Origin of the sequence: Pseudomonas sp. BF-RE-21 (assembly GCF_019947305.1) — a bacterium.
GTDB lineage: Bacteria > Pseudomonadota > Gammaproteobacteria > Pseudomonadales > Pseudomonadaceae > Aquipseudomonas > Aquipseudomonas migulae.
In genome coordinates, this window is sequence record NZ_JAGYGF010000002.1 from 287,734 (window position 1) to 337,585 (window position 49,852).

At 59.2% G+C, this 49,852-nt stretch carries 58 protein-coding genes (1 of these 58 cut by a window edge); 25 read left to right on the forward strand and 33 right to left on the reverse strand.

What is annotated here, in order from left to right; all coding sequences use genetic code 11:
* Positions 1–336 carry the beginning of a DNA polymerase I gene (gene polA / locus KGB25_RS02890; RefSeq protein ID WP_192228119.1) on the reverse strand. Its footprint begins 2,436 nt before the window's first position, so only the first 336 of its 2,772 coding nucleotides appear in the window; its start codon is at positions 334–336; its stop codon lies off the left edge, out of view.
* A 74-nt stretch (positions 337–410) separates the two neighbouring features.
* Here polA and KGB25_RS02895 point away from each other — a divergent pair, with 74 nt between their 5' ends.
* Entirely contained in the window at positions 411–698 is a 288-nt protein-coding gene (locus tag KGB25_RS02895) for a DUF2782 domain-containing protein (protein WP_008027663.1), read from the forward strand.
* 58 nt (positions 699–756) lie between these two features.
* Complete coding sequence (locus tag KGB25_RS02900; protein WP_192417852.1) at positions 757–1,707, forward strand: homoserine kinase; 951 nt, start codon at positions 757–759, stop codon at positions 1,705–1,707.
* Positions 1,708–1,823: 116 nt separating this feature from the next.
* Here the strand turns inward: KGB25_RS02900 and KGB25_RS02905 are convergent, their stop codons facing one another.
* On the reverse strand, positions 1,824–2,744 hold the full coding sequence (locus KGB25_RS02905; RefSeq protein ID WP_008044699.1) for a zinc ABC transporter substrate-binding protein ZnuA: 921 nt from the start codon (positions 2,742–2,744) through the stop codon (positions 1,824–1,826).
* A 66-nt stretch (positions 2,745–2,810) separates the two neighbouring features.
* Here KGB25_RS02905 and zur point away from each other — a divergent pair, with 66 nt between their 5' ends.
* The 7 genes from zur (at position 2,811) to KGB25_RS02940 (ending at position 8,363) form a co-directional block, all read left to right on the forward strand.
* Positions 2,811–3,293, forward strand: a complete 483-nt coding sequence (zur, locus tag KGB25_RS02910; RefSeq protein WP_008027669.1) for a zinc uptake transcriptional repressor Zur — start codon at positions 2,811–2,813, stop codon at positions 3,291–3,293.
* Positions 3,293–4,078: a zinc ABC transporter ATP-binding protein ZnuC gene (znuC, locus tag KGB25_RS02915; RefSeq protein WP_008027671.1), complete on the forward strand. Its 786-nt coding sequence runs from the start codon at positions 3,293–3,295 to the stop codon at positions 4,076–4,078. Before zur ends, znuC begins: the two co-directional genes overlap by 1 nt.
* Entirely contained in the window at positions 4,071–4,859 is a 789-nt protein-coding gene (znuB, locus tag KGB25_RS02920; RefSeq protein WP_008027673.1) for a zinc ABC transporter permease subunit ZnuB, read from the forward strand. The genes znuC and znuB overlap by 8 nt, the downstream gene beginning before the upstream one ends.
* A gap of 37 nt (positions 4,860–4,896) precedes the next feature.
* Complete coding sequence (locus KGB25_RS02925) at positions 4,897–5,613, forward strand: PA5502 family lipoprotein (RefSeq protein WP_008027675.1); 717 nt, start codon at positions 4,897–4,899, stop codon at positions 5,611–5,613.
* A gap of 210 nt (positions 5,614–5,823) precedes the next feature.
* Positions 5,824–6,831 (forward strand): methionine ABC transporter ATP-binding protein, encoded by a 1,008-nt coding sequence (locus KGB25_RS02930; RefSeq protein WP_223434190.1) that lies wholly within the window; start codon positions 5,824–5,826, stop codon positions 6,829–6,831.
* Positions 6,831–7,505, forward strand: a complete 675-nt coding sequence (locus KGB25_RS02935) for a methionine ABC transporter permease (RefSeq protein WP_008027679.1) — start codon at positions 6,831–6,833, stop codon at positions 7,503–7,505. The genes KGB25_RS02930 and KGB25_RS02935 overlap by 1 nt, the downstream gene beginning before the upstream one ends.
* Positions 7,506–7,592: 87 nt before the next feature.
* The gene (locus KGB25_RS02940; RefSeq protein WP_223434191.1) at positions 7,593–8,363 is read left to right on the forward strand and encodes a MetQ/NlpA family ABC transporter substrate-binding protein; all 771 of its coding nucleotides are present in this window, start codon (positions 7,593–7,595) and stop codon (positions 8,361–8,363) included.
* A 151-nt stretch (positions 8,364–8,514) separates the two neighbouring features.
* Here KGB25_RS02940 and KGB25_RS02945 read toward each other — a convergent pair whose 3' ends face one another.
* From KGB25_RS02945 to KGB25_RS02965, 5 genes are read right to left on the reverse strand one after another with little or no spacing between them, the layout of a single operon-like run.
* On the reverse strand, positions 8,515–9,150 hold the full coding sequence (locus tag KGB25_RS02945) for an SCO family protein (RefSeq protein WP_008027684.1): 636 nt from the start codon (positions 9,148–9,150) through the stop codon (positions 8,515–8,517).
* Entirely contained in the window at positions 9,147–10,046 is a 900-nt protein-coding gene (gene cyoE / locus KGB25_RS02950; protein WP_008027686.1) for a heme o synthase, read from the reverse strand. Before cyoE ends, KGB25_RS02945 begins: the two co-directional genes overlap by 4 nt.
* Positions 10,034–11,107: a COX15/CtaA family protein gene (locus tag KGB25_RS02955; protein WP_192417858.1), complete on the reverse strand. Its 1,074-nt coding sequence runs from the start codon at positions 11,105–11,107 to the stop codon at positions 10,034–10,036. Before KGB25_RS02955 ends, cyoE begins: the two co-directional genes overlap by 13 nt.
* A 10-nt stretch (positions 11,108–11,117) precedes the next feature.
* Positions 11,118–11,711 carry a hypothetical protein gene (locus KGB25_RS02960; RefSeq protein ID WP_008027689.1) on the reverse strand — a complete coding sequence of 198 codons (594 nt, stop codon included), beginning with the start codon at positions 11,709–11,711 and terminating at the stop codon, positions 11,118–11,120.
* A complete protein-coding gene (locus tag KGB25_RS02965) occupies positions 11,677–12,417 on the reverse strand; it encodes an SURF1 family protein (protein ID WP_192228115.1) in 741 nt (246 codons plus the stop codon). The genes KGB25_RS02960 and KGB25_RS02965 overlap by 35 nt, the downstream gene beginning before the upstream one ends.
* 70 nt (positions 12,418–12,487) lie before the next feature.
* Here KGB25_RS02965 and KGB25_RS02970 point away from each other — a divergent pair, with 70 nt between their 5' ends.
* Complete coding sequence (locus KGB25_RS02970; protein ID WP_008027692.1) at positions 12,488–12,691, forward strand: twin transmembrane helix small protein; 204 nt, start codon at positions 12,488–12,490, stop codon at positions 12,689–12,691.
* A gap of 11 nt (positions 12,692–12,702) precedes the next feature.
* On the opposite strand, the gene KGB25_RS02975 is transcribed toward KGB25_RS02970, so the two are convergent.
* The 4 genes from KGB25_RS02975 to coxB all read right to left on the reverse strand — a co-directional run bounded on the left by KGB25_RS02975 (position 12,703) and on the right by coxB (position 17,084).
* Positions 12,703–13,590: a cytochrome c oxidase subunit 3 gene (locus tag KGB25_RS02975; RefSeq protein ID WP_008027694.1), complete on the reverse strand. Its 888-nt coding sequence runs from the start codon at positions 13,588–13,590 to the stop codon at positions 12,703–12,705.
* 25 nt (positions 13,591–13,615) lie between these two features.
* Positions 13,616–14,167: a cytochrome c oxidase assembly protein gene (locus tag KGB25_RS02980; protein ID WP_008027696.1), complete on the reverse strand. Its 552-nt coding sequence runs from the start codon at positions 14,165–14,167 to the stop codon at positions 13,616–13,618.
* A 114-nt stretch (positions 14,168–14,281) separates the two neighbouring features.
* The gene (ctaD, locus tag KGB25_RS02985; protein ID WP_008044690.1) at positions 14,282–15,874 is read right to left on the reverse strand and encodes a cytochrome c oxidase subunit I; all 1,593 of its coding nucleotides are present in this window, start codon (positions 15,872–15,874) and stop codon (positions 14,282–14,284) included.
* Between the two features lie 82 nt (positions 15,875–15,956).
* Positions 15,957–17,084 carry a cytochrome c oxidase subunit II gene (gene coxB, locus KGB25_RS02990; protein WP_008027701.1) on the reverse strand — a complete coding sequence of 376 codons (1,128 nt, stop codon included), beginning with the start codon at positions 17,082–17,084 and terminating at the stop codon, positions 15,957–15,959.
* A gap of 371 nt (positions 17,085–17,455) precedes the next feature.
* Between coxB and KGB25_RS02995 the strand changes: the two genes are divergently transcribed.
* On the forward strand, positions 17,456–18,106 hold the full coding sequence (locus tag KGB25_RS02995) for a hypothetical protein (RefSeq protein WP_008027703.1): 651 nt from the start codon (positions 17,456–17,458) through the stop codon (positions 18,104–18,106).
* 100 nt (positions 18,107–18,206) lie between these two features.
* Here KGB25_RS02995 and KGB25_RS03000 read toward each other — a convergent pair whose 3' ends face one another.
* The 3 genes from KGB25_RS03000 to KGB25_RS03010 all read right to left on the reverse strand — a co-directional run bounded on the left by KGB25_RS03000 (position 18,207) and on the right by KGB25_RS03010 (position 21,857).
* Positions 18,207–19,733: a SulP family inorganic anion transporter gene (locus KGB25_RS03000; RefSeq protein ID WP_207285019.1), complete on the reverse strand. Its 1,527-nt coding sequence runs from the start codon at positions 19,731–19,733 to the stop codon at positions 18,207–18,209.
* 90 nt (positions 19,734–19,823) lie between these two features.
* A complete protein-coding gene (locus tag KGB25_RS03005; protein ID WP_008044681.1) occupies positions 19,824–20,555 on the reverse strand; it encodes a carbonic anhydrase in 732 nt (243 codons plus the stop codon).
* A gap of 243 nt (positions 20,556–20,798) precedes the next feature.
* Positions 20,799–21,857: a PA0069 family radical SAM protein gene (locus KGB25_RS03010; protein WP_008027708.1), complete on the reverse strand. Its 1,059-nt coding sequence runs from the start codon at positions 21,855–21,857 to the stop codon at positions 20,799–20,801.
* 231 nt (positions 21,858–22,088) lie between these two features.
* Between KGB25_RS03010 and KGB25_RS03015 the strand changes: the two genes are divergently transcribed.
* A complete protein-coding gene (locus KGB25_RS03015; protein WP_223434192.1) occupies positions 22,089–22,394 on the forward strand; it encodes a hypothetical protein in 306 nt (101 codons plus the stop codon).
* A gap of 198 nt (positions 22,395–22,592) precedes the next feature.
* Complete coding sequence (locus KGB25_RS03020) at positions 22,593–23,234, forward strand: dual specificity protein phosphatase family protein (protein WP_008027710.1); 642 nt, start codon at positions 22,593–22,595, stop codon at positions 23,232–23,234.
* 44 nt (positions 23,235–23,278) lie between these two features.
* Here KGB25_RS03020 and KGB25_RS03025 read toward each other — a convergent pair whose 3' ends face one another.
* Positions 23,279–23,563 carry a YheV family putative zinc ribbon protein gene (locus KGB25_RS03025; RefSeq protein ID WP_192228111.1) on the reverse strand — a complete coding sequence of 95 codons (285 nt, stop codon included), beginning with the start codon at positions 23,561–23,563 and terminating at the stop codon, positions 23,279–23,281.
* Positions 23,560–25,611 carry an oligopeptidase A gene (gene prlC, locus KGB25_RS03030; RefSeq protein ID WP_223434193.1) on the reverse strand — a complete coding sequence of 684 codons (2,052 nt, stop codon included), beginning with the start codon at positions 25,609–25,611 and terminating at the stop codon, positions 23,560–23,562. Before prlC ends, KGB25_RS03025 begins: the two co-directional genes overlap by 4 nt.
* An 89-nt stretch (positions 25,612–25,700) precedes the next feature.
* On the opposite strand from prlC, the gene KGB25_RS03035 reads away from it, so the two are divergent.
* The 3 genes from KGB25_RS03035 to KGB25_RS03045 all read left to right on the forward strand — a co-directional run bounded on the left by KGB25_RS03035 (position 25,701) and on the right by KGB25_RS03045 (position 27,555).
* Positions 25,701–26,246, forward strand: a complete 546-nt coding sequence (locus KGB25_RS03035; protein ID WP_008044675.1) for a gamma carbonic anhydrase family protein — start codon at positions 25,701–25,703, stop codon at positions 26,244–26,246.
* A gap of 26 nt (positions 26,247–26,272) precedes the next feature.
* Positions 26,273–26,923, forward strand: a complete 651-nt coding sequence (locus tag KGB25_RS03040; protein ID WP_008044671.1) for an HAD family hydrolase — start codon at positions 26,273–26,275, stop codon at positions 26,921–26,923.
* Between the two features lie 173 nt (positions 26,924–27,096).
* Positions 27,097–27,555, forward strand: a complete 459-nt coding sequence (locus KGB25_RS03045; RefSeq protein ID WP_223434194.1) for an REP-associated tyrosine transposase — start codon at positions 27,097–27,099, stop codon at positions 27,553–27,555.
* An 89-nt stretch (positions 27,556–27,644) separates the two neighbouring features.
* Here the strand turns inward: KGB25_RS03045 and KGB25_RS03050 are convergent, their stop codons facing one another.
* Positions 27,645–28,736 (reverse strand): aminopeptidase, encoded by a 1,092-nt coding sequence (locus KGB25_RS03050; RefSeq protein ID WP_223434200.1) that lies wholly within the window; start codon positions 28,734–28,736, stop codon positions 27,645–27,647.
* Between the two features lie 60 nt (positions 28,737–28,796).
* Between KGB25_RS03050 and KGB25_RS03055 the strand changes: the two genes are divergently transcribed.
* Positions 28,797–29,219 (forward strand): hypothetical protein, encoded by a 423-nt coding sequence (locus KGB25_RS03055; protein ID WP_008027723.1) that lies wholly within the window; start codon positions 28,797–28,799, stop codon positions 29,217–29,219.
* A 40-nt stretch (positions 29,220–29,259) separates the two neighbouring features.
* Complete coding sequence (locus KGB25_RS03060) at positions 29,260–29,682, forward strand: hypothetical protein (protein WP_008027726.1); 423 nt, start codon at positions 29,260–29,262, stop codon at positions 29,680–29,682.
* A 6-nt stretch (positions 29,683–29,688) separates the two neighbouring features.
* Here the strand turns inward: KGB25_RS03060 and KGB25_RS03065 are convergent, their stop codons facing one another.
* The gene (locus tag KGB25_RS03065; protein WP_008044665.1) at positions 29,689–29,928 is read right to left on the reverse strand and encodes a DUF1161 domain-containing protein; all 240 of its coding nucleotides are present in this window, start codon (positions 29,926–29,928) and stop codon (positions 29,689–29,691) included.
* 150 nt (positions 29,929–30,078) lie between these two features.
* Positions 30,079–30,507, reverse strand: a complete 429-nt coding sequence (locus KGB25_RS03070; protein WP_008027730.1) for an OsmC family protein — start codon at positions 30,505–30,507, stop codon at positions 30,079–30,081.
* A 243-nt stretch (positions 30,508–30,750) separates the two neighbouring features.
* On the opposite strand from KGB25_RS03070, the gene KGB25_RS03075 reads away from it, so the two are divergent.
* Positions 30,751–31,752 carry an LLM class flavin-dependent oxidoreductase gene (locus KGB25_RS03075; RefSeq protein ID WP_008027732.1) on the forward strand — a complete coding sequence of 334 codons (1,002 nt, stop codon included), beginning with the start codon at positions 30,751–30,753 and terminating at the stop codon, positions 31,750–31,752.
* 69 nt (positions 31,753–31,821) lie between these two features.
* Here KGB25_RS03075 and KGB25_RS03080 read toward each other — a convergent pair whose 3' ends face one another.
* Complete coding sequence (locus KGB25_RS03080; protein WP_008044661.1) at positions 31,822–32,043, reverse strand: DUF1161 domain-containing protein; 222 nt, start codon at positions 32,041–32,043, stop codon at positions 31,822–31,824.
* Between the two features lie 122 nt (positions 32,044–32,165).
* Positions 32,166–32,381, reverse strand: a complete 216-nt coding sequence (locus KGB25_RS03085; RefSeq protein ID WP_008027736.1) for a dodecin — start codon at positions 32,379–32,381, stop codon at positions 32,166–32,168.
* A gap of 158 nt (positions 32,382–32,539) precedes the next feature.
* On the opposite strand from KGB25_RS03085, the gene KGB25_RS03090 reads away from it, so the two are divergent.
* Entirely contained in the window at positions 32,540–32,866 is a 327-nt protein-coding gene (locus tag KGB25_RS03090) for a YqjD family protein (RefSeq protein ID WP_008027738.1), read from the forward strand.
* Here the strand turns inward: KGB25_RS03090 and KGB25_RS03095 are convergent.
* Positions 32,863–33,756 (reverse strand): LysR family transcriptional regulator, encoded by an 894-nt coding sequence (locus KGB25_RS03095; RefSeq protein ID WP_207285026.1) that lies wholly within the window; start codon positions 33,754–33,756, stop codon positions 32,863–32,865. The two genes, KGB25_RS03090 and KGB25_RS03095, sit on opposite strands and share 4 nt — an antisense overlap.
* A gap of 126 nt (positions 33,757–33,882) precedes the next feature.
* Between KGB25_RS03095 and trpB the strand changes: the two genes are divergently transcribed.
* From trpB to KGB25_RS03110, 3 genes are all read left to right on the forward strand, one after another.
* Positions 33,883–35,118, forward strand: coding sequence for a tryptophan synthase subunit beta (gene trpB / locus KGB25_RS03100; protein ID WP_008027742.1), 1,236 nt, complete (start codon positions 33,883–33,885; stop codon positions 35,116–35,118).
* Positions 35,118–35,930 carry a tryptophan synthase subunit alpha gene (gene trpA / locus KGB25_RS03105; protein WP_008027744.1) on the forward strand — a complete coding sequence of 271 codons (813 nt, stop codon included), beginning with the start codon at positions 35,118–35,120 and terminating at the stop codon, positions 35,928–35,930. Before trpB ends, trpA begins: the two co-directional genes overlap by 1 nt.
* Before the next feature lie 121 nt (positions 35,931–36,051).
* Entirely contained in the window at positions 36,052–36,495 is a 444-nt protein-coding gene (locus KGB25_RS03110; RefSeq protein WP_207285027.1) for an anti-virulence regulator CigR family protein, read from the forward strand.
* A gap of 131 nt (positions 36,496–36,626) precedes the next feature.
* Here KGB25_RS03110 and KGB25_RS03115 read toward each other — a convergent pair whose 3' ends face one another.
* From KGB25_RS03115 to KGB25_RS03165, 11 genes are all read right to left on the reverse strand, one after another.
* Positions 36,627–38,588 carry a DUF4105 domain-containing protein gene (locus KGB25_RS03115; protein ID WP_223434195.1) on the reverse strand — a complete coding sequence of 654 codons (1,962 nt, stop codon included), beginning with the start codon at positions 38,586–38,588 and terminating at the stop codon, positions 36,627–36,629.
* Positions 38,585–38,905: a DUF2388 domain-containing protein gene (locus KGB25_RS03120; RefSeq protein ID WP_008027752.1), complete on the reverse strand. Its 321-nt coding sequence runs from the start codon at positions 38,903–38,905 to the stop codon at positions 38,585–38,587. Before KGB25_RS03120 ends, KGB25_RS03115 begins: the two co-directional genes overlap by 4 nt.
* A gap of 27 nt (positions 38,906–38,932) precedes the next feature.
* Positions 38,933–39,241: a DUF2388 domain-containing protein gene (locus tag KGB25_RS03125; protein ID WP_223434196.1), complete on the reverse strand. Its 309-nt coding sequence runs from the start codon at positions 39,239–39,241 to the stop codon at positions 38,933–38,935.
* 110 nt (positions 39,242–39,351) lie between these two features.
* Entirely contained in the window at positions 39,352–39,669 is a 318-nt protein-coding gene (locus tag KGB25_RS03130; protein ID WP_008044656.1) for a DUF2388 domain-containing protein, read from the reverse strand.
* A gap of 144 nt (positions 39,670–39,813) precedes the next feature.
* Positions 39,814–40,023 carry a DUF1127 domain-containing protein gene (locus KGB25_RS03135; RefSeq protein ID WP_207285029.1) on the reverse strand — a complete coding sequence of 70 codons (210 nt, stop codon included), beginning with the start codon at positions 40,021–40,023 and terminating at the stop codon, positions 39,814–39,816.
* A 257-nt stretch (positions 40,024–40,280) separates the two neighbouring features.
* On the reverse strand, positions 40,281–40,496 hold the full coding sequence (locus tag KGB25_RS03140) for a DUF1127 domain-containing protein (RefSeq protein ID WP_007947887.1): 216 nt from the start codon (positions 40,494–40,496) through the stop codon (positions 40,281–40,283).
* A gap of 319 nt (positions 40,497–40,815) precedes the next feature.
* On the reverse strand, positions 40,816–42,309 hold the full coding sequence (locus KGB25_RS03145; protein ID WP_008027760.1) for an acetyl-CoA hydrolase/transferase family protein: 1,494 nt from the start codon (positions 42,307–42,309) through the stop codon (positions 40,816–40,818).
* A 180-nt stretch (positions 42,310–42,489) separates the two neighbouring features.
* Positions 42,490–43,923, reverse strand: coding sequence for an NAD(P)(+) transhydrogenase (Re/Si-specific) subunit beta (locus KGB25_RS03150; protein ID WP_192228098.1), 1,434 nt, complete (start codon positions 43,921–43,923; stop codon positions 42,490–42,492).
* Positions 43,923–44,246: an NAD(P) transhydrogenase subunit alpha gene (locus KGB25_RS03155; protein ID WP_003187010.1), complete on the reverse strand. Its 324-nt coding sequence runs from the start codon at positions 44,244–44,246 to the stop codon at positions 43,923–43,925. Before KGB25_RS03155 ends, KGB25_RS03150 begins: the two co-directional genes overlap by 1 nt.
* Before the next feature lie 15 nt (positions 44,247–44,261).
* Positions 44,262–45,383 (reverse strand): Re/Si-specific NAD(P)(+) transhydrogenase subunit alpha, encoded by a 1,122-nt coding sequence (locus KGB25_RS03160; protein ID WP_008027764.1) that lies wholly within the window; start codon positions 45,381–45,383, stop codon positions 44,262–44,264.
* Positions 45,384–45,818: 435 nt separating this feature from the next.
* Positions 45,819–46,718 carry a LysR family transcriptional regulator gene (locus tag KGB25_RS03165; protein ID WP_008044654.1) on the reverse strand — a complete coding sequence of 300 codons (900 nt, stop codon included), beginning with the start codon at positions 46,716–46,718 and terminating at the stop codon, positions 45,819–45,821.
* A gap of 158 nt (positions 46,719–46,876) precedes the next feature.
* On the opposite strand from KGB25_RS03165, the gene KGB25_RS03170 reads away from it, so the two are divergent.
* Positions 46,877–48,058: an acyl-CoA dehydrogenase gene (locus KGB25_RS03170; RefSeq protein WP_008027768.1), complete on the forward strand. Its 1,182-nt coding sequence runs from the start codon at positions 46,877–46,879 to the stop codon at positions 48,056–48,058.
* A gap of 13 nt (positions 48,059–48,071) precedes the next feature.
* On the forward strand, positions 48,072–49,292 hold the full coding sequence (locus KGB25_RS03175) for a CaiB/BaiF CoA transferase family protein (protein ID WP_008044652.1): 1,221 nt from the start codon (positions 48,072–48,074) through the stop codon (positions 49,290–49,292).
* Positions 49,293–49,852 lie beyond the last annotated feature (560 nt).

Below are 49,852 nucleotides of genomic sequence, written 5' to 3' on the forward strand. Positions count from 1 at the left end.
ATCGGCCTCGACGCCTTCGACGCACAGCAGCGGGAAGCCCAGCGCGATCACGCTTTGGTGCAGCGGCTCGATCTGTACGCGCATGTCGTCGGGCATGCTCGGGCGATTGGCCTTGTATTCGGCGTACATGTCATCGCGAAACGTCCCACCCTTGGCGTCGAACACCACGGCGAACGGACTGTCCGGGTACTGCTTGCGCAGACTCTTGAGCATGTTCAGCACGCCTTTGACCGCTCCGGTCGGCAGACCTTTGGAAGTGGTCAGCGGCGGCAGGGCGTGAAAGGCGCGGTACAGGTAAGAAGAACCGTCCACCAGGACGAGGGGGGCTTGGCTCATGAGCAGGATCAACCTTTTCGGCGGGTCCGGCGCTAGAATAGCGGGACCGTTGACGACAAAGGGACAAGGTTATCATGCGCACACTAAATCGCCTGTTGCTGGCTGGCTTGTTTGCAATTGCACCATTGGCCGTGATGGCGGCGGATGACGCACCTTCGCCAGACCCGGATGTCACGATCCGCACGGAAGGGGATAAAACCATTCAGGAATATCGGCAAAATGGTTTTCTGTATGCCATCAAGGTCACGCCGAAAGGTGGCAAACCTTATTTCCTGGTGCGCGCGGATGGCTCGGAAGGTAACTTCATTCGCTCGGACTACCCGGATATGCTGATCCCGGCGTGGGAAATATTTAAGTGGTAAGTCGTCCTTAATTTTAATCGGTGCCGCCATTTGCGGCGCCCGTACTGGCAGTTAAAACATGTCTGTGTTCACCCCGCTGGCTCGGCCTGAGCTGGAAACCTTTCTCGCCCCTTACGGGCTCGGCCGCCTGCTTGATTTTCAGGGGATTGCTGCCGGTAGCGAAAACACCAACTTCTTTATCAGCCTGGAGCAGGGCGAATTTGTCCTGACCCTGGTCGAGCGCGGTCCGGTTCAGGAGATGCCGTTCTTCATCGAGCTGCTGGACGTGCTGCATGAAGCCGACCTGCCGGTGCCTTACGCCTTGCGCACCACCGATGGCGTCGCCCTGCGCGAACTGGCCGGCAAGCCTGCGCTGCTGCAACCGCGTCTGGCGGGCAAGCACATCAAGGAAGCCAACGCGCAACATTGCGCTCAGGTGGGCGAGTTGCTCGGCCATCTGCACCTGGCGACCCAGGCCAACATGATCAAGCGCAAAACCGATCGCGGCCTGGACTGGATGCTGGAAGAGGGCACGCAACTGCTGTCGCACCTGAATGCCGAGCAGAGTGATCTGCTGCAACGGGCGCTGGATGAAATCACGCAGCAAAAAGAGAAAATTCTGGCGTTGCCACGGGCCAACATCCACGCGGATCTGTTCCGCGATAACGCGATGTTCGAAGGCACGCACCTGACCGGGTTGATCGACTTCTACAACGCGTGCTCGGGGCCGATGCTCTACGACGTAGCGATTGCCTTGAATGACTGGTGTTCGGATGACGACGGTCTGATTGACGGACCGCGGGCGCGGGCGTTGCTGGGGGCGTATGCAGCGTTGCGGCCATTCACTGCTGCCGAGGCGGAGTTGTGGCCGACCATGCTGCGCGTGGCGTGTGTGCGATTCTGGCTGTCGCGGTTGATTGCCGCGGAGTCTTTCGCCGGGCAGGACGTGTTGATTCACGATCCGATGGAGTTTCAGCAGCGGTTGGCGCAGCGGCAGAAGGTCAACACCCCGCTACCTTTCGCCCTCTAAAAGCTTCGCGGGCAAGCCTCGCTCCTACAGGATTTGTGTCGTTCACAACATCTGCGAACGGCACAAACTCCGTAGGAGCGAGGCTTGCCCGCGAATGGGGCGCCGCAATTCTGGAATTACAATGACTCCAGACACCCCGCCAAATCATTCCCCAACTTCTCCAGCACCTGCTCATACCCCTGAGCAGTCGCCGGCGTGTACCCGCCCAGCGCATCCAGCTCCGCCAGTTTCACCGGCAAACCCGCCACCAGTGTTTCCGCCAGTCGCGGCCGCAATGGCGGCTCGCTGAACACACAAGTCTTGCCCACTTCCTGCAACCGCGTGCGCATTGCCGACACGTGCTGGGCACCCGGCTGGACTTCGGCGGCGACGCTGAATACGCCCGCGTGCTTCAGACCGTAAGCCTCTTCGAAGTAGTCGAACGCTTCATGGAACACAAAGTACGGTTTGCCCGCGATGCCCGCCAGTCGTGCCTTCAAGCGCAGGTCCAGCGCGTCGAGACGTTCATCGAACGCCTTCAGATTGCTCTGATAGCGCGCTGCGTTGGCCGGATCGGCAGCGCTCAAATCAGCGGCCATTTTCGTCGCGATCACGCGAGCGTTGATCGGCGATAACCACAAATGCGCATCCAGGCTGCCCGGGCGGTGATCGTGATCATGTTCGTCGGCTTCTTCTGCGTGGGAGTGACTGTCTTCGGCGAAACGACGCAATTTCAGCCCCGGCAGATCCTGCACGGCAACGCTCGGCAGTGTACGACCGTTCAGCACGCGAGGCAGGAAACCTTCCATGTCCGGTCCGATCCAGTAAACCAGGTCCACCGATTGCACCTTCCGTACGTCGGACGGGCGCAACGCATAGTTATGCGGCGAGGCTCCCGGCGGCAGCAGCACTTCCGGAATCGCCACACCGTCTTGCACCGCAGCGGCAATCAGCTGCAGCGGCTTGATGCTGGTGAGGACTTTGACTTCGGCCTGGGCAGAACTGATCAACAGAAAACTGGCGACAAATGCGACAAAGATAGAAAAAAGTCGGGACACGATGACCACTCAAAGAGGCGAGAACGGGTAACATAATAACGTCTCTCACAAAACTCGTCGCCGCTCATGCCTAAAACACCGATTGCCAGCCGTCCCCACGACCACTCTCATTGCGTGCATAGCGCACTGTCTGAGGCCGATGCCCTGTGCGCTCGGCAAGGCTTGCGCCTGACTGCCTTGCGTCGGCGGGTGCTGGAACTGGTGTGGCAAAGCCATAAACCGCTGGGTGCCTACGACATTCTTGCGGTACTCAGCGAGCAGGACGGCCGCCGCGCTGCGCCGCCGACCGTGTACCGCGCGCTGGATTTCCTGCTGGAAAACGGCCTTGTGCACCGCATCTCCTCGCTGAACGCCTTCGTCGGCTGCAATCACCCGGAACACGCGCACCAGGGCCAGTTCCTGATCTGCCGCGAATGCCATGCCGCCATCGAGCTTGAGCAAAAATCCATCAGCGACGCGATCATCACCAGCGCCAAGGATGTCGGGTTCGTCGTCGAAGGCCAGACCGTTGAAGTGGTCGGCCTCTGCTCGGGTTGCCAGGGGGCTTGATGAGCAACGCGTTGATCCGCCTCGAGCAGGTTGCCGTCACGTTTGCCGGGCAAAGCGTGCTGGATAACATTGAGCTGAGCGTCGAGCCGGGGCAGATCGTCACCCTGATCGGCCCCAATGGCGCCGGCAAGACCACCCTTGTGCGGGCGGTGCTCGGCCTGTTGAAGCCGGACAGCGGCAGCGTGTGGCGCAAGCCGAAACTGCGCGTTGGCTACATGCCGCAAAAACTTCACGTCGATCCGACGCTGCCGCTGTCGGTGCTGCGCTTTCTGCGTCTGGTGCCCGGCGTGGACCGTGCTCGTGCCTTGGCGGCCCTCAAGGAGGTCGGCGCCGAACAGGTGATCGACAGCCCGGTGCAAAGTGTTTCCGGCGGTGAAATGCAGCGCGTGCTGCTGGCTCGGGCGCTATTGCGCGAGCCGGAACTGCTGGTCCTTGATGAGCCGGTGCAAGGCGTCGACGTAGCGGGGCAGGCCGAACTCTATAGCCTGATCACCCGTCTGCGTGATCGTCACGGCTGCGGCGTGTTGATGGTTTCCCACGATTTGCATCTGGTCATGAGCACCACCGATCAAGTGGTCTGCCTCAACCGTCACGTCTGCTGTTCCGGCCATCCCGAGCAAGTCAGCGGTGATCCCGCTTTCGTCGAGCTGTTCGGAAAGAACGCACAAAGCCTGGCGATTTATCACCACCATCACGACCACGCCCATGATCTGCATGGTTCGGTCGTCAGCGCGGCCCCGTCGGCCCAACCTCACGTTCACGGAGATAGCTGCAAGCATGGCTGATTTTCTGCTCTACGCCCTGCTTGCAGGTCTGGCTCTGGCGCTGGTGGCGGGCCCGTTGGGTTCGTTCGTGGTCTGGCGGCGCATGGCCTATTTCGGCGACACCCTGTCCCACGCCGCCTTGCTCGGCGTGGCGTTGGGCTTCCTGCTGGATGTCAGTCCGACGGTGGCGGTCACCGTCGGCTGTTTGCTGTTGGCCGTGTTGCTGGTGACGTTGCAACAGCGTCAGCCGCTGGCGTCCGACACGCTTTTGGGAATTCTCGCACCGAGCACGCTCTCTTTGGGCCTTGTCGTACTAAGCTTCATGCACGAAGTGCGGATCGACCTGATGGCCTATCTGTTCGGCGACTTGCTGGCGATCAGCCCGACCGATCTGGCCTGGATTCTCGGTGGCAGCGCCGCTGTCATGGCCTTGCTGGTGACATTGTGGCGGCCATTGCTGGCGATCACAGTGCATGAAGAGCTGGCGAGGGTGGAAGGTCTGCCCGTGCCGGCGCTGCGCCTGACCCTGATGTTGCTGATCGCCGTGGTGATCGCGGTGGCGATGAAAATCGTCGGTGTGTTGCTGATTACGTCGCTGTTGATCATCCCTGCGGCTGCGGCACAACGTCACGCCAAGTCGCCGGAACAGATGGCGCTGGGCGCGAGCCTGCTGGGCATGCTCGCCGTGTGTGGCGGGTTGGCGTTGTCCTGGTTCAAGGACACCCCGGCGGGCCCATCGATTGTTGTGACGGCCGCCGCACTGTTTCTGCTGAGTTTTGTCCTGCCCCGTCGAGGGGTGTAGACTTGCTCGTTTTTTGCGCAAATAGAGAGTCGCAGGAATGAAGCCGTTCGCCTCCCGTTATCTGCTCCTTGTCGCATTTTCGCTGCTACTGGGTGCATGCCAAAGCACGCCACCGGCGGCCACCGAGGCCACTGATGCGCGGGCCACGGCCATCGCACAGCTCGAGCAAAGCCTCGCCAGCAGCGAACTGGCCACTGCCGAAGATCAATTGGCTGCCTTGCAGGCTGAGTCGCCAAACGACCCGTCCCTTGTGCAATACCAACGGCAACTCGCCGAGGCCTATCTGCAACGCAGCCAGATCGTGCTGCAAAAAGGCGATGTGAATGCTGCGGCGACCGCACTGAGCCGTGCGCGGGCGTTGATGCCCAAGGCGCCGGCGTTGACCGGAGGGGTCAACAACGCCATCGTCAACGCACGCAAGGCAGAGCTCGACAAAGCTGAAGCGGCGCTGTTGGCTGCCGAGGCTAAACCTCAGGCAAAAGTGATTGATCCGACCGCTGAAAGCACCACCGTCGCGTTGAACCTCACCGATATGAGCAAACTTCGCCGGCAACTGGATGCGATCGCCGCCGATGTGGTGAATTACCAATGTGACGTGAGCATTCAGGCGCCGCGCACGCAGGACTACCCGTGGCTGGCGACGTTATTGACCAAGCGGGTAAAGAAGCTGGATTCGGGGTTTGACCTGAATCTGGAGAAGCAGATCCTGCGCAATGTTCCGGCGCAGATGGTCTTGAGTCCGCGTAAACCCTAAAAAGCATCGCGAGCAGGCTCGCTCCCACAGAGTTGCTGTCCCTGTGGGAGCGAGACCGGCTTGCCGGCGAAGGCGTCCGCCACGCGTTCGTTATTGCCAAATGAAAGGTTGAATGCGGAATAAATGCTAATAACCTCTATACGGACAGGCTAAAATGCGCGCCCGGCTAACCGCTGATCCTTTTTCAACGCGCCCCACAAGGTTCGCTACGTGATCGAGTTTCAAAACGTCCACAAAACCTACCGCGTCGCCGGTAAGGATATTCCCGCCCTGCACCCGACCAGTCTGTCGATTGAGAACGGTCAGGTTTTTGGCCTGATCGGTCATTCCGGTGCGGGAAAAAGTACCCTGCTGCGTCTGATCAATCGCCTGGAGAACTCCAGTGGCGGCAAGATCATCGTCGACGGCGAAGAAGTCACGGCGCTCGACGCCAACGGCTTGCGGCGCTTTCGTCAGCAGGTCGGGATGATTTTCCAGCACTTCAACCTGCTGGCTTCCAAGACCGTGGCCGACAACGTCGCGCTGCCGCTGACCCTCGCCGGTGAACTGTCACGTGGCGAGATCGACCAGCGTGTCGCCGAGTTGCTGGCGCGGGTAGGTTTGTCCGACCACGCCAAAAAGTACCCGGCGCAGTTGTCGGGCGGCCAGAAGCAGCGTGTCGGCATTGCCCGCGCACTGGCGACCAAGCCGAAAATCCTGCTGTGCGATGAAGCCACCAGTGCACTGGACCCGCAGACCACGGCGTCGGTCCTGCAACTGCTGGCCGAGATCAACCGCGAACTGAAACTGACCATTGTCCTGATCACCCACGAGATGGACGTGATCCGTCGCGTGTGCGACCAGGTGGCCGTGATGGACGCTGGCGTGATCGTCGAGCAAGGTTCGGTCGCTGAAGTGTTCCTGCACCCGAAACACCCGACTACTAAACGCTTCGTGCAAGAAGACGAGCAGATCGACGAAAGCGAACAGCGCGACGACTTTGCTCACGTGCCGGGCCGTATCGTACGTCTGACCTTCCAGGGCGAAGCGACCTACGCGCCATTGCTGGGAACCGTCGCGCGGGAAACGGGCGTGGACTACAGCATCCTGGCCGGTCGTATCGACCGCATCAAAGACATCCCCTATGGGCAACTGACCTTGGCGGTCACCGGCGGCGACATGGAGGCGGCGTTTGCCCGCTTCACCGCAGCTGACGTTCATATGGAGGTGCTTCGTTAATGGAAGCTCTGACAACGTTTTTCGCCAACATCGATTGGTTCGAAATCTGGCTGGCCACCGGCGACACCCTGCTGATGCTCGGCGGTTCGCTGCTGTTCACCGTTTTGCTGGGCCTGCCGCTGGGCGTGCTGTTGTTTCTCTGCAGCCCGCGTCAGTTGCTGGAAGCCAAAGGCGTATACGCGATGTTGTCGCTGGTGGTGAACATCCTGCGTTCATTGCCCTTCATCATTTTGCTGATTGTGATGATCCCGTTCACCGTGTTGATCACCGGCACTTCTCTGGGTGTCGCCGGTGCGATTCCGCCGCTGGTGGTCGGTGCCACGCCGTTCTTCGCGCGTCTGGTGGAAACCGCCTTGCGTGAAGTGGATCGCGGCATCATCGAAGCGACCCAGGCCATGGGCGCGACGACACGTCAGATCATCACCAATGCCTTGCTGCCGGAAGCCCGCCCGGGCATCTTCGCGGCGATTACGGTGACAGCTATTACACTGGTGTCCTACACGGCGATGGCCGGTGTGGTTGGCGCCGGTGGTCTGGGTGACCTGGCGATCCGTTTCGGATACCAGCGTTTCCAGACTGACGTGATGGTCGTCACGGTGGTGTTACTGCTGGTGTTGGTTCAAGTGCTGCAAACGGTTGGCGACAAGTTGGTCGTACACTTCTCGCGCAAATAATTTATGAGCAGGCCCTTCGCTGGCGGGCGCCGCAAACAGGCGCCGCAAACAGGCGCCGCAAGCGGATATTCACAAGGAGTTAGCTGAATGAAAAAACTACTCGTCGCGTTCGCTGCCGTTGCAGCCTTTTCTGCCCACGCCGACACCCTGACCGTTGCGGCCACCCCGGTCCCGCACGCAGAAATCCTCGAATTCGTGAAACCGGCCCTGGCCAAAGAAGGCGTGGACCTGAAGGTCAAAGTCTTCACTGATTACATTCAGCCGAACGTGCAAGTGGCGGAAAAGCGTCTGGACGCCAACTTCTTCCAGCACCAGCCATACCTCGATGAGTTCAACAAGGCCAAGGGCACTAATCTGGTTTCCGTAGCCGGTGTACACCTGGAACCGCTGGGTGCTTATTCCAGCAAGTACAAGGCACTGACCGAACTGCCGGGCGGCGCCACCGTGGTGATCCCGAACGATGCCACCAACGGCGGCCGCGCCTTGCTGCTGCTGGCCAAGGCTGGTGTGATCAAGTTGAAGGATTCGAATAACATCCTGTCGACCGTCAAGGACATCACCGAGAACGCCAAGGACCTGAAATTCCGCGAACTGGAAGCCGCGACCATCCCGCGCGTGCTGACCCAGGTCGACCTGGCGTTGATCAACACCAACTATGCGCTGGAAGCCAAGCTTGATCCGGCCAAGGATGCGCTGGTCATCGAAGGCAGCGACTCGCCGTACGTGAACATCCTCGTTGCCCGCCCGGACGACAAGGACAGCGAAGACATGAAGAAACTGGTTGCCGCGCTGCATAGCCCGGAAGTGAAAGCCTTCATTCTCGAGAAGTACAAAGGCGCTGTGGTGCCGGCGTTCTGATCTGACGCTGTAACGAAAAATGGGGCGCATTGAATGCGCCCCATTTTTTTTTGCCCGAAACACACGCCCCCTGTAGGAGCCAGGCTTGCCGGCGAAGGCGTCCGAGAGATCGCCTTCGCCGGCAAGCCTGGCTCCTACAGGGGCGCGGTGTTTATTTACGGTTGAGCATTACGGGCAATTGCGCCACCAGCTTCGCGTTGTTCAACGGCGCCCGGATAAACCCGCGCTGTGTCCCGTCCGGCCCGATCACCGCGAGGTTGCCGCTGTGATCAACCGTGTAATTCGGTTTGCTGGTGTCCGCCGGAATGAACGGAATGCTCACCGCGTTGGCCAGTTTCTGAATGTCTTCCACCGACGTCGCCGTCAGGCCCTGGAACTGCGGATCGAAGTAGCCCAGGTATTGCTTGAGCTGCTTGGGGGTGTCGCGGTTCGGGTCGACGCTGACCAGCACGATCTGCAATTTATCCACAGCCTCCGGCGGCAGTTCGCTCTTGATCTGGCGTAGTTGGGCGAGGGTGGTGGGGCAGATGTCCGGGCAGAAGGTGTAGCCGAAGAACAGCAGGCTCCACTTGTCTTTCAGCGCGTTGACCGCCACCGGTTTGCCGTCCTGATCGGTCATCGTCACGTCCGGCAGGTTACGGCTTTGCGGCAACAGGATGATCCCGGCGTCGATCAACGCGGTCGGGTCGCCCTGGCCTTTGCCGGACAGCACTTTATTGATGGTCAGCCCCAGAACCAGTGCGATCAGGGCAACAAGGATGAAGACGGTTTTCTGGGTTCGAGTCATAGGTTCAACAGTAGGTAGTGGTCTACGAGCAGCGCGATAAACAGCAGGAACAAGTAGTAAATAGAGTACTTGAACGTGTTGATCGCCGCGTGCGGTCGAGTGCCACGGTACAGCACCACGGCCCATTGCAGAAACCTTGCGCCCAGTCCCAACGCACAAATCAGGTAAAGCATGCCGCTCATGTGGATCACATACGGCATCAGGCTCACGGCCAGCAGCGCGAAGGTATAGAGCAGGATGTGAATCTTGGTGTAGTGCTCGCCGTGGGTTACCGGCAGCATCGGAATGTCGGCCTTGGCGTATTCCTCTTTGCGGTGAATCGCCAGCGCCCAGAAGTGCGGCGGGGTCCAGGCGAAGATGATCAGCACCAGCAACAACGGTTCGGCGCTGATGTGGCCGGTGGCGGCGGTCCAGCCGAGCAGCGGCGGGGCGGCACCGGCGAGACCGCCGATGACAATGTTCTGCGGCGTCGCGCGTTTGAGGAAACCGGTGTAGACCACGGCGTAACCGAGCAAGGAGGCGAGGGTCAGCCAAGCGGTCAGCGGGTTGGTGAAGGCCAGCAGCAACGCCTGGCCCAGCACCGCCAGCACCAATGCGAACGTCAGCGCCGCCGTCGGTGAGACCCGGCCTTCGGCCAAGGGGCGTTTGTGGGTTCGCGCCATCACCGCGTCGATGCGTCGGTCCACTACATGATTCACCGCCGCCGCACCGCCGGCACACAAGGCGATCCCCAGATTGCCGAACACCAGCACGGTCCATGGCACCCCGGCGCGGGTCGCGAGGAACATGCCGACCAGCGAGGTGATGAGCATCAGCACCACCACTTTCGGCTTGGTCAGCTCCAGGTAGTCACGCCAGATCGCCTGGTTGTGACGTGCGCCGATCAGAGTCGCCATGGCATCTCTCCTTTTATTGTTATGGGCCCGGCTGAATGTTTACGCGGGCTGAACCGCCAGCGTGTCGGTTGCTTGACCCGAACCAGACTGGTTCGCGCGTGATAATTGACCAGCACCATCGTCAGCAGCAGCGCTGCACCACCGGCGTTATGCGCGACGGCCACCGGCAGCGGCAGGTGGAACAGCACGTTGCTGATACCGAGGGTGATTTGTGCGGCGAGGGCAATCAGCACCAGCCCGGCCAGGCGCGTCATGCCGACGACTTTCAGTTGCCATGCGAGGCCGAGCAGCACCACTGTCACCAACAGCGCGCCGATACGGTGAGTCAGGTGAATCGCCGTGCGAGCATCGCTGTCGAGCTGCCCGCCCAGGTAATTGGGGCCGATGTGTTGGGTCAGGTGAAAGCCGTTGGCGAAGTCCGCCGGTGGCAGCCATTGCCCGTGGCAGGTTGGGAAGTCGATGCAGGCCACCGCCGCGTAGTTGGAGCTGACCCATCCGCCGAGGGCGATTTGCAGGATGACCAGCAACAACCCGGCCGTCGCCCAGTACTGCAAGCGCCGGGGTACGGTCAGTGCAGGTAGCACGCCGGACAGGCGCAGGGTCAGGAGAAACAACAGGCTCAACGTCGCGAACCCACCGAGCAAATGCCCCGTCACCACTTGCGGCCAAAGCTTGAGCGTCACCGTCCACATGCCGAACGCTGCTTGGGCAATCACCACCGCCAACAGGAACAACGGCAGCTTCACCGGTTGCCCCGGATGACGACGATGCACCCACGCGCGACCGGCCAGCACCGAGATCAACAGCCCCAGCGTGCCGGCAAAGTAACGGTGGACCATCTCGTTCCAGCCCTTGTGCGCTTCGACGGGTGCATCGGGAAAGTGCAGTTCGGCATGCGCCAGTTGGGCTTCGCTTTTCGGCACGCTGATAAAGCCGTAGCACCCCGGCCAGTCCGGGCAGCCGAGACCGGCGTGGGTCAGGCGGGTGTAGGCGCCGAGCAGCACCACAATCAGTGCCAGCAAGGTGGCAAACAGCGCGAGGCGAAATCCAGGTTTGGCCATGACGATGCCCTTATCCGATGTTCGACAGTTTCAGCAGATGGCGCAGGTCGTTGAGCAAGTCCTTGCCCTTCACCGTCGGGTCGTAGCGCAGTACCAGATTGCCGTGGGGGTCGATGATCCACAGGTGCGGCGTGTCATTGCTCTGAGCGCCTTTGGTGTAGGTCGGCAGGTCCAGGGAATACCGCTGCAACTGCGGGTACTCGCGTTGAAGTTTAGTCTCGTAATCGCTGTTCAGCGGCTGCGCGGTGGCGATGGCATGACTGGCGCGGGACGCATCGCGACCGAGGCCGATCTGGATTTGCCGTGCCAGATACACCAGTTGCTGGCAGTCCACTGCACACGCCTTCGGTGCCGTGACCAGTAGTTGCCAGCGCTCTTCCTGCGCCTGCACGCCAAGGTCGGCGCGGGTCTGGCCGTTGCCGATCAGTTCGCCGTGATAGCTGCGGCCTTCCGGCACCCAGAAATTCAGTTTGTACATGCCGGTGGCGAGGATCATCGGGCCGATCACCACGAGCAGGATCAGTAACAGCTGCAAGCGACCCTTGCGCCGGTTCGCCGGCGTTTTCGCTTCAGACATGCTGGGTGGATTCATGGCCGCTCCCATGGTGTTTCTCCTTTGCGTTGTGCCAGCCGAGGTAGATAAAAAGGCCGAGCAGGGCGATCGACATGGCGAACCACTGCACGGCATAAGCGATGTGTTTTTCCGGCCCTGTGGCAACGATCGGCCAGTCGGCCCGGTAGGTTGCGAGGCTGTTTTCTGCGCGTAATTCGTAGGCAAACCCTTCACGGTCCAGAGCCGACCAGAGCCTGGTCGGCTCGACCGCTGTGATCAGCTGCGGCCAGGTTGTGCTGTCCGGGTCAGCGTGCAATTGAAACGTCGCGCCGGGGGAAACGTAGACCCAGGCATCGAGACTCAATGCCTGGGCGGGTGTGGTGAATTGCGGCGGTGTCCGCCGGTCCGGCCACGGCAGCCAGCCGCGATTGACCAGCAACCAGAGCCCGGTCGCCTGATCCTGAAACGGTTGCAGCAGCTCCACGCCAACCTTGCCGTCGCGTTGACGGTTATCCAGCAGCAGACTGTGCGCGGCGTCGAACTGGCCGTGCAGGCGAACCCGGCGAAAGGCCGGATCCTCGGTGTGTGGCAGTTCGGTGCTGGCCATCGGTTCGGCGGCACGGCGTTCGGCGTAGGTGTGCAGCAGCGCGCTTTTCTCTGCGCCACGGCCCAGTTGCCAGAAGCCGAGCGACACCAGCAGCGGCAGCAGGAGGGCGACCACCAGCGTCGGCACGATGCCCGGCCGAAAGCGCTTCATGGCGTCGCCAGAAAGTCATTGGTCGCGATAGCTATACTCAAGTGCATCGCCTGTCCCCCGGAGTCCCACCATGCTCAAAGCAGCCATCGTCCTGATGCTGATTGCCACGGTTGTCAGCCTGTTCAGCGGCCTGTTTTTTCTGGTCAAGGACGACAGCAGCTCGAACCGCCTCGTCATTGCCTTGAGTGTCCGTGTTGCCCTGGCCGCTGTTACCGTCGGCTTGATCGCCTGGGGTTTTTTCAGCGGCCAGTTGGTCTCTACTGCGCCTTGGTAACTTACTGGCTCCTACAACACGTAGACGAAAATGAACAACCCGATCCACACGACATCCACGAAGTGCCAATACCAGCTCGCTGCCTCGAATCCAAATTGGTGCTCGTTATCGAAGTGTCCGCGCAGGATTCGCATCAGCATCACAAACAAAATGATGGTGCCGATGGTTACGTGGGCGCCGTGGAATCCGGTGAGCATGAAGAAGGTCGCGCCGTAGATGCCCGAGCCCAGGGTCAGGCCCAGTTCGTGGTAGGCGTGGATGTACTCTTCGGCCTGGAAGCCGAGGAACGCGCAGCCCAGCAACACGGTGATCGCCAGCCAGATTTTCAACGCGCCGCGATGGCCCTTTCTCAAGGCGTGGTGGGCGATGGTTATCGTGACGCTGGAACTCACCAGCAACACGGTATTGAGCAACGGCAGGCCCCAGGGGCTGATGACTTCCTTCGGGGGCACAAAGAGTTTGGAGTCCGGGTTGTTCAGCAGCGGCCAGGTCCACTGGAAGGCAGGCCACAGCATGTGGGCGAGGCCTTTGGTGCCTTCGCCACCAAGTGCCGGTCCGGACACGTGGCGCACGTAAAACAGCGCACCGAAAAAGGCGATGAAGAACATCACCTCCGAGAAAATGAACCAGCTCATGCCCCAGCGGAACGAGCGATCCATCTGCGCGCTGTACAAACCGCTGCGACTTTCCTTGATCACCGTGCCGAACCAGCCGAACAGCATGTACGCCAGCAGCAGGCCACCGACGAAAAAGATCAACGGGCCGTGGGATTCCGGCCGCGCCGCTTTCAGATCGTTGAACCAGGTGGCCAGGCCGTACACGGTGATGAACATCCCGACCGTGGCGATGATCGGCCATTTGCTTTGGGCCGGTACGTAATAGTGCTCATGAGTTGCCATTTATTGTTCTCCTTATCGGGCACGCTCAGCCGCCAGTATTTACAGCCACCGGTGGATGTCGGGCGGTGATATCGAACAGCGTGTAGGACAGCGTCAGGTGCTTCACTTCCTTGGGCATGTCGCGGTCAACGATGAAACGTACCGGCATCTCGATCCGTTGACCGGGCTGCAGCACTTGCTGGGTAAAGCAGAAACATTCGGTCTTGTGGAAATACGCCGCCGCGTTGCTCGGCGCGATGCTCGGCACCGCTTGCGCGCTCATCGGCCGGTCGGTCGGGTTGTGGGCGATGAAGATCATCTCGTTGACCGCCCCTGGGTTGGCCGTCAACTCATCGCTCTTGGGGTAGAAATCCCAGGACATGTCAGCAGAGTTGGTCGACAGAAACTGCACGCGGACCTGCCGCGAGGTATCGACGGTTTGTTCGCCTTCGTATTGCCCGGCGGTCTTGCCGTTGATGCCGAACGCCTTGCACATCACGTCGTAGATCGGCACCAGGGCAAAGCCGAAGACAAACATCGCCACCACCACCAGCAACAGGCGGGTGACCAGTTTTTTCATCGAAACAGAATCAGCCATGGTTTCCAACCTCCGCACAAAACCCTGTAGGAGCTGGCTTGCCAGCGATGGCGGTGTGTCTGGCACACCGCGTGGAATTCATCGCCAGCAAGCTGGCTCCTACAAGGGTGATGTTCATTTCACTTCCGGCGGCGTGGTGAACGTGTGATACGGCGCCGGTGACGGGATGCTCCACTCCAGGCCTTCCGCGCCATCCCACGGTTTGGCCGGTGCTGGCGGGCCGCCGCGGATGGTCTTGATCACGATGAACAGGAAGAAGATCTGCGTGGCGCCGAACATGAACGCACCGATCGACGACACCATGTTGAAGTCAGCGAATTGCAGGTTGTAGTCCGGAATCCGCCGCGGCATGCCTGCCAGTCCCACGAAGTGCATCGGGAAGAAGGCCATGTTCATGCCGATGAACGACAGCCAGAAGTGCAGCTTGCCGAGGGTTTCGTCGTACATGTGGCCGGTCCATTTCGGCATCCAGTAGTAGGCCGACGCGAAGATCCCGAAGATTGCCCCCGGCACCAGTACGTAGTGGAAGTGCGCGACCACGAAGTAGGTGTCCTGGTACTGGAAGTCCGCCGGGGCGATGGCCAGCATCAACCCGGAGAAGCCGCCGATGGAGAACAGGATCACGAACGCCACGGCAAACAGCATCGGTGTCTCGAAGGTCAGCGAGCCTTGCCACATGGTGCTGGCCCAGTTGAACACCTTCACCCCGGTCGGCACCGCGATCAGCAGCGTGGCGTACATGAAGAACAGCTCGCCCACCAGCGGAATGCCCACCACGAACATGTGGTGCGCCCAGACGATAAAGGACAGGAACGCAATAGATGCCGTGGCATAGACCATCGAGGTGTAGCCGAACAGCGGCTTGCGCGAAAATGCCGGGATGATCGAGCTGACGGCACCGAAGGCCGGCAGGATCATGATGTACACCTCCGGGTGACCGAAGAACCAGAACACATGCTGGAACAACACCGGATCACCGCCACCGGCAGCACTGAAGAAGCTGGTGCCGAAGTGGATGTCCATCAGCATCATCGTCACGCAACCGGCCAGTACCGGCATCACCGCGATCAGCAGGAACGCGGTGATCAGCCAGGTCCAGACGAACAGCGGCATTTTCATCAACGTCATGCCGGGGGCGCGCAGGTTGAGGATGGTGGCGATCACGTTGATCGCGCCCATGATCGAACTGATCCCCATCAAGTGGATGGCAAAGATGAAGAACGTCACGCTTTCCGGCGCATAGGTCGTTGATAGCGGCGCGTAGAACGTCCAGCCGAAGTTCGGCCCGCCACCGGGGGTGAACAGGGTCGACACCAACAGCAGGAACGCCGCCGGCAGCAGCCAGAAACTGAAGTTGTTCATCCGTGGCAGCGCCATGTCTGGCGCGCCGATCATCAGCGGGACCATCCAGTTGGCGAGGCCGACGAAGGCCGGCATCACCGCACCGAAGACCATCACCAGACCGTGCATGGTGGTCATCTGGTTGAAGAACTCCGGCTGGACGATCTGCAACCCCGGCTGGAACAGTTCGGCGCGAATCACCATCGCGAACGAACCGCCCAAGAGGAACATGGAGAACGCGAACCACAGGTACAGCGTGCCGATATCCTTGTGGTTGGTGGTCAGCACCCAGCGCATCAGGCCTTTGGCAGGGCCGTGGGCATGCTCGGTATGGGTATGGACAGGGTCATCGATGACAGCCGTCATTTCATGTCTCCTGCAAACAGAGAGGCTGGGCGGGCCGGGGCGCAGAGCCCCGACCGGTTGCTGGTGTACGCAATAGACCGGGTCATTTGCTTTCCGCCTGTTTCAGCTCCAGCACTTCTTTAGGCGTGACCATGTCGCCTTTGTTATTGCCCCAGGCGTTACGTTCGTAGGTCACGACCGCTGCGATATCGACTTCCGACAGCTGCTTGCCGAACGCCGCCATGGCGGTGCCAGGCTTGCCGTGGAAGACAATGCCCAAGTGATCCTTGATCGGTCCGGTGGCGATTTTCGAGCCCTTGAGCGCCGGGAACATCGGCGGCAGGCCCTGGCCTTCGGCCTGGTGACAGGCCACGCAAGTGGTGTGATAGACCTTGTCGCCGCGCTCCTTGAGCTCGTCGAGGGTCCATTCCTTGCTGGTCAGTTCTTTGAGTTGCGCAGCCTCGGCCTTGCGCTCGCCCAGCCATTTTTCGTAATCGGCCTTTTCCTTGACCTCGACCACGATCGGCATGAAGCCGTGGTCCTTGCCGCACAACTCGGCGCATTGGCCACGATAGAGGCCGGGCTTGTCGACGCGGGTCCAGGCTTCGTTGACGAACCCCGGGATCGCATCGCGCTTGACCGCGAAGGCCGGCACCCACCAGGAGTGGATGACGTCGGCGGAGGTCACCAGGAAGCGCACCTTGGCGCCGATCGGCAGCACCAGCGGCTTGTCGACCTCAAGCAAGTAGTGCTCGCCCTTGGCTTCCTTGTTGTGGATCTGGTCGGCAGGAGTGGCCAGGTTGCTGAAGAACTCGACGTCCTGGCCCAGGTATTTGTAGTGCCACTTCCACTGATAGCCGGTGACCTGGATATCGATATCCGGCTCACTGGCGTCGTACATCTTGATCAGGGTCGCTGTCGCCGGTACCGCCATGGCCACCAAAATGATGAAGGGCACGATGGTCCAGAGGATTTCGACGGTAGTGCTTTCATGAAACTTGGCGGCCACCTGCCCGGTCGAGCGGCGGTGGAGGATCATCGACCAGAACATGGCGCCGAAGACGATGATGCCGATCACTACACAGATCCAGAAAATGGTCATGTGCAGGTCAAATACTGCGTGACTGATTTCAGTCGCTCCCGGCGCCATATTCACAGTCCAGGCCGCTTGTGCCTGACTGAAAATCGACCACAACAGGAGGCCCATCCAGACGTGTGGATGTCGCATCATTGCGGGTTCCCCTTATCGTTCTTGTTATCCCGCCGGCTTTCACCTGCGGCAAGGGAGCGGCATTTTCAGACTACGAACTTGAATCGCCGGGTCTTGCTGCGTGTGCAGTCGGACGTCATCAGCTAACTCCATTCCAACCCGAGTATAGACAGCGACTGCTACCTCGCAATGTGAGGGCGTAAATCATCTGAAACAGCTGGGACTTGCGTTCTAGGTCACGAATGGAGAAGGATGCAGAGGAGTGGTGGCACATCGATATAACTTTGACGTCTCAAGGATGAAATATTTATGACAAATGCGTCTTAGCAGATTTTGGATGCCAGCTAAGTTATGTCTTCCCTATTTCATTGCCTTTGTTTCCTGGAGTTTTCATGAACACCGCCGCATTGCGCGAGCAGATCCAAAAAGCCCAACAACATGAAGCCGAGACCGGCCTGCTGACACGTCAGCTGGAAAGCAAACTGCCTCATCTACACCCATCGATCCAACTGCCGGAGGCGGATGCCAATGGCGTGCTGACACGTTTTGTAGCCGCCTATATCGATGAAGTTCCTGATCTGCTGGATGCAGCCAATGAAGTCGCCAGGGAAGCGGGTATCGAGTCACAGATCAAACCGGTGCTGAAAATTGCCGAGCAATACTTCCTTCAGCCGCCAGAAATCATGGCAGGGCACGTCGGACTGGACAGCCTGCTGGACGAGGCCTATCTGGCGCATCGGTTTGTCGAAGAGGTCAACGACCTGTACATCAAGCATTTTGGCCAGCCACTGATCCCCTTGGACATGACTGTCGCCAACCTGATCGCTCACCAACTGATCGGTGAGGAATTTGCCAACCAACTGGATGAAGTGGTGCACCACGCGGTGGATAACATGCTCGACGATGAAAGCTTTGCGCTGGAGTCGGTCGAAGCCTACCGCGCGAAGCTCAGCAGCCCGGATACCGGCGCTGCTTGGAAACGCTGGCCATGCATGTCGCGCCGGCTGGGCGTAGGTCTTGAGCTGGACCAACCCGCCGCCTAATCCTCTTCTGTAGGAGCCAGCTTGCTGGCGATGAACGAAAACGCGGTTTATCTGACAGACCACGTTATCGTTCATCGCCAGCAAGCTGGCTCCTACAAGGTTAGGCGGTGGAGCCTACTCCGGCGGTGGTTCGCAACCGCCCTTCCAATCTACGCTTCAACCCCCGCGCCTCAATCAACAGCGTTGAACCCTTGGCCGCATTGGCCCGCCCCCATTCCTCAAGCAATTCCAGGCACGAATGATCGATGTAGCTCAGGTTATTGAGCGGCACATGCACCGTCGCGCCGGCGGGGATGGTCCCCAGCACCTGAGTCAGTGCCGGTACCTTGAGAAAGGTCGCCGCCCCGATCAGTCGTAATTCCATCTCACCGTCCTTGGGCAGATCGATCAGGCTGATTTTCAATCGTGAGGCCTTCCACGCCAGTTTCGCCAGCGTCAGACCGAAACCGATCAGCACGCCCGTCAACAGATCGGTAAAGATGATCGCCAGCGCTGTCGCCGCGTAAGTGAACATCGGCATCCGGCCGTATCGGCCCAGGCTGCGAAAGGCTTTCAGGTCCACCAATTTGAAACCGGTGTAAACCAACACACCCGCCAGGCTCGCCACGGGAATGCTTTGCAGCACGCTCGACAGCAGCAACACGAACGCCAGCAGCCACAGGCCATGGAATATCGTCGACATTCGGGTGGTGGCGCCGGCCTGCACGTTGGCCGAACTGCGCACGATCACGCCGGTCATCGGCAGCGCACCGAGCAGGCCGCAGAGCATGTTGCCCACACCCTGAGCCGACAATTCCCGGTCAAAGTCCGAGCGTTGACCGCTGTGCATGCGGTCTACCGCTGCGGCCGACAGCAGGGTTTCGGCACTGGCGATGAAGGCCACGGCGAAGGCGGCGATCAGCAAGGTCGGGTCGGCCAGGTTGAGCAAGTCTTCGGGTTTCAGCCAGTCGATGGCTTCCGCCAGATTGGCCGGGACTTCCACCCGTTTGACCTGCAAGGCGAGCATCAGGCTGGCGACCGTCGCCAGACCTACGCCCAGTAGTGCTCCCGGAATGAAGCGCAGGGAATGTGGGCGGAGTTTTTCCCACAGCCACATCACCGCAATCGTTGCGAGCCCGAGCAAGCCGGCCTGCCATCCAAAAGAAGGCAAGGCTTGAGCCACGGCAGCGGGGAAGGCGGCCAGGTTATCCAGCCCGGAAGGTTTCGGCACCGAGTCGAGCATCACATGCACCTGTGATAACACGATCAACACGCCAATCCCGGCCAGCATGCCGTAGACCACCGCCGGCGCCGTCACTCGAAACCAGCAGCCCAGCTTCAAGCGCCCGGCCACCAGTTGCAGGAAACCCGCCAGTAGCAGGATCGGCCCAAGCATGGCGATGCCGTGCTGGCGCACCAGTTCGAATACCAGAACGGCCAACCCGGCCGCCGGACCACTGACTTGCAGTGGCGAACCGGCAAGCCAGCCCACCACCAGACCACCGACGATCCCGGTGATCAGGCCTTTGGCGGGTGGCAGGCCCGAGGCGATGGCGATGCCCATGCACAAGGGCAGGGCGACCAGAAACACGACCACTGAAGCGAGCAGCTCCCGTGGCAGAACAGCTTTGAGTTGCGCTGCACGCATGGTGATTCTCCCGAAGTTTTCTTCAGGCATGGCAAGGCCGGACCGCTGAAACAGCGGCCGGGGTCAAACCACACAGATTTTTAGGAAGATTTAGAAGCGCGCTTTGGGCGTCGCCACTGGAATCGGATGGCTGCCATCGAGCGGCAGGAAACGACCCTGATCGGCGTCATAAGCTTTGATGGCGCTGGTCTCGATGTCGTAGACCCAGCCATGGATGAACAGATGACCGTTCGCCATGCGCGAAGCTACCGAGGGGTGGGTACGCAAGTGTTGCAATTGGGCGATGACATTCTCTTCGGTGAGGATGTGCATGGTCTCGTTTTCATCGGTGCAGTTGCAGTTGTCGTGCACCATGGTTTTCGCGACTTCCGCATGCCGCAGCCAGGCTTTGACTGTGGGCATCTTTTCCAGGCTGTCGGGATTGAGCACCGCACGCATCGCGCCACAATCGGAGTGGCCACAGATGATGATGTGTTGCACGCCCAGCGCCAGCACCGCGTACTCGATGGCCGTGGATACGCCACCGTTCATCTGACCGTAAGGCGGTACGACGTTGCCGACGTTACGGGTCACGAACAGATCGCCAGGCGAACTATGAGTGATCAGTTCAGGCACGATGCGCGAGTCGGCGCAGGTAATGAACATCGCCCTTGGCTGTTGAGCCGTGGCGAGTTTTTTGAAGAGCTCTTCCTGCTGGGGAAAGATCTCATGATGAAAATGCAAAAAGCCGTCAACAATATGCTTCAACGCTGCATCGGCGGTTTCTGCCTCGGTTTGGGCTGAAGCCGACGCAGCCAACGGCTGTTTATCCTTGTCACTCATGAATTCATCCTCATTGGCGGAGTCAGGGAATTTTCCCGTTTTGTCCGGTGTGAAGCCAGTGGCTGTATAAAAAACATCCAGGCCGTAAATCTCGACCCGTCAGTCACTCGATGAACAAGGTAGCGGCCGAATCTTAACTGAAACTGAATGAACCGCTCTAGAACGTGTGTTCCAGATCACAAAAAACGTGACCAGCCTAAATGCATCGCACGTTTTCCATTACTCACCATAGGCCAATTGTCCTTAAATCAGCGACATCTGGCGACCCGGCGGACAGAAGGCTTCGCAATCCAGATTGAATCCTTCCCGCTGATTGAGCCCCAGGCGTTTGATGGTTTTGGCAAAGCGTTGCGCCAGCAGGTCGGCAAATGGACCTTCGCCCCGCATCCGGCTGCCAAACCGACTGTCGTAGAGCTCGCCACCACGACTCTGGCGGATCAGGCTCAACACATGGGCCGCCCGCTGAGGATAGTGGGCCGCCAGCCATTCTTCGAACAGCGGCGCCACCTCCAGTGGCAGGCGCAGCATCATGTAGGCCGCACTTTGTGCGCCGGCCGCCTGTGCCTCGGTCAACAGGCTTTCGAGCTCGCTGTCGTTGATCATCGGAATCATCGGCGAACACAACACCCCCACCGGAATCCCGGCTTCACGCATCACCCGGATCGCCCGGAGACGGGCCTTGGGCGCTGCGGCACGCGGTTCGAGGATGCGTTTGAGTTCATCGTCCAGCGTGGTGAGGCTGATCATCACCGCCACCAGCCTTTGCTCGGCAAGTTCGGCCAGCAGGTCCAGGTCGCGAAGAATCAGCGAGCCTTTGGTGATGATGGTCACCGGGTGACGGTAACGCAGCAGCACCTCCAGGGTTTTGCGGGTGATTTTGTGTTCGCGTTCGATCGGTTGATAAGGATCCGTGTTGGAGCCCAGGTTGATCGGCGCGCATTGATAGCCGCGTTTGGACAGCTGTTCTTCCAGCACATCGGCGGCGTTGGTCTTGGCGATCAATCGGGTTTCGAAATCCAGCCCCGGCGACATGTCCCAATAGGCGTGGCTGGGCCGTGCGTAGCAATAAATGCAGCCATGCTCGCAACCGCGATACGGATTGATCGAGCGATCGAAGGGCAGGTCCGGTGAGTTGTTGCGGGTGATGATGGTTTTAGCGGTCTCGATGCGCACCTCGGTGCCTTGGGTCATCGGCGCCTCCTGATACCAGCCATCGTCCTCCGCCACCGAACGGTTTGGCGCGAAGCGGTTGTGCGGGTTGGTGGCGGTGCCGCGACCGCGGGGTGGCAAGGGAGTGCTCATCGGACAATACTCGTAGCTGTATGTGCATACAGTATCGAAGGTTGAGCGAACCGGCCAGTGCCGTTTGGCGCTCCGGCAAAGCAGGATGACCATTTATTGTGGAATTGATTGATAAGTACAACTTGGCGCAACGCCGGGAAACAAATATCGAATAGCCCTGACGCTAACTTGATAAGTAGTATTCGCTTCACACGAAGTTTCGTGTATTTACTTATTAAATGGAATTAATAAATGTCGTTATTTAATCAGCGCGGTATCTTTTTACAATTGCTGGCGCCAAGTATTGTCAACCCGCGGGAAGCGCAGGTATCGATGCAACTGGCTCGCAAGGAGCTGGGGTGGGACGCCGTGAATGAGCTGTCGACCGAGGCCTTGGTGGATTCAGCCTACGCGACGGCGGTCTCCAGTGATGGTGGCCGGTCCTTCACTATCAAAGTAGTCAATAGCGATGTGGACGGTGACGGCGATATCGACAGTGATGACAAGGAGAAACTGTTGGCCTTGGCGAAAGCGTATTCCAGTATCGTCAATCCTTAAGCCTGTTATTTAACTAAGCCTGTGTGAGATTCATACAGGCTTAGTTGCAATGGGGCATGAAACTATCGTCGTCCATGGTTGAACAATCGTATATAAATGGATGATTCACGATTCTTTGACAGACGGCTCACAGGTCTTTGACTGATCAGGGCTCAATCTGGCGTCGTCATCCCGCCTCTTTGCATACGGTCGCCGAGCATGTCCCTACGTCTTATCCCTGCGATGTGCCTGTCGCTGGTCGCATTCCTCAATCTGACGCTCGCCCACGCTGACGATGCGGTCGCACCCCGTCCTGCGGAGTGGGCTCAATCGGTCGAGGTGCAGTACAACCTCTTCCAGATGTCTCCAACGCTCTACCGCAGTGCATTGCCTGACCGCGGAGCCGTCCCGTTGCTGGAAAAACTCAAGGTCGCCACCGTGATCAACTTCCTGCCCGAGTCGGATTCAAGCTGGCTGGCCACGCCCGGTATAGACCAGGTGCAGTTGCCCTATCGCACCAACCACGTGGATGACGCGGATGTGCTCAAGGCCCTTCGCACCATTCAGGCCGCCGAAGCCAAGGGCCCGGTGTTGATGCACTGCAAGCATGGTTCGGACCGGACCGGCCTGATGGCCGCCATGTACCGGGTGGTGGTGCAAGGCTGGAGCAAGGAAGACGCCCTGAACGAGATGACTCAAGGTGGCTTTGGCGACAGCACCCATTTCAAGGACGGTATTCGTTACATGATGCAGGCGGATGCCGAGAAGCTGCGCACGGCCCTGGCCAACGGGGAATGCAGTACAAGCCCGTTCGCGGCCTGCTCGATGAAGAGCTGGTTCAAGTCGGCCCACGTTGAGTAACAGCACCTCCCACAGCATTGCGCTGCGGGAGGTCATTGCTGCACTCAGTGTTCGTCAGGCTTTTTCTTCAGCTTCGGGTTCGGGAAAAACTGCACGGCCTGAACCTTGGCGTCCGGCACCTTCAGCGCCGATGTGTTGACCCGTGTGCCCAATTCCTTGGGCACGGACAGGCCCTGTTCATTCAACGTGTCGGAATAACCGCAGCCCACGCACTCGCGATGCGGGACATCGTCTTCGCTCCACATCATCAATTTGTCCGGCTCGCTGCAGGCCGGGCAGACTGCCCCGGCGATAAAGCGTTTTTTCGTCTTCACAGGCCCCTCGCTCATGCTGCTGCGTCCTCACTCAGGCCGCTGTGGCGCAAGAGTGCGTCAATCGACGGGGCACGGCCACGGAAGTCGACGAACAGCACCATCGGCTCCTGCGAACCACCGCGCGCGAGGATCGCTTCGCGGAAGGCGCGACCGGTTTCGGCGTTGAGCACGCCGTCCTCTTCGAACTTCGAGAAGGCGTCTGCCGAGAGTACTTCAGCCCATTTGTAGCTGTAGTAACCCGCCGCATAACCGCCAGCGAAGATGTGCGCAAAGCTGTTCGGGAAGCGGTTGTAAGCCGGCGGGCGCATGACCGAGACCTCGTCGCGTATGCCTTCGAGCACTTGCAGCACGCTGCGGCCATCGCCGTGGGTGGCGTGCAGTTCGAAGTCGAACAGCGAGAACTCGAGCTGACGCACCATCATCAGGCCGGACTGGAAGTTCTTCGCGGCGAGCATTTTGCCCAGCAGGTCCTGCGGCAGCGGCTCACCGGTTTCATAGTGACCGGAAATCAGCGCCAGGCCTTCCGGCTCCCAGCACCAGTTTTCCATGAACTGGCTTGGCAGCTCGACCGCGTCCCACGCCACGCCGTTGATGCCGGATACGCCGGCGTGTTCGACGCGGGTCAGCAGGTGATGCAGGCCGTGACCGAATTCGTGGAACAGGGTGGTCACTTCGTCGTGGGTCAGCAGCGCCGGTTTGCCGCTGTCGGCCGGGGTGAAGTTGCACACCAGGTTGGCCACCGGGCTTTGCAACACGCCCTCGGCCGTGCGACGACGGTCGCGGGCGCCGTCCATCCATGCACCGCCGCGCTTGTTGGCGCGGGCGTAGAGATCAAAGAAGAAGCGGCCGACGTGCTGGCCGTTTTCCTTGATCTCGAACAGGCGAACGTCCGGGTGCCAGGCGTCGAAGCCTTTCTGTTCGGCGATCTCGATGCCGTACAGACGTTGAACGATGGCGAACAAACCGCCCAGCACTTTGTCGATCGGGAAGTAAGCGCGCAGGGCTTCCTGGGCAACGCTGTAACGTTGTTCGCGGAGTTTTTCACCGTAGAAACCGCTGTCCCAGCTTTGCAGGTCCGGGCAGCCTTGTTCGGCGGCGTAAGCCTTGAGCTGGTCCAGGTCCTGAGCGGCGAACGGTTTGCTGCGCTTGGCCAGATCGCGCAGGAAACTCAGCACCTGATCGCTGGATTCGGCCATCTTGGTGGCCAGGCTCAGCTCCGAGAAACTGGCGAAACCCAGCAGTTTTGCCAGCTCCTGACGCAGGTCGAGGATTTCTTCCATCACCGGCCCGTTATCGTTCTGGCCGGCATTCGGGCCTTGGTCCGACGCACGGGTGCAGTAGGCGGCGTAGACTTCTTCGCGCAGGGCACGGTCCTGGGCGTAGGTCATCACCGCGTAGTAGCTCGGGAATTCCAGGGTGATCAGGAAGCCTTCCAGATCCTTGGCCTGCGCAGCCGCAGCCATTTGTGCCTTGGCCGAATCGGTCAGGCCGGCGAGGGCGGCTTCGTCGGTTACGTGTTTGGTCCAGGCTTGAGTCGCGTCGAGCAGTTGGTTGGAGAAGCGGCTGCCCAGTTCGGAGAGCTTGCTTTGTACTTCGGCGTAACGCTTCTGCTCGGCTTCTGGCAGGTCGATACCCGACAGGCGGAAGTCACGCAGGGAGTGTTCCAGGATAGTTTTCTGCGCGACGTCGAAACCGGCGGCTTCAGGGCTGTTGGCCAAGGCTTCGAAGGCCTCGAACAGTTCGCGGTTCTGGCCCAGCTCGGTGGAGTAGGCGCTGAGCGCTGGCAGGCAGGACTCGTAGGCTTCGCGCAATTCGGGGCTGTTGCACACGGCGTTCAGGTGACTGACCGGGCTCCAGGCAGCGCCGAGGCGATCGTTGAGTTCGTCCATCGCCAGCACCAGGCCGGCCCAGGTTGGTTGTTTGCCCTGGGTTTTGAGGATCTCGATAATCGCGGCGCGGTTGTCAGCCAGGATCTGTTCAATGGCCGGTTGCACGTGTTCGGCCCGGATCGCCGAGAACGGCGGCAGGTCGTAGGACTGCAAAAGAGGGTTGTTCACGCTCACGTTTGGCACCTTGGCTGGAAGAAACATGCGGCCATCTTAATTACAATCGACGCTCACCGCAGCTATCGGCAACAGAGAGAAACCCTATCGTGACCCTTCGCAAGTATCAGAACCACACGCCGCTGCTGGGCAAAGGCGCTTTTGTCGACAGTTCGGCGGTGGTGATCGGCGACGTCGAAATCGGCAATGACAGCTCCGTTTGGCCGCTGACGGTGATCCGCGGCGACATGCACCGCATCCGCATCGGTGCGCGCACCAGCGTGCAGGACGGCTGTGTGCTGCACATCACCCACGCCGGGCCGTTCAACCCCGATGGCTTTCCGTTGCTGATCGGCGACGACGTGACCATCGCGCACAAAGTCATGCTTCATGGGTGCAGCGTGGGCAACCGGGTGTTGATCGGCATGGGCAGCATCGTCATGGACGGAGCGGTGGTCGCGGATGATGTGATCATTGGCGCCGGTAGCCTGGTGCCACCGGGCAAGCGCCTGGACAGTGGTTTTCTGTATGTAGGGAGTCCGGTGAAACAGGTCCGCCCGCTGACGGACAAGGAAAAAGCCTTTTTCACCTACAGCGCGGCGAATTACGTGAAGCTCAAGGACCTGCATCTGGCAGAAGGCTACGATCAGCTCTGACCCCGCGCCCTTATTCAGGATTCAACATGCATTACCAAACCGTTTTGTTCGACCTCGATGGCACCCTGACCGACCCGCGCGAGGGCATCACCCGTTCGATCCAGTTCGCCCTGAGCAAACTCGGCATCGAAGAACCCGACCTGACCAAGCTTGAACACTTCATCGGCCCGCCGTTGTTGCAGGCGTTCATGCAGTTCTACGACTTCGACGAGCCCAAGGCGTGGGAGGCGGTGAATTTCTATCGCGAGCGCTTCAAGGTCACCGGTCTGTACGAAAACCGCGTGTTCGATGGCGTCACCCCGCTGCTCGAAACCCTCGGCGGGCAAGGGCGTCAGCTGTACATCGCGACCTCCAAGCCGTGGATCTTCGCCCGGGAAATCGCCCGGCACTTCGATTTCGCCAAACACTTCAAGGTGATTTACGGCAGCGAGCTGGATGGCACGCGGACCAACAAAGTCGAGTTGATCGCCCACCTGATGGCGGAAGAAGGCCTGGACCCGGCCAACACCTTGATGATCGGCGACCGCAAACACGACCTGATCGGCGCACGCAGCAATGGGCTGGATGCGGCGGCGGTTGGGTATGGTTTCGGCAGCCGCGAGGAATTGAGTGCTGAAGCGCCGACCTATCATTTTGAAACGCTGGATGAGATGCATCAGGCGTTTTTGCAGCGCTGATAAGTACGCCTTCGCGGGCAAGCCTCGCTCCTACGGATCTTCATCAGTGCTGTAGGAGCGAGGCTTGCCCGCGAAGGCGTCCGCCGATACACATCCGGATCAACTGTTCTCACTCAAAACCCTTCTTGTCGTTCTAGCCTGAAGAGGCGGGCCACGATCAAGGAGGATCATCATTGCCGGAGTTAAAACACGCTCACCGATTGCGCACAGGACGATATTCGGAGTCCGGACAGATTTACCTACTGACAGCGGTGCTTTTGAATCGAGAACCGTTGTTCCGCGACTTCTACAATGGGCGTTTGGTGGTTGATGCTTTTCGAACGGCAGAGCGAGAAGAGTTTGCGACGTCGCTAGCCTGGGTCGTCATGCCCGATCATTTCCATTGGTTGATCGAGCTAAAAAATACTCAGCTACCCAAGTTGATGGCTCGGACCAAATCACGCATTGCAGTGACGCTTAATCGTTCAGTTGGCCGTCAAGGTCCGGTTTGGCAACACGGCTATCATGATCGCGCCATTCGAAAGGAAGAGGACTTGCAGGCGGTTGCTCGCTACATCGTCGCTAACCCGTTGCGTGAGGGTTTGGTTGAGAAGGTAGGGAATTATCCGCTGTGGGATGCAATCTGGTTGTGACCTTTAAGGGCCTCTTCGCGGGCAAGCCTCGCTCCTACAAGGGCTGATGAACAGCCGTAGGAGCGAGGCTTGCCCGCGAAGGGGTCCGTTCAATCACCGGAAATTTTCGATTCCGCCAACGTCTTTAATGCCGCCTTGCGCTCAGTAACCTCCAAAGCACCAAGCTTCTCCACCGCCGCATAAAACTTCACCCAATCCCCACCCGATTGCCGGAACAACGCCGCAAACGCTGGCACCCACTGGTCGTACAAACCGAACGGCAACAACCGCGCATTGTTCATCGGCGCATTGATCCACGCGTCATAGCGTTTATCTCCAGCCCACTGGCTGTCGCGTATCTGCCGGTATTCGGCTCGTAGCCGCTCGAACTCAGCGGCTTTTTGTTGCCTCATCTGCTCGGTTGGCAGCGGCAGGGCGTAGAGTTTTTCCAGTCGCGAGCGCGTATCCAGAACCAGCTGAATGAACTGATCCCGTCGCTGCGCCTGGGCGCCGTTGTCCGGCGCCAACCCGCGATGGGCGCGCCACTGCCGAGTGCCTTCCTGTTCAACGAACGTGGCGAAAGACTCGTTGAACTCCGTGTCGTCCTTCACATAAAAACGCTGATGCGCCAGTTCATGGAAGATCAGCGTTGCCAACCGTTCATCGCCCCAACCCATCATCGAACTGATAATCGGATCGTTGAACCAGCCGAGCGTCGAATAGGCCTCGACGCCGCCGATCGACACGTCCATACCTTGCAGTCGCAGCAACGCCGCCTCACCACGGGCCGTGCTCTGGTTGTAATAGCCGCGGTAGGCGACGCAACCGGCGACGGGAAAGCAGTGGTTTTGCGGCGTCAGGGAAAATTCCGGCGTGGCGAACACGTTCCAGACTACGAACGGTCGGCCAATGTCGGCGTACAAACGGTAGCTCTGGTTATCCGGCAGATGCAGCTGCTGGCTGGCAAACGCCCGGGCCTTTTGCGATTGGGCCAGATGCGCACGCAGCTTTTGATCGCGGGAGGAGTCGGCAATCACGTCGGAAACTGGCTCTCGAGCCCGCAGCAATTTCAGCTGGCCACTGGCCAATTGGCTGTAATAGCTGACGCTGGCGCAACCGTTGAGCAACAAAAACAACACACCCGGAAACAAAACACGCAAAACGCGATCAAGTAACCCAAGGCTTGGAAGCGGCCTGATCAAAATAAAATCATCCATGGAGAGTCTTCCCGCAAGACTATCCCGCCTGACTGGAGCTCCGCTATGCGCAAGATGATGCTGACGGGAGGCCTGTTGTTGCTGACAGGCTGTGCAGGATTCGGATTACCCCACCATGATCCGTCTCAAGCGTGGATCGATCTCGATACACCGCAGGAAGACACCGCACTGCAAGCGCTGGAAGTCGATGACAAGGCCTCCACCGACAAGCGCTACTTCGAGGTCCAGCCCGGCAGTCATGAATTGACGGTGCGTTATCTGTTCCCGGTCGATCCGAGCAACATCGGGCCGGACGCCGAGCCGCTATGGCGCGATTGCCAACTGAATGTGAAATTCAACAATTTCAACGCGGGTGAGAAATATCAGCTGCAAGCAGGGAATATCGGTTTTCGGCCGTGGGCCAAGCTCTATGACCAACAGCGAAAAGTGATAGGCCAAGGCACTCCGGCAGGCTGTCAACGGACCTGATCGGCGTTATGCTGAATGACCAAACATCGGGACATTCATCATGCGCAGGTTATTGCTATTGCTCGCGGCAAGCGCCTTTGCCGGTTGCCAGAGCCCGTTACCGGCGGTCAATCCTCAGATGGCCTGGGTCGAGTTTTCTACGCCATTCCCGAACGATAAGTTGCTGATGGCGGAACGACTGGACAAGCAGCGACTGCGCGACGGGCGTTTCTTCCAGGTGACGCCCGGCAGCCATGAGCTGGTCGTTCGATTCGACTTTGAAGTGCCCGGTGGCGGGGGCTTTGGTGTGATGAGCGGTCCCACGGAACGGTTGTGCTACCTGACCATCAACTACGATCATTTCGAAGCAGGCCAGCGTTATGTGCTGGAAGGCCGTTCGATAGCGTTCACTCCCGGCGCTCGTTTGTACAACGCCAAGCGGGAAATCGTCGCTGAAGACCGAGAGTCCTATTGCCTCATGTGAGGCGGATCAACTGTCGTTCTTCTGGTAAATGATGGCTTTGGTGCCGTTGTCGCAAGTGCCGACGACCATCGCGGCGTCATGCTGGGCGGCCTCTTCCTTCGACACGATTTCCAGCGTGTAGGAGGGCACGGCATTCGCCTGAATCTTCACTTCGATCTCATTCTTGAGTTCTTCGCAATCCTTGGGCGCAGCGAGTGCCGAAGTGGCCAGTACACTGCAGATAATCGCCAGGGCAAAACGTTTCATGGTTGAAGCTCCTTTGAGGCAGCACGCAGGTTGATGCGTTTTCACTGCTGTCATTTATTCGACCACAGGGACGCCAGCCGGGTTTTGTTTCAGCGCAAAAAAATCGCAGCCTGTCGAAGGCTGCGATTTTTTTTGCCCGATAAGACGGGTCTAGAGCAGCGTCGCATCCAGGCTGATTTTCGCATTCAGCACTTTGGACACCGGGCAGCCTTCTTTGGCTTTATTGCTCAGTTCCTCGAACTGCGCCTGGGTCGCCCCAGGGATTTTCGCCTTCAGGATCAACTTCACCGCAGTGATCGAAAACCCTCCGTCGACCTGGTCCAGCGTGACCTCGGCATTCGTATCGATGCTGTCAGCCTTGAGACCGGCGTCGCCGAGAATCATCGAAAAAGCCATGGAGAAACAACCGGCGTGGGCCGCGCCGATCAGCTCTTCCGGATTGGTGCCTTTACCACCTTCGAAACGTGCCTTGAAGCCGTAGGGCGCTTCTCTGAGAACACCGGTTTCGGTGGAAATCGAGCCGATGCCGGTTTTCAGGTCACCTTCCCAATGCGCCGATGCTTTTTTGGTAATAGCCATGTCTGCCTCCTCAAGATCCGGCGCGAAGCATCGCGCCTTCGTGGTTTTCGGTTGCCAGGGTTCTGAGGATAGACGGCGGTGCAAAGTTCACCTGAATTCATTAGTCCTACCGTTTTCGTAGGTTTTTTTGTCTCGGCTATTGAAACTCGGGTATATGCCCTCATTGCATGAAGCACGCTTATGGATTCGGCAGGTTTTCGTTTGCAAGAAAAAACCTGCGACCTCAACTGGAGAAGCAGGTTTATGAAACGACTGTCCGATATCAAGTTCTCGACCCTTGATCTGGTGCCCGTGCGCGAGAACGGCAGCGCGGCCCAGTCGCTGCGCAATTCCCTGGACCTGGCGCAGCACGTCGAAAAATTTGGCTACAACCGCTTCTGGGTGGCCGAGCACCACAACATGGACGGCATCGCCAGCTCCGCGACCTCGGTGTTGCTGGGCTATCTGGCCGGCGGCACGTCGACCATTCGGGTCGGTTCAGGTGGCGTGATGTTGCCCAACCACGCGCCATTGGTCATCGCCGAGCAGTTCGGCACCCTCGAAAGCCTGTATCCGGGCCGGATCGACCTGGGCCTGGGCCGCGCCCCCGGTTCCGATCAGATGACTGCACGGGCCTTGCGTCGCGAGCGTTCCGGCAGTGCCGATGATTTCCCTGAAGATGTGGCGGAGCTGGTGCGCTACCTCGGTCCACGCACGCCAGACCAGCGAATCATCGCCATGCCGGGCACCGGCACCAACGTCCCGGTCTGGTTGTTGGGGTCGAGCCTGTTCAGTGCACAACTGGCAGGTGAGCGCGGTTTGCCCTACGCGTTCGCTTCCCATTTCGCACCGCGCTTCATGCATGAGGCGATTCGCGTCTATCGCAATCACTTCAAGCCTTCAGCGGTATTGGACAAGCCCTACGTGATGCTTGGCGTTCCGCTGGTAGCGGCTGACACCGACGAGCAGGCCGAGTATCTGGCGACATCGGTTTACCAGCGCATCCTCGCGTTGATGCGTGGGCAAAGCCTGGTCCAGCGTCCGCCGGTGAAAACCATGGATGGCCTGTGGCTGCCCCATGAGAAAGACGCGGTGCATGATTTCCTGGGACTGGCGATGGTGGGTAGCCCGCAGAAAATCCGCGCCAAGCTGGACGTATTGATCGAGCAGACCCAGGCAGACGAGCTGATTTTTACCTGCGACCTGTATGAACATGCCGATCGCGTGCATTCCTATGAGCTGCTGGCGCAAGTCATGAAGGGCTGACGCTTAAACAGCGCGCATAAAAAAGCCGACGCCATTGCGTCGGCTTTTTCGTTTAACGATGGAATCGGCCTAGCGTTTGTAGACGATTTCCTTGGTGCCTTTCTCACAGGTGCCGACGACTTTTCCGCCAGCAGCGGTGCCCTTATCAACGATTTCCAGTGAGTAGCCAGAAACGCCTTTGGCATCCAGCTTCGCTGCGATTTCGGCTTTCAGCTCTTCGCATGCCTTGCCGTCAGCAAACGCCGCGCCCGCAAGGCTCAACAAACCTACCGCCAACATAAACTTCTTCATCGGTCGCATTCCCTGGTCGGATCAAAGGGAGCATCCAGCCATCAGCCGGATGCACTCATGTAGCGCTTTGCCATTCCCTATGGCACTCGGCCAGCGCGCAAGTTCAGAAGACTAGCTCAATCTTAGCTGCTGGCAATCCGGAACCCGACCTTGAGCGTCACCTGGAAGTGCGCTGCCTTGCCGTCCTTGATGTGCCCGCGGGTTTCGGTCACTTCGAACCATTCCATGTACTTGAGACTTTTACTGGCTTCGGCCAGCGCGTTGTTGATGGCGTCTTCAATGCTGCTGGTGGATGAGCCGACAAGTTCGACTTTCTTGTAAGTGTGATGGTCAGTCATGGGCGTTCTCCTCAGGGTGTGAAATACAGCCTAGCAGTGATTTTTCGTATTACTTCTGCCGGCCTTCAAGAGGCAGAAGTTCAGATTTACTGCACTTTCTTGAACCTCTGAAGTCCCAACCAACACACGCCACTCATCATCAATGCAGGAGAGCCACCATGGCCAATACCTCTTTACGTAAAGCCTCATTGCAAAGCATGGAAGCCGAGATCGAGAGTCTGTTGAAGTCTTTGGAGAACCTGAAGGACGACGCCTCGGACGAGTCGCGTAAAACCCTCAAGGCGTTGAAAGCCAACGCCGAGAGCGCCCTCAAGCATTCGCGTCATTTGCTCAGCGATGCGTACGAAGAAGTCAAAGTCAAAACCCGTGAAACCGGGATCGCCACTCGGGACTACGCCCAGGAACACCCTTGGACTACAGCCGGTGTCGCGGTGGGCGCACTGGGTCTGCTCGCAGCCTATCTGCTGTGTAAACGCGGAGATTAATCCGTCTGGCGTAGCTCGTTTTTCAGCCACTGCGCCAGTTGCCGAGCGCGTCCGTCCGCGGCGCGTTTGGGTAGCCACAACGCCAGTTGCGCCGGGGTTTCGCTGAAACCCCACGGCGCAACCAGGCGCCCTGCCTTCAAGTCCTCGGCGACTAAAGGTTCAGGGGCAATCGCGACACCGAGACCGGCCACTGCTGCCTCCAACAAATAATACAAATGCTCGAAGCCCTGCCCGTACTTCAACGCTTTGGCGTCGAGGCCGCTTTGCTGCGCCCAGCTTGGCCAGGCCTGCGGACGGGAAGTGGTGTGCAGCAACGGCTGCTTCAACAGCGCGCTTGCTGGCGCCTGTTGAAGCAGTTCGTAATCGGCGAAGCGTGGGCTCATGACCGGGCCGATGCGTTCGCTGGCCAATTCGTAAACCTGCATGTCCGCGGGCCATGGCGGCTCGGCGAACACCAGCAAAGCGTCCAGCCCCGGACGACGGGGATCGAGATCACCTTCTCCGGCGGACAAGTGCAGGCGCAGGTCCGGTAGATCAGCATTCAACCGACCCAGACGCGGAATAAACCAGCGCGCCAGTAGGCTGCCTGAACAGCCGAGCACGAACGGTGCGTCGGCGGTGCTTTGAGTCAGCTCGGCGCAGACCGTGCGCAAGCGCTCAAAGGCTTCAGCGCTGGCATCGCGCAATCGCACGCCGGCATCTGTGAGTTTAAGGCCGCGACCATCCTTGATAAACAGACTTACCCCGAGATGCTCTTCGAGCACTTTCAATTGCCGGCTGACTGCACCATGGGTGACGTGCAGCTGTTCGGCGGCCTGGCTGACGCTGTTCAGGCGGGCAGTGGCTTCGAAGGCGCGAAGCGCGTTCAGCGGGGGAAGGTCGTGGCTCATGGTATCTGTGAGTTTTCCTGACAGGTTGCGGCGATCTTATCGGTTTTCAGCCTGAGGCGTCAGGGGTAGAGTTAAGCCCACTCTCTTTTCAAAAGCTTCAACTCACCCATTCAACCGGAGCGACCCATGACCCAGACTAATCTGCGCAACGGCCCCGACGCCAACGGCCTGTTTGGCTCGTTCGGCGGCCGCTACGTCGCCGAAACCCTGATGCCGTTGATCCTCGATCTGGCCCGCGAGTACGAAGCGGCCAAGGAAGATCCGGCATTCAAAGAAGAATTGGCCTACTTCCAGCGCGACTATGTCGGACGTCCAAGCCCACTCTATTTCGCTGAACGCCTGACCGAGTTCTGCGGCGGCGCGAAGATTTATCTCAAGCGTGAAGAGCTGAACCACACCGGCGCGCACAAGATCAACAATTGCATCGGCCAGATCCTGCTGGCGCGGCGCATGGGCAAGAAACGCATCATCGCCGAGACCGGCGCCGGCATGCACGGCGTGGCGACGGCCACCGTGGCCGCGCGTTTTGGCCTCGACTGCGTGATCTACATGGGCACCACCGACATCGAGCGTCAGCAAGCCAACGTGTTCCGCATGAAACTGCTGGGCGCCGAGGTGATCCCGGTCGTGGCCGGCACCGGCACCCTGAAAGACGCGATGAACGAAGCGCTGCGTGACTGGGTGACCAACGTCGACAGCACCTTCTACCTGATCGGCACCGTGGCCGGTCCGCACCCTTACCCTGCAATGGTTCGCGACTTCCAGGCCGTCATCGGCAAAGAAACCCGTGACCAACTGCAAGCCCAGGAAGGTCGTCTGCCCGACAGCCTGGTGGCGTGCATCGGCGGTGGCTCCAACGCGATGGGCCTGTTCCACCCGTTCCTTGACGACAAGAGCGTCGAAATCATTGGTGTCGAAGCGGCCGGTTACGGCATCGAGACCGGCAAGCACGCGGCCAGCCTGAATGGCGGTGTACCGGGCGTATTGCACGGCAACCGGACCTTCCTGCTGCAGGATGACGACGGCCAGATCATCGACGCCCACTCGATCTCCGCCGGCCTCGACTATCCAGGCATCGGCCCGGAACACGCCTGGTTGCATGACATCGGTCGCGTTCAATACACCTCGGTGACCGACGACGAAGCCCTCGACGCGTTCCACAAGTGCTGCCGTCTGGAAGGGATTATTCCTGCACTGGAAAGCGCCCATGCCCTGGCCGAAGTGTTCAAACGCGCACCGACCCTGCCGAAAGATCACCTGATGGTGGTCAACCTGTCCGGTCGCGGGGACAAAGACATGCAAACCGTGATGCACCACATGGAAAACTCTCAACAAGTGCAGTCCCAGCAGGAGAAACACTGATGAGCCGCCTGCAAACGCGTTTTGCCGAACTCAAGGAACAAAACCGCGCCGCCCTGGTGACCTTCGTCACCGCCGGCGACCCGAGCTATGACACTTCCCTGGCGATCCTCAAAGGTTTGCCGGGTGCCGGCGCCGACGTGATCGAGTTGGGCATGCCTTTCACCGATCCGATGGCTGACGGTCCGGCGATCCAACTGGCCAACATCCGCGCCTTGGGCGCCAAACAGAACCTGGCGAAAACCCTGCAAATGGTTCGCGAGTTCCGCGAAGGCAACAGCGATACGCCGCTGGTGCTGATGGGTTACTTCAACCCGATCCACATGTACGGCGTACCGCGCTTCATCGCCGACGCCAAAGAGGCCGGCGTGGATGGCCTGATCGTTGTCGACCTGCCGCCCGAGCACAACGGCGAACTGTGCGACCCGGCCCAGGCTGCCGGTCTGGACTTCATTCGTCTGACCACCCCGACGACCGATGATGTGCGTTTGCCGACGGTCTTGAACGGCAGCTCCGGTTTCGTTTACTACGTGTCTGTGGCCGGTGTGACCGGTGCCGGCGCGGCGACGCTGGAGCACGTTGAAGAAGCGGTGGCCCGTCTGCGCCGTCACACTGATCTGCCGATCAGCATCGGTTTCGGTATTCGTACACCGGAGCAAGCAGCGTCCATCGCGCGCCTGGCCGACGGTGTGGTGGTGGGTTCGGCGTTGATCGATCACATCGCCAATGCCTCGACGCCGGATCAGGCGGTGGATGGCGTGTTGAGTCTTTGCGCGGCATTGGCCGATGGCGTGCGTCAGGCCCGCGTCAGCTGAAGGTAAAGTTCCTGATACAGAGGAATTAGAGCCTCGCGGTACAGACTAAACAGCAAGACCGAGGGCTTCAGGACTACGTTCTGAAGCCCTTTTTGCTGTGTGTGCCGTGAGGAAAGACCCGATGAAAATGCCGAAACGTCTGATTGCCAGCCTGGGTGTGCTGATGCTCAGTGCCACCCCGTTGCTGCACGCCAGCGCCGATCAGCGCGACGATCACGACCGCGGCGGTCAGCAACAGGGCCATTACGATAACCATGGCGATGACCATCGAGGCCCGCAGGACAACCATCGCGGTGGCCCTCCGCCACGGGACTTTGGTCCGGTACGCCAGACGATTCATGACAATCATGGCTACTTCGTACGGGGTGCGCCGCCACCTCCAGGCATTCATCTGGAGCGTGGTCGGCCATTGCCGCACGGTTATTACGGCGAACGCCTGGACAACCGCGCGCTGAGTCGGCTGCCGTATTACCAGGGTTACGAATGGCGCCGCGCGGGGGGCGACATTGTGCTGATCGCCGTGGGTACCGGGATCGTCTATGAAATTCTGGAAGGGGTGTTGTAAGCGACGCACCTCCCTGTAGGAGCTGGCTTGCCGGCGATGGTCGTCGAGATGGCGCGTTTGATCTGGCTAAACGCGGCGCTCTTGAGTTCTTCGCTGGCAAGCCAGCTCCTACAGGGGTTTATGCAACCGCTTCAGGGCAACTCCAATCCGCCCGCCGCTTTATGCAATTTACGCAAATGCTCGCCAACCTGCTTCAGGTTGGCTTCGTTGGCAGCCATCTCCGCCGCACGACTCGGGTCGAGCAGCGCTCTCACTTCCTTGTCCAGGTCGCCGGTCAGCGCCTGGAGCTGCTTTTGCCTCAGGCTGCTTTCCGATTCCAGGCGTTGCCACTCGCTGGGTTGCGGCAAGCCATAACCGCCGGTACCGAGCAGCTCCGCCGGACGACTGAGGAAGCCGCTGTTGGCGAGAATCTGCTTCAACGTCGCATTGGCCTTGTCCATGCCGCCGTTCTGCAATTCCCGGGCACCGAGATAGCGTTGCTTCACTTCGTCCTGGGCCAGCACCAGTTGTTGCCGGAAAGCGGCCTGTTCCAGTAGCAGCAAAGCCGCGCTGGTGCGCAGGTCAGCCTGATCAATCCATTTACGACGCTCTTCAGCCTTCAAGGCCAGCCAGTCTTCGACCTTGTCCTGTTTGATCGGCAGGTGCTTTTTCAGCACCTCGAACATCGCTTGATAGCGATCGCGGAAAGAGTCGAAGCGATAGCCCAGACGCAGCGCTTCGCGAGGATCGTCCAGCACGCTGGTATCCGCCAGGCCGCGACCCTTGAGCACTTCCAGCAAGCCGTTGGGCATGATGTTGTCCAGCCCGACCAGCTTTGCGTTGTTGGTGCCGCTGCGCAGCAACTTCAGGCCTTCTACCGCGCAGTTGTTGGACAGGAAGAAGTAATTGCCGTCGTAGCTCCAGTGCATCTCGGCGGCGTGTTCCACCACGTCTTCGATCTCGTTGCGCGACAGGTTCAGCGGCACCGAGGCGAGGCTGCGCAATTCGGTCTTGGTGTACTCATCGATGACCTGGGCCAGCGGCAGGACGAACAGGCGCGACGGGTATTTGCCGACCAATCCATCCCAGCTCGACAGCTGTACATCACCGACGAAGGCGCGGTAGGACAACACCAGGTGTTGATCCAGATCCAGCCGGCAATCCGGCCCTCGTGGCCGGCCGGGAGCACAGATCACCAGGCGCAACATGCTGTGGCCCCAGCGGCTGACCCAGTTCTGGTTGGCTTCGGCCAACAGATAATCCACGGCATACACCCGCTCCGGATCGACCTGGCCCAAAGGCTGTTTGGCGAAGTCGTTACCGGCATTGAGGAAGGCGAACGATTTACCGCAGGTGTCTTTGGCGGCGGGAGCCCAGCCGAAATGTTCTTTGTAGTAGCGATAGAGCGCAGGGCGGCGACAGACGTAGCTCGGGTCGAGGAGGAAGTACTCCATGTTCACCGCGACGAACTCTTTGGGGCTGCTGGTCTCGTAGATGTCCGGGCTGCGGGCGATCTGGCGGTTGTACTGTTCGCGCTCGCCGCGACGGCCCACGTATTGCGGCCAGCCTGCGAGGTCGAGCAGGCGCGGGTCATCGCTGAGGGTAAAGCGTCGGTCGGACTGGCCACGGCATTCATCCGGAATGCCGATTAGGCCGGAGCTGTTGGTGCGCCGGGTGCAGCGCTGGATCAGCGTGCGTTCGGTGGCTGGCCAAAAACGCGAGCGGTCATAGATGTGGGTGAGTTCGTGCAGCACCGTGGCCAGCATTTCCCTGCGCACGGTGCCGTGGGGGCGATAAGTCTTCTTGGTTGCGGCGCTGCCGTCGGTGAGGCTGGCGAGCAGGTTGCGGTTCAGGTCGAGTTCGGACACCAGCGACGCCTGGCCGTAGGCATTGCTCGGCATGTCATCGGTCCAGCCAACGTCGATGCGTCGGTCGAGCTGCTCGATGAACCGCGGCGGCAACGCCTGCATGGCTTCATCAAGCAGCGCCTGGCTGGCCTGCTGTTGCGCGGGACTCAGGCCTTCGGTCTTGAGCTGTAATTGCAGTCCGGCCTGAGCCGTGTTGCCGAGCAGCAACATGGCCCCCATCAGAAGCCAGGCATTTAGCGACCTCACAGTGCGAGGATGGCTTCGGCGATGACCTGATCACTGGCGTCCCGAGCTTCCGGCACGCGGGTGCGCAATAGGTTGAGCGCTGCTTCCAGGTGCGCGCCTCGGATATCACCATCACTGGCGACGAAACTGGCGGCATCGTCATGGGCTTCTCGAACGATTTTCGCGTCACGGATGGACGTCGTGGTATCGGAAGTGAAATCAAGGGTCCGGCGAGTGGCGTTGATGAGGATGTTGCTGGTGGCAACCAGGGTGTGCGCCTGGGTTACATCGGCCAACAGCAGCAGGCCAAGGGTGGCGACAATCAGCGGGCTACGCATGGAACGACTCCGGAGGAACGAGGATAACTATTGGACGAGAATAGCGTGTGCCAGTTCAAGGTCGCTTGCATGAAGTTTTGGCTGGGTCTGGCGCAGGTAAATCAGGGCCGACTCCAGTTGTGCGCCTCGCAGTTGGCCGTCACTGGCGATAAATGAAGCGGCGTCATCCCTGGCGGCGAACAGAAGCTTACGGTCGAAGGGTGCGGAGGTCACCATGCTTGTGGCGTAGCCCGTAGCTACGACGCCTTGCGTCGTCAGGTCGAAGGCATGGGCCTGGCTTGCCCAACTGGCCGCCATGAGAACCGGAGTGATCAACAGACAGGTAAGAAAACGCATGAGACTCGACAGTTGAAAGCGAGTCCCAAGGCTAGCGCAACGCCCGGTTTAGAGCCAGCGCCGAAACATCGGGACACGTCGGGCGTGTCCCGGATATGGATGACGCCTGGTTAGATCGTCAGGATGGCCTGAGCCAGTTGTGCGTCAGTCGCGTTCAGTTGAGGAGCCTGGTGGCGAATGTGGTCGAGTGCACTTTCCAGTTTCACGCCACGAATGGCGCCTTCGCTGGCGACGAAGCTGGCGGCGTCGTCACGGGCCGCGCGTACGATCTTGTCATCGCGAAAGGACGAGGTGACATCGGAAGTGGCATCGGACGTAGCCTTGAGTGCACCGACGACGGCATCGGTGGTCACGATGAAGCTGGTGGCGTGGGAATTGGCAGCCACGGCAAGCAGGGCTGCAGCGCTGAGCAGACGAAGACGGGACATGGTGTAACTCCTTTTGGTAAACCGATTGAGAGGTGGCGCGGTGTCTGTTGAGTCAGACGCCTGTCGCGCAGTCATCGCCACGTTCTGGCTTGATATTAGGCCTGTAGGTGTCGATTCGCACAGTCCCGTCTGTTCAGGCGGACATCAGCGCCAGAACGGCTTATCCAATTCTTTGACACGATCTGAATGACTGATGCCCAGGTCAGACAGCTGCCTGCCGTCGAGTTGCGCCAGTAAACGCCGGGTTCTGGCCCTTTCGAGGCTGTTGGCGAGGCCTCTGAACACTCTTCCAAGCCAGGTAAACCGAGGCTTGGATTGCGAAGTGGTCGCGGGGAGATCCAGTGGATGATCCATGGTGCAGTCCTTTTGCTGGCAGGTCGGGATTTCATGATGATCCCGTCCGGTTCGCCAAGACAGACACACACGCCTGAAATTGTACTGGTTCAGTTTTGATTAAAGTGAAACTGTACCTGTGTTTGAGTGTGCTTATTGTTTTGAGGATTTCATCACCCCAAAACGACAAAACCCGTCGTGGTTTCCCACGACGGGTCTTGTTTGTTCAATTCGGGTGCTGGCGGTTGACCTTAAAGATCAGAGCCAGCGACGCTAACTTAGCGCCAGAACGGCTTGCTCAGCTCTTCGTAGCGTTGTGCTTCGCTAATCCCGGCGTCAGCCAGCAGACGCGAATCCAGGCGAGCCAGTTGGTGGCGGCTGGAGATGCGGCGCTGCCACAGCATCAGGTTGGCGATAACGCGCAGAGGCATGGAAGCCTGGGTTTTTGCAGCGGTGTCTTCGAAGAACAGATCGGAACTGAGTGTACGTTCCATGGTTTTCATCCTTCCGCTTGTGGCGGGATTAGGTAGTGGTTTAACTGATGCCAATGATCCTCTCGTTTGGCCAGTCTCTCTAGATACAGTTCACCTGTATTGTGAGGGACCAGTTAACTGTTAAAGGGTGGTGTACTGGTCTAAATTGAGGCAACTGTACCTATCAGCACTGTTATGGTGCGTTTTTGGTGATTCGGGTCGAAAAGGTAGGGCGTTACGGTAGGAAATGACCAGTACAGCAGTACAGTTTTAAACACATTTCTGCCTGGCAATAGTCCGCTGTCGAAACTGTGTTTGCGACAGCGGCTATCTGTATCAATTACACCGTCAGCATTCGACCGGTTTCTTCCAGGTTGATGTGCCAGCTCAGGGCGTCTCGCAAGATATGTGGCGTGTGCCCGCCGATGGCGCAAGCGGCGGTGAAGTAGTCATCCAGCGCCTGGCGATAGTCCGGGTGTACGCAATTATCGATGATGACGCGAGCCCGCTCCCGCGGTGCCAGCCCGCGCAAGTCCGCCAGACCGACCTCGGTCACGAGGATGTCGACGTCATGTTCCGTGTGATCGACGTGGCTGACCATCGGCACCACGCTGGAGATCGCGCCGCCCTTGGCAATCGACTTGGTGACGAAGATCGCCAGGTGCGCGTTGCGCGCGAAGTCGCCCGAGCCACCGATGCCGTTCATCATTCGCGTGCCGCAGACGTGGGTAGAGTTGACGTTGCCGTACAGGTCGAACTCCAGCGCAGTGTTGATGCCGATGATCCCAAGGCGGCGCACCACTTCCGGGTGGTTGGAGATTTCCTGCGGACGCAGGACCAGCTTGTCCTTGTAACGCTCCAGGTTGCCGAACACATCAGCGTTGCGGCGGCTCGACAAGGTGATCGAACTACCAGACGCAAAGCTCAGCTTGCCGGCGTCGATCAGGTCGAAGGTCGAGTCCTGCAGCACCTCGGAATACATGGTCAGGTCTTCGAACGGAGAATCGATCAGTCCGCACATCACCGAGTTGGCAATGGTGCCGATGCCGGCCTGCAATGGGCCGAGCTTGTTAGTCATGCGCCCAGCCGCCACTTCCTGCTTGAAGAAGTCGATCAGGTGGTCGGCAATGGCCTGGGTATCAACGTCTGGTGGCAGCACCGTCGACGGCGAGTCGGACTGATTGGTGATGACGATCGCGACGATCTTTTCAGGCGGGATCGGAATGGCGGTGCTGCCAATGCGATCGTCGACCTTCACCAGCGGAATCGGCGTGCGGGTCGGGCGATACGTCGGGATATAGATGTCGTGCAAACCCTCGAGGTTCGGGTTATGCGCCAGGTTGATCTCGACGATCACCTGTTTGGCGAAAATCGCGAAGCTGGCCGAGTTGCCCACCGAAGTGGTCGGCACGATGTGGCCTTGCTCAGTGATCGCCACGGCCTCGATGACGGCGATGTCCGGCAGTTTCAGCTGCTGGTTGCGCAGCGACTCCACGGTTTCTGAAAGATGCTGGTCAATAAACATCACTTCGCCGGCGTTGATCGCCTTGCGCAATGTGCTGTCGACCTGGAACGGCATGCGTCGCGACAGGACGCCGGCTTCGGTGAGCTGTTTATCAAGGTCGTTGCCCAGGCTGGCGCCGGTCATCAGCGTGATTTTCAGCGGGGTGACTTTGGCACGTTCGGCCAATGCGTGAGGCACGGCTTTGGCTTCGCCGGCGCGCGTGAAACCACTCATGCCGACGGTCATGCCGTCCTCAATCAGAGCGGCAGCGTCAGCGGCGCTCATCACCTTATCCAACAACGAAGGCAAGCGAATACGATCACGGTACATGGATTGTTATCTCGGGCAACGGAAGCAAGGTGTGCAGTCTAGTGATTTCAAAAAAAATCCTCCCGCTACCATGGTCGAATGCAGACCCCTGATTTAGAGCCTTTGGTCGGGTTTCACGGGGAATAAAAAAACCCCAGCCTACTAAAGGCTGAGGTTTTGGGTATTGCGCTGGAGCAGCTTTTACTCGACGGCTTTGACCATGTCCTCGATGACTTTCTTGGCGTCGCCGAAGACCATCATGGTTTTGTCGAGGTAGAACAGTTCGTTGTCCAGGCCGGCATAACCGCTGGCCATCGAACGCTTGTTGACGATGATCGTCTTGGCCTTGAATGCTTCGAGAATCGGCATCCCGGCAATCGGCGATTTTGGATCGTTCTTCGCCGCCGGGTTGACCACGTCGTTGGCGCCGAGCACCAGCACCACGTCGGCCTGACCGAACTCGGAGTTGATGTCTTCCATCTCGAACACCTGGTCGTAAGGCACTTCAGCCTCGGCCAGCAGTACGTTCATGTGACCAGGCATACGACCCGCCACCGGGTGGATCGCGTATTTCACGGTCACGCCACGATGGCTCAGCTTCTCGGTCAGCTCTTTCAGTGCGTGCTGCGCCCGTGCTACCGCCAGGCCGTAGCCTGGAACGATGATCACGGTATCGGCGTTGGTCAGCAGGAAGGTCGCGTCGTCGGCCGAACCGGATTTCACCGGGCGGGCTTCCTTGGCGCCAGCCGGGCCGGCATCGGCCGTATTGCCGAAACCACCGAGCAGTACATTGAAGAAGGAACGGTTCATCGCCTTGCACATGATGTACGAGAGGATCGCACCGGACGAACCCACCAGCGAGCCCGCGATGATCAGCATCGAGTTGTTCAGTGAGAAGCCGATACCCGCTGCTGCCCAACCGGAGTAACTGTTAAGCATCGACACCACAACCGGCATGTCTGCGCCACCAATCGGGATGATGATCAGGACGCCCATCACGAAGGCCAGCACCAGCATCAGCGCGAAGGCACTGAGGTTGCCGGTCAGCATGAAGGTGACGCCCAGCGCGAGTGTCGCCAGACCCAGCAGCAGGTTCAGCTTGTGCTGGCCGCCGAACTGTACCGGTGCACCCTGGAACAGGCGGAACTTGTACTTGCCCGAGAGCTTGCCGAACGCGATCACCGAACCGGAGAAGGTGATTGCACCGATGGCAGCACCCAGGAACAGCTCCAGACGGTTGCCCGCAGGAATCGAATCACCCAATTGCTTGACGATGCCCAGCGATTGCGGCTCAACAACAGCGGCGATCGCGATGAACACCGCGGCCATACCGATCATGCTGTGCATGAAGGCGACCAGTTCCGGCATCTTGGTCATTTCAACGCGCTTGGCCATGATCGAGCCGGCGGTGCCGCCGACCAACAGGCCGACGATGACGTAACCGATACCGGCGGTGGCCAGCTCAGCGCCCAGCTTATAGATGAGGCCTACGGTGGTGAGGATCGCCAAGGCCATGCCGAGCATGCCGTACAGGTTGCCGCGACGCGACGTGGTCGGGTGCGACAGGCCTTTCAGGGCCTGGATGAAGCAGATGGACGCGATCAAGTAGAGCGTCGTTACGAGGTTCATGCTCATTACTTAGGCGCCTCTTCTTTTACGGCTTTCGGGGCTTTTTTCTTGAACATCTCAAGCATCCTGCGGGTCACCAGGAAGCCACCGAATACGTTCACTGCCGCCAGGGCCACGGCCAGCGTGCCCATGGTTTTGCCCAGTGGCGTAACGGTCAGCGCCGCGGCGAGCATGGCGCCGACGATCACGATCGCCGAAATGGCGTTGGTGACCGCCATCAACGGCGTGTGCAGCGCGGGTGTAACGTTCCAGACCACGTGATAACCGACATAAATCGCCAGCACGAAGATGATCAGGTTGTAGATACCGGGGGAGATAAGCTCTTCCATCGTCTGAATCCCTGCTTAGGCGTTTTTGCGGATGACTTGGCCGTCGCGGCACATCAGGCACGCGGCGACGATGTCGTCTTCTAGGTTCACTTCGAACTGGCCTTCTTTGTTGAAGACCAGCTTCAGGAAGTCCAGCAGGTTGCGTGCGTACAGGGCCGAAGCGTCTGCCGCGACCGCGCCGGCCAGATTGGTAGGACCGCAAATGGTCACGCCATTCTCGACCACAACCTGATCGGCTACGGTCAGCGGGCAGTTGCCGCCCTGGGCTGCGGCGAGGTCGATGACCACCGAGCCTGGCTTCATCTGCGCCACGGTTTCCGCGCTCAACAGCGTCGGTGCCTTGCGGCCCGGAATCAGAGCCGTGGTGATGACAATGTCAGCCTGCTTGGCGCGCTCGTGCACGGCCAGGGCCTGACGCTGCATCCAGCTCGCCGGCATTGGACGTGCGTAACCGCCGACACCGACGGCGCATTCGCGCTCTTCATCGGTCTCATAAGGCACGTCGACGAATTTGGCACCGAGGGATTCGATCTGCTCTTTAACCGCAGGTCGCACATCAGACGCCTCAATCACCGCACCCAGACGTTTCGCCGTAGCGATCGCCTGCAAACCGGCTACCCCGGCGCCAAGAATCAGTACGCGTGCCGCTTTCACGGTGCCCGCAGCGGTCATCAGCATCGGCATGAAGCGAGGGTAATGGTGAGCGGCCAGCAACACGGCTTTATAGCCGGCGATGTTGGCTTGCGAAGACAGCACATCCAGGCTCTGGGCGCGGGAGGTGCGTGGCGCGGCTTCCAGCGCAAACGCGGTGATTCCGCACTCGGCCAGTTTGGCGATGGTTTCATTGCTGAACGGGTTGAGCATGCCCACCACAACGGTGCCGCTCTTGATCAGAGCGAGTTCGCTGTCGCTGGGTGCGACCACCTTGAGAATCAGCTCGGCACCAAACGCATCGTTGGCGCTGCCAATGGTTGCGCCTGCCGCTTCATAAGCACTGTCGACAACGCTGGCGTTAATGCCGGCGCCGCTTTGCACAGTGACCTTATGACCCTGGCCGATCAGCTTCTTGATGGTTTCCGGGGTTGCAGCAACCCGTGTTTCACCCGTCTGGGTTTCGAGAGGAACACCAATGTGCACGTCAAATCTCCTGCGTGATCTTATTGAGTAAACCCAGGCACTTCGGATGGTGCGGCTGGGGCGGCCGATCAGCACGATCCCGCCAAATCAGGGCGGGGCGCGGCATTTTGCAGGCGAACTTTGTGCCCTTCAAGGGATTATGACGGGTGACGGAAAATTAACTACAAGTCACCCCGTGACCGAATGTCGCAACCAACCGCTTCAATCCCTTGCAGGCCGTGCCTTGTAAGGTTTTTCGCCAAAATTCAAGAAATTACACATCGGTACGGTGAATGCAGCGTTATTGCCATCCAATAGCGGCTCAAGGCCACGTTTTCAGGCGCTTGTGGGACGTTTGTACAGCTTCTAGGTACAGTCTGCGAATATGCGACAAATACTTATATCTGTAGGGCTTTCAGTTTATTGACTACGGGGTCAGCTAATAGCGCAGAGCCTTTATCCTTCTAGGCTGTAGCTTTGTGCCTGATTTACCAGCCAGTCGCGAAATGCCTTCAAAGATGCAGATTCGACCTTTCGATCAGGAATCATCAGGTAATACGCCTTGATGCTGGACAGCGCCTGAGCGTTGGCGATCACCAGGCGCTTCTCCGCCAGTTCGCGCTGAATCAGGAACGGCGGGATCAAGGCGATCCCCATGTCATGCATCGCCGCTTGGGCAAGCATGGAGAATAGCTCGTAGCGCGGCCCTGTCATGTCGCGCGGGATATTAAGGTTTTGCGAGTTGAACCATTGGCGCCAGGCATAGGGGCGGGTGGTCTGTTGCAGCAAGGGCAGTTCGGCGATTTCAGCGGGTGTGAGACCTGTCCTTTTGCCCAGTAGGTTGGGGCTGCACACAGGCATGGGATTTTCGCCCATCAGCCTGTGGGATTCAGTGCCTGACCAGTCCGCATCGCCAAAGTAAATGGCGGCATCGAAGTCTGTGTCGGCAAACAGGAACGGGCGTGTGCGGTTAGTAAGGTTGACCGTCACTTCCGGATGTTTTTGCTGGAAGTCCTTGAGTCTTGGCAGCAGCCATTGGGTGCCGAAGGTTGGTACGACCGCCAGTTCAATCACGTTGGTACCCTGCTGGCCCATCACTGACAGGGTGTCGCGCTCTACGGCGTCCAGCTGTGTTGCTACCCGACGGCTGTAGGAAAGTCCGGCTTCTGTCAGCTTCACTCCGCGTCGCGAGCGTCGGAACAATTCCACACTCAAGAACTCCTCAAGGCTGGCGATCTGTCGGCAGATCGCTCCCTGAGTGAGGGAAAGTTCCTGGGCTGCCTTGGTAAAGCTCTCGTGACGTGCCGCTGCTTCAAAGCTGACCAAGGCGGTTGTGCTGGGGATCTTCCTGCGCATGTACGTCAACCTCACTAATACATCGTGCAAAAAACTGCTTCGCGATGTTTCGGAGTGAGAAATTAGCACAACAGTATGCAAAATCCTCGTTTGTGGTAATGCCGAACCCGGCCTAGGATCAGTCCACGTTATTTGACCCGATTCGAGAGGACACACTCATGGGCGGTAAAGCTAGCTTCAACTGGATCGATCCCCTGCTGCTGGATCAACAGCTCACCGAAGAAGAGCGCATGATTCGCGACACTGCCGAGCAATTCGCTCAGCAGAAGCTCGCGCCACGTGTTCTTGAAGCTTTCCGTCATGAAAAGACCGACCCGGCGATCTTTCGTGAAATGGGTGAAGTCGGCCTGCTGGGTGCAACTATCCCTGAGCAATATGGCGGCAGCGGTCTGAACTATGTCAGCTACGGTCTGATTGCTCGTGAAGTTGAGCGCGTCGATTCGGGTTATCGCTCGATGATGAGCGTGCAGTCCTCTTTGGTGATGGTGCCGATCAATGAATTCGGTACTGAGGCCCAGAAGCAGAAGTATCTGCCGAAACTGGCCTCGGGCGAGTGGATTGGCTGTTTCGGTCTGACCGAGCCTAACCACGGTTCCGACCCGGGCGCGATGATTACCCGTGCACGCAAAGTGGAAGGCGGCTACAGCCTGACCGGCAGCAAGATGTGGATCACCAACAGCCCGATCGCCGATGTATTCGTGGTCTGGGGCAAGGACGACGAGGGCGACATCCGTGGCTTCGTTCTGGAGAAAGGCTGGAAAGGCCTGAGCGCGCCGGCCATTCACGGCAAAGTGGGGCTGCGTGCATCCATCACTGGTGAGATCGTCATGGACAACGTGTTTGTCCCTGAAGAGAACATCTTCCCTGACGTCCGTGGTTTGAAAGGCCCGTTTACTTGCCTGAACTCGGCACGTTATGGCATTTCCTGGGGGGCGCTGGGCGCGGCCGAGTTCTGCTGGCACACCGCTCGTCAATACACCCTGGATCGTCAGCAGTTCGGTCGTCCATTGGCTGCTACTCAATTGATCCAGAAGAAACTGGCTGACATGCAGACCGAAATCACCTTGGCTCTGCAAGGCTGTCTGCGCCTGGGTCGTATGAAAGATGAAGGCACCGCTGCGGTCGAAATCACGTCGATGATGAAGCGCAACTCTTGCGGGAAGTCCCTGGACATTGCTCGTATGGCGCGTGACATGTTGGGTGGTAACGGTATCTCCGATGAATTCGGCGTGGCGCGTCACTTGGTCAACCTGGAAGTGGTGAATACCTATGAAGGTACGCATGACGTCCACGCGCTGATCCTTGGTCGTGCGCAGACTGGCCTCCAGGCGTTCTATTAATAGGAGAACGGCCATGGGCGCGCTTTCGCATCTACGGGTACTGGATTTGTCGCGGGTGCTGGCCGGGCCGTGGTCCGGTCAGATACTGGCGGACCTTGGCGCCGAGGTGATCAAGGTCGAGCGTCCGGGCAATGGCGATGACACGCGCGCCTGGGGGCCTCCTTTTCTGAAGGACGCCTATGGCGAGAACACCAGCGAGGCCGCCTATTACTTGTCGGCCAATCGCAACAAGCAATCGGTGACCATCGACTTCACTCGCCCGGAGGGGCAGAAGTTGGTGCGTGAGCTGGCGGCGAAGTCAGACATCCTGATCGAGAACTTCAAGGTCGGTGGTCTGGCAGCTTATGGATTGGATTATGAGTCGCTCAAAGAGGCCAATCCGAATCTGATCTACTGCTCGATCACCGGATTTGGTCAGACGGGTCCTTACGCCAAGCGCGCGGGTTATGACTTCATGATCCAGGGCTTGGGCGGCCTGATGAGTCTGACGGGGCGACCAGAAGGTGATGATGGTGCCGGGCCGGTGAAAGTCGGCGTGGCGCTGACGGACATTTTGACCGGGCTTTACTCGACTGTGGCGATTCTCGCAGCGCTTGCGCATCGGGATCATGACGGTGGTGGTCAACATATCGATATGGCGTTGCTGGATGTCCAGGTGGCGTGTCTGGCTAACCAGGCGATGAACTACCTGACGACAGGCAATGCGCCGAAGCGGCTGGGTAATGCACATCCGAACATCGTGCCGTATCAGGACTTTCCTACAGCAGACGGCGATTTCATCCTTACGGTGGGTAATGACGGGCAGTTCCGCAAGTTTGCGGAAGTGGCCGGGCAGCCGCAGTGGGCGGATGATCCGCGTTTTGCCACCAACAAGCTGCGGGTGGCGAACCGTGCGGTGCTGATTCCGTTGATTCGCCAGGCTACGGTGTTCAAGACCACTGCTGAGTGGGTGTCGCAGTTGGAGCGGGCAGGCGTACCGTGTGGTCCGATCAATGATCTGGCTCAGGTGTTTGCCGACCCTCAGGTAAAGGCGCGCGGTTTGGCGATTGAGCTGCCTCACGCCTTGGCAGGGATAGTGCCGCAGGTGGCGAGCCCGATTCGTCTGTCCGAGACTCCGGTGGAGTACCGCAATGCGCCTCCTTTACTGGGCGAGCATACGATGGCGGTGCTGCAGCGGGTGTTGGGCCTGGACGCTTGTGCGGTGACTGCATTAAAGGACGCTGGAGTGCTTTGAGGAATCCTTCTATATAGAGGGCGTGGTTTTGCTCTTCTATATAGAGGGAGGCGCGCTGTTTTCAGGCTTTCTGCAAGTTATTGATAGAAAGGCTAAATTAGGGGTTGACGGCAGATTCTGGAAGTCTATAATTCGCCCCACTTCCGGCGCAGTCGAAACGGAAAACTCCTTGGTAAACAAAGAGTTACGCAGTTTTCGACAGCGAGTTGCTTCAGGTCATCGAAGCCCAGAAGGAGTTGAAAGAGCGGTGTTGTGTGGCTCTTTTGACGGTTCGATCTTCTCGGTCGAAAGCGGAGAAAAAGAGGTGTTGACAGCAGCGAGTAACGCTGTAGAATTCGCCTCCCGCTAACGAGAGATCGGAAGCGCAAGTGGTTGAAGTTGCAAAGGAAACTTTGAAAACTTCTGAAAATAACCGCTTGACAGATACAGAGGACGCTGTAGAATGCGCGCCTCGGTTGAGACGAAAGATCTTAACCAACCGCTCTTTAACAACTGAATCAAGCAATTCGTGTGGGTGCTTGTGGAGTCAGACTGATAGTCAACAAGATTATCAGCATCAC

Bases quoted from the DNA above. Each gene is read 5' to 3' on its own strand.
- KGB25_RS03040 (WP_008044671.1), top strand. From the start codon at position 26,273: ATGCATTACCAAACCGTTTTGTTCGACCTCGATGGCACCCTGACCGAC.
- KGB25_RS02935 (WP_008027679.1), top strand. From the start codon at position 6,831: ATGGAAGCTCTGACAACGTTTTTCGCCAACATCGATTGGTTCGAAATC.
- KGB25_RS02940 (WP_223434191.1), top strand. From the start codon at position 7,593: ATGAAAAAACTACTCGTCGCGTTCGCTGCCGTTGCAGCCTTTTCTGCC.
- KGB25_RS03085 (WP_008027736.1), bottom strand. From the start codon at position 32,381: ATGACTGACCATCACACTTACAAGAAAGTCGAACTTGTCGGCTCATCC.
- KGB25_RS03170 (WP_008027768.1), top strand. From the start codon at position 46,877: ATGGGCGGTAAAGCTAGCTTCAACTGGATCGATCCCCTGCTGCTGGAT.
- KGB25_RS03025 (WP_192228111.1), bottom strand. From the start codon at position 23,563: ATGAGCGAGGGGCCTGTGAAGACGAAAAAACGCTTTATCGCCGGGGCA.
- KGB25_RS02945 (WP_008027684.1), bottom strand. From the start codon at position 9,150: ATGACTCGAACCCAGAAAACCGTCTTCATCCTTGTTGCCCTGATCGCA.
- KGB25_RS03145 (WP_008027760.1), bottom strand. From the start codon at position 42,309: ATGTACCGTGATCGTATTCGCTTGCCTTCGTTGTTGGATAAGGTGATG.
- KGB25_RS03110 (WP_207285027.1), top strand. From the start codon at position 36,052: ATGAAAATGCCGAAACGTCTGATTGCCAGCCTGGGTGTGCTGATGCTC.
- znuB (WP_008027673.1), top strand. From the start codon at position 4,071: ATGGCTGATTTTCTGCTCTACGCCCTGCTTGCAGGTCTGGCTCTGGCG.
- KGB25_RS02970 (WP_008027692.1), top strand. From the start codon at position 12,488: ATGCTCAAAGCAGCCATCGTCCTGATGCTGATTGCCACGGTTGTCAGC.
- trpA (WP_008027744.1), top strand. From the start codon at position 35,118: ATGAGCCGCCTGCAAACGCGTTTTGCCGAACTCAAGGAACAAAACCGC.
- KGB25_RS03150 (WP_192228098.1), bottom strand. From the start codon at position 43,923: ATGAGCATGAACCTCGTAACGACGCTCTACTTGATCGCGTCCATCTGC.
- KGB25_RS02980 (WP_008027696.1), bottom strand. From the start codon at position 14,167: ATGGCTGATTCTGTTTCGATGAAAAAACTGGTCACCCGCCTGTTGCTG.
- KGB25_RS03070 (WP_008027730.1), bottom strand. From the start codon at position 30,507: ATGGCTATTACCAAAAAAGCATCGGCGCATTGGGAAGGTGACCTGAAA.
- KGB25_RS03120 (WP_008027752.1), bottom strand. From the start codon at position 38,905: ATGCGTAGCCCGCTGATTGTCGCCACCCTTGGCCTGCTGCTGTTGGCC.
- KGB25_RS02895 (WP_008027663.1), top strand. From the start codon at position 411: ATGCGCACACTAAATCGCCTGTTGCTGGCTGGCTTGTTTGCAATTGCA.
- KGB25_RS02955 (WP_192417858.1), bottom strand. From the start codon at position 11,107: ATGGCCAAACCTGGATTTCGCCTCGCGCTGTTTGCCACCTTGCTGGCA.
- KGB25_RS02965 (WP_192228115.1), bottom strand. From the start codon at position 12,417: ATGAAGCGCTTTCGGCCGGGCATCGTGCCGACGCTGGTGGTCGCCCTC.
- KGB25_RS03155 (WP_003187010.1), bottom strand. From the start codon at position 44,246: ATGGAAGAGCTTATCTCCCCCGGTATCTACAACCTGATCATCTTCGTG.
- KGB25_RS03125 (WP_223434196.1), bottom strand. From the start codon at position 39,241: ATGCGTTTTCTTACCTGTCTGTTGATCACTCCGGTTCTCATGGCGGCC.
- ctaD (WP_008044690.1), bottom strand. From the start codon at position 15,874: ATGACGGCTGTCATCGATGACCCTGTCCATACCCATACCGAGCATGCC.
- KGB25_RS03065 (WP_008044665.1), bottom strand. From the start codon at position 29,928: ATGAAACGTTTTGCCCTGGCGATTATCTGCAGTGTACTGGCCACTTCG.
- znuC (WP_008027671.1), top strand. From the start codon at position 3,293: ATGAGCAACGCGTTGATCCGCCTCGAGCAGGTTGCCGTCACGTTTGCC.
- KGB25_RS03165 (WP_008044654.1), bottom strand. From the start codon at position 46,718: ATGCGCAGGAAGATCCCCAGCACAACCGCCTTGGTCAGCTTTGAAGCA.
- KGB25_RS03095 (WP_207285026.1), bottom strand. From the start codon at position 33,756: ATGAGCCACGACCTTCCCCCGCTGAACGCGCTTCGCGCCTTCGAAGCC.
- KGB25_RS02960 (WP_008027689.1), bottom strand. From the start codon at position 11,711: ATGGGAGCGGCCATGAATCCACCCAGCATGTCTGAAGCGAAAACGCCG.
- KGB25_RS02925 (WP_008027675.1), top strand. From the start codon at position 4,897: ATGAAGCCGTTCGCCTCCCGTTATCTGCTCCTTGTCGCATTTTCGCTG.
- zur (WP_008027669.1), top strand. From the start codon at position 2,811: ATGCCTAAAACACCGATTGCCAGCCGTCCCCACGACCACTCTCATTGC.
- KGB25_RS02995 (WP_008027703.1), top strand. From the start codon at position 17,456: ATGAACACCGCCGCATTGCGCGAGCAGATCCAAAAAGCCCAACAACAT.
- KGB25_RS03010 (WP_008027708.1), bottom strand. From the start codon at position 21,857: ATGAGCACTCCCTTGCCACCCCGCGGTCGCGGCACCGCCACCAACCCG.
- KGB25_RS03055 (WP_008027723.1), top strand. From the start codon at position 28,797: ATGCGCAAGATGATGCTGACGGGAGGCCTGTTGTTGCTGACAGGCTGT.
- KGB25_RS03015 (WP_223434192.1), top strand. From the start codon at position 22,089: ATGTCGTTATTTAATCAGCGCGGTATCTTTTTACAATTGCTGGCGCCA.
- KGB25_RS03175 (WP_008044652.1), top strand. From the start codon at position 48,072: ATGGGCGCGCTTTCGCATCTACGGGTACTGGATTTGTCGCGGGTGCTG.
- cyoE (WP_008027686.1), bottom strand. From the start codon at position 10,046: ATGGCGACTCTGATCGGCGCACGTCACAACCAGGCGATCTGGCGTGAC.
- coxB (WP_008027701.1), bottom strand. From the start codon at position 17,084: ATGATGCGACATCCACACGTCTGGATGGGCCTCCTGTTGTGGTCGATT.
- KGB25_RS03060 (WP_008027726.1), top strand. From the start codon at position 29,260: ATGCGCAGGTTATTGCTATTGCTCGCGGCAAGCGCCTTTGCCGGTTGC.
- KGB25_RS03140 (WP_007947887.1), bottom strand. From the start codon at position 40,496: ATGGAACGTACACTCAGTTCCGATCTGTTCTTCGAAGACACCGCTGCA.
- KGB25_RS03005 (WP_008044681.1), bottom strand. From the start codon at position 20,555: ATGAGTGACAAGGATAAACAGCCGTTGGCTGCGTCGGCTTCAGCCCAA.
- KGB25_RS03020 (WP_008027710.1), top strand. From the start codon at position 22,593: ATGTCCCTACGTCTTATCCCTGCGATGTGCCTGTCGCTGGTCGCATTC.
- KGB25_RS03000 (WP_207285019.1), bottom strand. From the start codon at position 19,733: ATGCGTGCAGCGCAACTCAAAGCTGTTCTGCCACGGGAGCTGCTCGCT.
- KGB25_RS03090 (WP_008027738.1), top strand. From the start codon at position 32,540: ATGGCCAATACCTCTTTACGTAAAGCCTCATTGCAAAGCATGGAAGCC.
- KGB25_RS03130 (WP_008044656.1), bottom strand. From the start codon at position 39,669: ATGTCCCGTCTTCGTCTGCTCAGCGCTGCAGCCCTGCTTGCCGTGGCT.
- KGB25_RS03075 (WP_008027732.1), top strand. From the start codon at position 30,751: ATGAAACGACTGTCCGATATCAAGTTCTCGACCCTTGATCTGGTGCCC.
- KGB25_RS03080 (WP_008044661.1), bottom strand. From the start codon at position 32,043: ATGAAGAAGTTTATGTTGGCGGTAGGTTTGTTGAGCCTTGCGGGCGCG.
- KGB25_RS02975 (WP_008027694.1), bottom strand. From the start codon at position 13,590: ATGGCAACTCATGAGCACTATTACGTACCGGCCCAAAGCAAATGGCCG.
- KGB25_RS02900 (WP_192417852.1), top strand. From the start codon at position 757: ATGTCTGTGTTCACCCCGCTGGCTCGGCCTGAGCTGGAAACCTTTCTC.
- trpB (WP_008027742.1), top strand. From the start codon at position 33,883: ATGACCCAGACTAATCTGCGCAACGGCCCCGACGCCAACGGCCTGTTT.
- KGB25_RS03135 (WP_207285029.1), bottom strand. From the start codon at position 40,023: ATGGATCATCCACTGGATCTCCCCGCGACCACTTCGCAATCCAAGCCT.